The organism is Mycobacterium sp. NGS39 (assembly GCF_059812765.1).
Map to the genome: position 1 here is coordinate 56,745 of NZ_JCALDH010000008.1, position 57,671 is coordinate 114,415.

General features: G+C 66.4%; 52 protein-coding genes and 1 pseudogene (1 of these 53 only partly in view). 45 read left to right on the top strand and 8 right to left on the bottom strand.

The window, feature by feature from the left end; genetic code table 11:
• Window positions 1-227: 227 nt before the first annotated feature.
• The 3 genes from rpoB (at window position 228) to AC5Y39_RS12860 (ending at window position 8,528) form a co-directional block, all read left to right on the top strand.
• Window positions 228-3,719: a DNA-directed RNA polymerase subunit beta gene (gene rpoB / locus AC5Y39_RS12850; RefSeq protein WP_500048223.1), complete on the top strand. Its 3,492-nt coding sequence runs from the start codon at window positions 228-230 to the stop codon at window positions 3,717-3,719.
• 50 nt (window positions 3,720-3,769) lie between these two features.
• A complete protein-coding gene (locus tag AC5Y39_RS12855; RefSeq protein WP_500020273.1) occupies window positions 3,770-7,729 on the top strand; it encodes a DNA-directed RNA polymerase subunit beta' in 3,960 nt (1,319 codons plus the stop codon).
• A 163-nt stretch (window positions 7,730-7,892) separates the two neighbouring features.
• Complete coding sequence (locus AC5Y39_RS12860) at window positions 7,893-8,528, top strand: hypothetical protein (protein WP_500020271.1); 636 nt, start codon at window positions 7,893-7,895, stop codon at window positions 8,526-8,528.
• On the opposite strand, the gene AC5Y39_RS12865 is transcribed toward AC5Y39_RS12860, so the two are convergent.
• Both AC5Y39_RS12865 and AC5Y39_RS12870 read right to left on the bottom strand, forming a co-directional pair.
• Complete coding sequence (locus AC5Y39_RS12865; protein ID WP_500020269.1) at window positions 8,492-9,034, bottom strand: hypothetical protein; 543 nt, start codon at window positions 9,032-9,034, stop codon at window positions 8,492-8,494. The genes AC5Y39_RS12860 and AC5Y39_RS12865 overlap by 37 nt on opposite strands.
• Window positions 9,035-9,087: 53 nt before the next feature.
• Window positions 9,088-9,675, bottom strand: coding sequence for a hypothetical protein (locus AC5Y39_RS12870; protein ID WP_500020267.1), 588 nt, complete (start codon window positions 9,673-9,675; stop codon window positions 9,088-9,090).
• Window positions 9,676-10,011: 336 nt separating this feature from the next.
• On the opposite strand from AC5Y39_RS12870, the gene AC5Y39_RS12875 reads away from it, so the two are divergent.
• From AC5Y39_RS12875 to AC5Y39_RS12895, 5 genes are read left to right on the top strand one after another with little or no spacing between them, the layout of a single operon-like run.
• Entirely contained in the window at window positions 10,012-10,866 is an 855-nt protein-coding gene (locus AC5Y39_RS12875; protein ID WP_500020265.1) for a CE1 family esterase, read from the top strand.
• A gap of 57 nt (window positions 10,867-10,923) precedes the next feature.
• Window positions 10,924-12,552: an acyl-CoA dehydrogenase family protein gene (locus tag AC5Y39_RS12880; protein ID WP_500020263.1), complete on the top strand. Its 1,629-nt coding sequence runs from the start codon at window positions 10,924-10,926 to the stop codon at window positions 12,550-12,552.
• Window positions 12,549-13,487 carry a crotonase/enoyl-CoA hydratase family protein gene (locus tag AC5Y39_RS12885; RefSeq protein ID WP_500020261.1) on the top strand — a complete coding sequence of 313 codons (939 nt, stop codon included), beginning with the start codon at window positions 12,549-12,551 and terminating at the stop codon, window positions 13,485-13,487. The genes AC5Y39_RS12880 and AC5Y39_RS12885 overlap by 4 nt, the downstream gene beginning before the upstream one ends.
• Before the next feature lies 1 nt (window position 13,488).
• Window positions 13,489-14,229: a PaaX family transcriptional regulator C-terminal domain-containing protein gene (locus AC5Y39_RS12890; protein WP_500048224.1), complete on the top strand. Its 741-nt coding sequence runs from the start codon at window positions 13,489-13,491 to the stop codon at window positions 14,227-14,229.
• On the top strand, window positions 14,226-14,990 hold the full coding sequence (locus AC5Y39_RS12895) for a crotonase/enoyl-CoA hydratase family protein (protein WP_500020257.1): 765 nt from the start codon (window positions 14,226-14,228) through the stop codon (window positions 14,988-14,990). Before AC5Y39_RS12890 ends, AC5Y39_RS12895 begins: the two co-directional genes overlap by 4 nt.
• Before the next feature lie 82 nt (window positions 14,991-15,072).
• Here AC5Y39_RS12895 and AC5Y39_RS12900 read toward each other — a convergent pair whose 3' ends face one another.
• A complete protein-coding gene (locus AC5Y39_RS12900) occupies window positions 15,073-15,438 on the bottom strand; it encodes a DUF3060 domain-containing protein (protein ID WP_500020255.1) in 366 nt (121 codons plus the stop codon).
• Between the two features lie 209 nt (window positions 15,439-15,647).
• Between AC5Y39_RS12900 and AC5Y39_RS12905 the strand changes: the two genes are divergently transcribed.
• The 8 genes from AC5Y39_RS12905 to AC5Y39_RS12940 all read left to right on the top strand — a co-directional run bounded on the left by AC5Y39_RS12905 (window position 15,648) and on the right by AC5Y39_RS12940 (window position 24,312).
• Window positions 15,648-16,196, top strand: a complete 549-nt coding sequence (locus tag AC5Y39_RS12905; protein ID WP_499912349.1) for a TetR/AcrR family transcriptional regulator — start codon at window positions 15,648-15,650, stop codon at window positions 16,194-16,196.
• A gap of 263 nt (window positions 16,197-16,459) precedes the next feature.
• The gene (rpsL, locus tag AC5Y39_RS12910) at window positions 16,460-16,834 is read left to right on the top strand and encodes a 30S ribosomal protein S12 (protein ID WP_424745522.1); all 375 of its coding nucleotides are present in this window, start codon (window positions 16,460-16,462) and stop codon (window positions 16,832-16,834) included.
• Window positions 16,834-17,304 (top strand): 30S ribosomal protein S7, encoded by a 471-nt coding sequence (gene rpsG, locus AC5Y39_RS12915; protein WP_499912338.1) that lies wholly within the window; start codon window positions 16,834-16,836, stop codon window positions 17,302-17,304. Before rpsL ends, rpsG begins: the two co-directional genes overlap by 1 nt.
• 76 nt (window positions 17,305-17,380) lie before the next feature.
• Window positions 17,381-19,486: an elongation factor G gene (gene fusA / locus AC5Y39_RS12920; RefSeq protein ID WP_500020253.1), complete on the top strand. Its 2,106-nt coding sequence runs from the start codon at window positions 17,381-17,383 to the stop codon at window positions 19,484-19,486.
• Window positions 19,487-19,732: 246 nt separating this feature from the next.
• Window positions 19,733-20,923 carry an elongation factor Tu gene (tuf, locus tag AC5Y39_RS12925; RefSeq protein WP_499912332.1) on the top strand — a complete coding sequence of 397 codons (1,191 nt, stop codon included), beginning with the start codon at window positions 19,733-19,735 and terminating at the stop codon, window positions 20,921-20,923.
• 287 nt (window positions 20,924-21,210) lie between these two features.
• Window positions 21,211-22,068 carry an SHOCT domain-containing protein gene (locus AC5Y39_RS12930; protein WP_500020251.1) on the top strand — a complete coding sequence of 286 codons (858 nt, stop codon included), beginning with the start codon at window positions 21,211-21,213 and terminating at the stop codon, window positions 22,066-22,068.
• Window positions 22,069-22,216: 148 nt separating this feature from the next.
• Window positions 22,217-23,062 carry a mycofactocin-coupled SDR family oxidoreductase gene (locus tag AC5Y39_RS12935; protein WP_500020249.1) on the top strand — a complete coding sequence of 282 codons (846 nt, stop codon included), beginning with the start codon at window positions 22,217-22,219 and terminating at the stop codon, window positions 23,060-23,062.
• A 65-nt stretch (window positions 23,063-23,127) separates the two neighbouring features.
• Window positions 23,128-24,312, top strand: a complete 1,185-nt coding sequence (locus tag AC5Y39_RS12940) for an NAD(P)/FAD-dependent oxidoreductase (RefSeq protein WP_500020247.1) — start codon at window positions 23,128-23,130, stop codon at window positions 24,310-24,312.
• Between the two features lie 121 nt (window positions 24,313-24,433).
• On the opposite strand, the gene AC5Y39_RS12945 is transcribed toward AC5Y39_RS12940, so the two are convergent.
• The 3 genes and pseudogenes from AC5Y39_RS12945 to mftR form a co-directional block, all read right to left on the bottom strand.
• Window positions 24,434-25,708 carry a VOC family protein gene (locus AC5Y39_RS12945; RefSeq protein WP_500020245.1) on the bottom strand — a complete coding sequence of 425 codons (1,275 nt, stop codon included), beginning with the start codon at window positions 25,706-25,708 and terminating at the stop codon, window positions 24,434-24,436.
• Entirely contained in the window at window positions 25,705-26,223 is a 519-nt protein-coding gene (locus AC5Y39_RS12950) for an RNA polymerase sigma factor (RefSeq protein WP_500048225.1), read from the bottom strand. The genes AC5Y39_RS12945 and AC5Y39_RS12950 overlap by 4 nt, the downstream gene beginning before the upstream one ends.
• Window positions 26,224-26,362: 139 nt before the next feature.
• Window positions 26,363-26,935, bottom strand: a pseudogene (mftR, locus tag AC5Y39_RS12955) (mycofactocin system transcriptional regulator MftR); the annotation flags it as partial.
• An 87-nt stretch (window positions 26,936-27,022) separates the two neighbouring features.
• Here mftR and mftA point away from each other — a divergent pair.
• The 7 genes from mftA to mftG all read left to right on the top strand — a co-directional run bounded on the left by mftA (window position 27,023) and on the right by mftG (window position 33,458).
• On the top strand, window positions 27,023-27,118 hold the full coding sequence (mftA, locus tag AC5Y39_RS12960; protein ID WP_499912319.1) for a mycofactocin precursor MftA: 96 nt from the start codon (window positions 27,023-27,025) through the stop codon (window positions 27,116-27,118).
• A gap of 2 nt (window positions 27,119-27,120) precedes the next feature.
• Window positions 27,121-27,390, top strand: coding sequence for a mycofactocin biosynthesis chaperone MftB (gene mftB, locus AC5Y39_RS12965; RefSeq protein ID WP_500020241.1), 270 nt, complete (start codon window positions 27,121-27,123; stop codon window positions 27,388-27,390).
• Entirely contained in the window at window positions 27,387-28,550 is a 1,164-nt protein-coding gene (mftC, locus tag AC5Y39_RS12970; RefSeq protein ID WP_500020239.1) for a mycofactocin radical SAM maturase, read from the top strand. Before mftB ends, mftC begins: the two co-directional genes overlap by 4 nt.
• A 2-nt stretch (window positions 28,551-28,552) precedes the next feature.
• The gene (gene mftD / locus AC5Y39_RS12975; protein WP_500020237.1) at window positions 28,553-29,737 is read left to right on the top strand and encodes a pre-mycofactocin synthase MftD; all 1,185 of its coding nucleotides are present in this window, start codon (window positions 28,553-28,555) and stop codon (window positions 29,735-29,737) included.
• 127 nt (window positions 29,738-29,864) lie between these two features.
• Window positions 29,865-30,605, top strand: coding sequence for a mycofactocin biosynthesis peptidyl-dipeptidase MftE (gene mftE / locus AC5Y39_RS12980; protein ID WP_500020235.1), 741 nt, complete (start codon window positions 29,865-29,867; stop codon window positions 30,603-30,605).
• Window positions 30,602-32,014 (top strand): mycofactocin biosynthesis glycosyltransferase MftF, encoded by a 1,413-nt coding sequence (gene mftF, locus AC5Y39_RS12985; RefSeq protein WP_500020233.1) that lies wholly within the window; start codon window positions 30,602-30,604, stop codon window positions 32,012-32,014. Before mftE ends, mftF begins: the two co-directional genes overlap by 4 nt.
• 7 nt (window positions 32,015-32,021) lie before the next feature.
• Window positions 32,022-33,458: a mycofactocin dehydrogenase MftG gene (gene mftG, locus AC5Y39_RS12990; protein ID WP_500020231.1), complete on the top strand. Its 1,437-nt coding sequence runs from the start codon at window positions 32,022-32,024 to the stop codon at window positions 33,456-33,458.
• Here mftG and AC5Y39_RS12995 read toward each other — a convergent pair.
• Together AC5Y39_RS12995 and AC5Y39_RS13000 are read right to left on the bottom strand one after the other, a co-directional pair.
• Window positions 33,375-35,036 (bottom strand): MFS transporter, encoded by a 1,662-nt coding sequence (locus tag AC5Y39_RS12995; RefSeq protein WP_500048229.1) that lies wholly within the window; start codon window positions 35,034-35,036, stop codon window positions 33,375-33,377. The two genes, mftG and AC5Y39_RS12995, sit on opposite strands and share 84 nt — an antisense overlap.
• 119 nt (window positions 35,037-35,155) lie before the next feature.
• Window positions 35,156-36,406 carry a cytochrome P450 gene (locus tag AC5Y39_RS13000; RefSeq protein ID WP_500020229.1) on the bottom strand — a complete coding sequence of 417 codons (1,251 nt, stop codon included), beginning with the start codon at window positions 36,404-36,406 and terminating at the stop codon, window positions 35,156-35,158.
• A gap of 139 nt (window positions 36,407-36,545) precedes the next feature.
• Here AC5Y39_RS13000 and AC5Y39_RS13005 point away from each other — a divergent pair, with 139 nt between their 5' ends.
• The 22 genes from AC5Y39_RS13005 to rplN all read left to right on the top strand — a co-directional run.
• Window positions 36,546-38,060: a carboxylesterase/lipase family protein gene (locus tag AC5Y39_RS13005; protein ID WP_500020371.1), complete on the top strand. Its 1,515-nt coding sequence runs from the start codon at window positions 36,546-36,548 to the stop codon at window positions 38,058-38,060.
• Window positions 38,061-38,423: 363 nt separating this feature from the next.
• Window positions 38,424-38,729 (top strand): 30S ribosomal protein S10, encoded by a 306-nt coding sequence (gene rpsJ, locus AC5Y39_RS13010; protein ID WP_003883485.1) that lies wholly within the window; start codon window positions 38,424-38,426, stop codon window positions 38,727-38,729.
• 15 nt (window positions 38,730-38,744) lie between these two features.
• The gene (gene rplC / locus AC5Y39_RS13015) at window positions 38,745-39,398 is read left to right on the top strand and encodes a 50S ribosomal protein L3 (RefSeq protein ID WP_500020227.1); all 654 of its coding nucleotides are present in this window, start codon (window positions 38,745-38,747) and stop codon (window positions 39,396-39,398) included.
• The gene (gene rplD / locus AC5Y39_RS13020; protein WP_500020225.1) at window positions 39,398-40,060 is read left to right on the top strand and encodes a 50S ribosomal protein L4; all 663 of its coding nucleotides are present in this window, start codon (window positions 39,398-39,400) and stop codon (window positions 40,058-40,060) included. The genes rplC and rplD overlap by 1 nt, the downstream gene beginning before the upstream one ends.
• Window positions 40,060-40,362: a 50S ribosomal protein L23 gene (gene rplW / locus AC5Y39_RS13025; protein WP_499965025.1), complete on the top strand. Its 303-nt coding sequence runs from the start codon at window positions 40,060-40,062 to the stop codon at window positions 40,360-40,362. Before rplD ends, rplW begins: the two co-directional genes overlap by 1 nt.
• Before the next feature lie 18 nt (window positions 40,363-40,380).
• Window positions 40,381-41,223 (top strand): 50S ribosomal protein L2, encoded by an 843-nt coding sequence (gene rplB / locus AC5Y39_RS13030; RefSeq protein ID WP_499912287.1) that lies wholly within the window; start codon window positions 40,381-40,383, stop codon window positions 41,221-41,223.
• A 12-nt stretch (window positions 41,224-41,235) separates the two neighbouring features.
• Window positions 41,236-41,517, top strand: coding sequence for a 30S ribosomal protein S19 (gene rpsS, locus AC5Y39_RS13035; protein ID WP_003925848.1), 282 nt, complete (start codon window positions 41,236-41,238; stop codon window positions 41,515-41,517).
• 64 nt (window positions 41,518-41,581) lie between these two features.
• Complete coding sequence (gene rplV / locus AC5Y39_RS13040; protein ID WP_500020223.1) at window positions 41,582-42,115, top strand: 50S ribosomal protein L22; 534 nt, start codon at window positions 41,582-41,584, stop codon at window positions 42,113-42,115.
• On the top strand, window positions 42,115-42,975 hold the full coding sequence (gene rpsC / locus AC5Y39_RS13045) for a 30S ribosomal protein S3 (RefSeq protein ID WP_500020221.1): 861 nt from the start codon (window positions 42,115-42,117) through the stop codon (window positions 42,973-42,975). The genes rplV and rpsC overlap by 1 nt, the downstream gene beginning before the upstream one ends.
• A gap of 3 nt (window positions 42,976-42,978) precedes the next feature.
• Window positions 42,979-43,395 carry a 50S ribosomal protein L16 gene (gene rplP, locus AC5Y39_RS13050; RefSeq protein ID WP_500020219.1) on the top strand — a complete coding sequence of 139 codons (417 nt, stop codon included), beginning with the start codon at window positions 42,979-42,981 and terminating at the stop codon, window positions 43,393-43,395.
• Entirely contained in the window at window positions 43,395-43,628 is a 234-nt protein-coding gene (gene rpmC, locus AC5Y39_RS13055; protein ID WP_499912278.1) for a 50S ribosomal protein L29, read from the top strand. The genes rplP and rpmC overlap by 1 nt, the downstream gene beginning before the upstream one ends.
• On the top strand, window positions 43,628-43,960 hold the full coding sequence (rpsQ, locus tag AC5Y39_RS13060) for a 30S ribosomal protein S17 (RefSeq protein ID WP_499912276.1): 333 nt from the start codon (window positions 43,628-43,630) through the stop codon (window positions 43,958-43,960). Before rpmC ends, rpsQ begins: the two co-directional genes overlap by 1 nt.
• A gap of 100 nt (window positions 43,961-44,060) precedes the next feature.
• Window positions 44,061-45,269: a lipase family protein gene (locus AC5Y39_RS13065; RefSeq protein WP_500020217.1), complete on the top strand. Its 1,209-nt coding sequence runs from the start codon at window positions 44,061-44,063 to the stop codon at window positions 45,267-45,269.
• Window positions 45,270-45,324: 55 nt separating this feature from the next.
• Window positions 45,325-46,680 (top strand): alpha/beta hydrolase, encoded by a 1,356-nt coding sequence (locus AC5Y39_RS13070; protein ID WP_500020215.1) that lies wholly within the window; start codon window positions 45,325-45,327, stop codon window positions 46,678-46,680.
• A 124-nt stretch (window positions 46,681-46,804) separates the two neighbouring features.
• Window positions 46,805-48,748 (top strand): hypothetical protein, encoded by a 1,944-nt coding sequence (locus tag AC5Y39_RS13075; RefSeq protein ID WP_500020213.1) that lies wholly within the window; start codon window positions 46,805-46,807, stop codon window positions 48,746-48,748.
• A 1-nt stretch (window position 48,749) separates the two neighbouring features.
• Window positions 48,750-50,264: a hypothetical protein gene (locus tag AC5Y39_RS13080; protein WP_500020211.1), complete on the top strand. Its 1,515-nt coding sequence runs from the start codon at window positions 48,750-48,752 to the stop codon at window positions 50,262-50,264.
• On the top strand, window positions 50,261-51,733 hold the full coding sequence (locus AC5Y39_RS13085) for a glycosyltransferase (protein ID WP_500020209.1): 1,473 nt from the start codon (window positions 50,261-50,263) through the stop codon (window positions 51,731-51,733). Before AC5Y39_RS13080 ends, AC5Y39_RS13085 begins: the two co-directional genes overlap by 4 nt.
• Entirely contained in the window at window positions 51,730-53,415 is a 1,686-nt protein-coding gene (locus AC5Y39_RS13090; RefSeq protein ID WP_500020207.1) for a glycosyltransferase family protein, read from the top strand. Before AC5Y39_RS13085 ends, AC5Y39_RS13090 begins: the two co-directional genes overlap by 4 nt.
• A gap of 141 nt (window positions 53,416-53,556) precedes the next feature.
• Window positions 53,557-55,908, top strand: coding sequence for an arylsulfatase (locus tag AC5Y39_RS13095; RefSeq protein WP_500020205.1), 2,352 nt, complete (start codon window positions 53,557-53,559; stop codon window positions 55,906-55,908).
• Between the two features lie 71 nt (window positions 55,909-55,979).
• Complete coding sequence (locus AC5Y39_RS13100; RefSeq protein WP_500020203.1) at window positions 55,980-56,858, top strand: formylglycine-generating enzyme family protein; 879 nt, start codon at window positions 55,980-55,982, stop codon at window positions 56,856-56,858.
• A 38-nt stretch (window positions 56,859-56,896) separates the two neighbouring features.
• A complete protein-coding gene (locus tag AC5Y39_RS13105; protein ID WP_500020201.1) occupies window positions 56,897-57,322 on the top strand; it encodes a DUF7144 family membrane protein in 426 nt (141 codons plus the stop codon).
• A 242-nt stretch (window positions 57,323-57,564) separates the two neighbouring features.
• On the top strand, window positions 57,565-57,671 hold the start of the coding sequence (gene rplN / locus AC5Y39_RS13110) for a 50S ribosomal protein L14 (RefSeq protein ID WP_499912249.1). The gene runs 262 nt beyond the window's last position; only the first 107 of its 369 coding nucleotides appear in the window; its start codon is at window positions 57,565-57,567; its stop codon lies beyond the right edge, outside the window.

Consider the following 57,671-nt stretch of genomic DNA (forward strand, 5'->3'; position numbering starts at 1 on the left):
TGGTTGAGGAATGCCGCGTCCTGCGGTACTGTTGGACGTTGCGCTGGCTGCCTCCTGCCCACCTCACCTGAATTTGACACCGTGGTCCACGCTTGAGCCCCTTTAGGGGTTCATGTGCGTGCTCTGAGACCGGACAGGTTGTCGGCCGGCCGAACCGACGCAGAAGAGCGACGAAGCCGCCGGTAATCCGGTGACTGTGGTCGCATGAGGTGCTGGAAGGGTGCATCTTGGCAGTCTCTCGCCAGAGCAAATCAGCAGTAGCTACCGCTAATAGCTCCGTTCCCGGAGCCCCCAATCGAATTTCTTTCGCAAAGTTGCGTGAACCGCTCGAGGTTCCCGGTCTGCTCGAGGTGCAGACCGAGTCGTTCCAGTGGCTGATCGGATCCGACGAGTGGCGCGAGAAGGCCGTCGCCCGCGGTGACGTGGACCCTGTCGGCGATCTCGAAGAGGTGCTCTCCGAACTCTCCCCGATCGAGGACTTCTCGGGGCAGATGTCGCTCTCGTTCACCGATCCGCGCTTCGACGAGGTCAAGGCACCGGTCAACGAGTGCAAGGAGAAGGATCAGACCTACGCGGCCCCGCTGTTCGTGACGGCCGAATTCATCAACAACAACACCGGCGAGATCAAGAGCCAGACGGTGTTCATGGGTGACTTCCCGATGATGACGGAGAAGGGCACCTTCATCATCAACGGCACCGAGCGCGTCGTGGTGTCGCAGCTGGTGCGCTCGCCAGGTGTGTACTTCGACGAGACCATCGACAAGTCCACCGAGAAGACGCTGCACTCGGTCAAAGTGATCCCCGGCCGTGGCGCGTGGCTGGAGTTCGACGTCGACAAGCGCGACACCGTCGGCGTGCGCATCGATCGCAAGCGTCGTCAGCCCGTCACCGTGTTGCTGAAGGCGCTGGGCTGGACCGCCGAGGAAATCCGCGAGCGGTTCGGGTTCTCCGAGATCATGATGTCCACCCTGGAGAAGGACAACACCGCCAACCAGGACGAGGCGCTGCTGGACATTTATCGCAAGCTGCGTCCGGGCGAGCCGCCCACCAAGGAGTCCGCGCAGACCCTGCTGGAGAACCTGTTCTTCAAGGAGAAGCGCTACGACCTGGCCCGCGTGGGCCGCTACAAGGTCAACAAGAAGCTGGGCCTGAACACCGACAAGCCGGTCGCCTCGCAGACCACCACGCTGACTCCGGAAGACATCGCCGCCACCATCGAGTACCTGGTGCGATTGCACGAGGGCCAGCCGACGATGACGGCTCCGGGCGGCGTCGAGGTGCCGGTGGAAACCGACGACATCGACCACTTCGGCAACCGGCGCCTGCGCACGGTCGGCGAGCTGATCCAGAATCAGATCCGCGTCGGCCTGTCCCGCATGGAGCGCGTCGTGCGCGAGCGGATGACCACTCAGGACGTCGAGGCGATCACGCCGCAGACCCTGATCAACATCCGTCCCGTCGTGGCGGCCATCAAGGAGTTCTTCGGCACCAGCCAGCTGTCGCAGTTCATGGACCAGAACAACCCGCTGTCGGGCCTGACCCACAAGCGCCGCCTCTCGGCGCTGGGCCCGGGCGGTCTGTCCCGCGAACGCGCCGGCCTCGAGGTCCGCGACGTGCACTCGTCGCACTACGGCCGCATGTGCCCGATCGAGACCCCGGAAGGCCCGAACATCGGCCTGATCGGGTCGCTGTCGGTGTATGCGCGGGTGAACCCGTTCGGCTTCATCGAGACGCCGTATCGCAAGGTCGTCGACGGTGTGGTCACCGACGAGATCCACTACCTGACGGCCGACGAGGAGGACCGCCACGTGGTGGCGCAGGCCAACTCGCCGATCGACGACCAGGGCCGCTTCACCGAGCCGCGCGTCCTGGTACGCCGCAAGGGCGGCGAGGTGGAGTACGTCAGCTCCGACGAGGTCGACTACATGGACGTGTCGCCGCGCCAGATGGTGTCGGTGGCCACGGCCATGATTCCGTTCCTCGAGCACGACGACGCCAACCGCGCGCTGATGGGCGCGAACATGCAGCGCCAGGCCGTTCCGCTGGTGCGCAGCGAGGCGCCGCTGGTGGGCACCGGCATGGAGTTGCGGGCCGCGATCGACGCCGGCGATGTGGTCGTCGCGGAGAAGAGCGGCGTCGTCGAGGAGGTCTCGGCCGACTACATCACCGTGATGGCCGACGACGGCACCCGGCGCAGCTACCAGCTGCGCAAGTTCGCCCGGTCCAATCACGGCACCTGTGCCAACCAGCGCCCGATCGTCGACGCCGGCCAGCGGGTGGAGTCCGGCCAGGTGATCGCCGACGGGCCGTGCACCGACCAGGGCGAGATGGCGCTGGGCAAGAACCTGCTCGTCGCGATCATGCCGTGGGAAGGCCACAACTACGAGGACGCGATCATCCTGTCCAATCGTCTCGTCGAGGAGGACGTCCTCACCTCGATCCACATCGAGGAGCACGAGATCGACGCCCGTGACACCAAGCTGGGCGCCGAGGAGATCACCCGCGACATCCCGAACGTCTCCGACGAGGTGCTGGCCGACCTCGACGAGCGCGGCATCGTGCGCATCGGCGCAGAGGTCCGCGACGGCGACATCCTGGTCGGCAAGGTGACCCCGAAGGGCGAGACGGAGCTGACTCCGGAGGAGCGGCTGCTGCGTGCGATCTTCGGCGAGAAGGCCCGCGAAGTCCGCGACACCTCGCTGAAGGTGCCGCACGGCGAGTCCGGAAAGGTGATCGGCGTGCGCATGTTCTCCCGCGAGGAGGACGACGAGCTGCCCGCCGGCGTCAACGAGCTGGTCCGCGTGTACGTCGCACAGAAGCGCAAGATCTCCGACGGCGACAAACTGGCCGGCCGCCACGGCAACAAGGGCGTGATCGGCAAAATCCTGCCCGTCGAGGACATGCCGTTCCTGCCGGACGGCACGCCGGTGGACATCATCCTCAACACCCACGGTGTGCCGCGACGCATGAACATCGGGCAGATCCTGGAGACCCACCTGGGGTGGTGTGCGCACAGTGGCTGGAAAGTCGAGGGCTCACCCGAGTGGGCGAACAAGCTGCCCGAGGAGCTGCTGGAAGCCGACCCGGGCACGATCGTCGCCACGCCGGTGTTCGACGGTGCCCGCGAGGAGGAGTTGCAGGGCCTGCTGAGCTCGGTGCAGCCGAACCGCGACGGCGACGTGCTCGTCAACGCCGACGGCAAGGCGGTGCTCTACGACGGCCGCTCCGGCGAGCCGTTCCCGTATCCGGTGACGGTCGGCTTCATGTACATCATGAAGCTGCACCACCTGGTCGACGACAAGATCCACGCCCGGTCCACTGGCCCGTACTCGATGATCACCCAGCAGCCGCTGGGCGGTAAGGCGCAGTTCGGCGGTCAGCGGTTCGGCGAGATGGAATGCTGGGCGATGCAGGCCTATGGCGCGGCGTACACGCTGCAGGAGCTGTTGACCATCAAGTCCGACGACACCGTCGGCCGGGTCAAGGTGTACGAGGCGATCGTCAAGGGGGAGAACATCCCCGAGCCGGGCATTCCGGAGTCGTTCAAGGTGCTGCTCAAAGAGCTGCAGTCGCTGTGCCTGAACGTCGAGGTGCTGTCTTCCGACGGCGCGGCGATCGAGCTGCGCGAGGGCGAGGACGAGGACTTGGAGCGCGCTGCTGCCAACCTCGGAATCAACTTGTCGCGCAACGAATCTGCCTCCGTAGAAGATCTGGCATAGCGGATCTTTCCTTTACAAATTTCTAATCCCGAAAGGGGAAAGGGAGTTACGTGTTAGACGTCAACTTCTTCGATGAGCTCCGGATCGGCCTGGCCACCGCCGACGACATTCGTCAGTGGTCCTACGGCGAGGTCAAGAAGCCGGAGACCATCAACTACCGCACGCTCAAGCCGGAGAAGGACGGCCTGTTCTGCGAGAAGATCTTCGGGCCGACTCGCGACTGGGAGTGCTACTGCGGCAAGTACAAGCGCGTCCGGTTCAAGGGCATCATCTGTGAGCGCTGCGGCGTCGAGGTGACCCGCGCCAAGGTGCGCCGTGAGCGGATGGGCCACATCGAGTTGGCCGCGCCCGTCACGCACATCTGGTACTTCAAGGGCGTCCCGTCGCGTCTGGGCTACCTGCTCGATCTGGCGCCCAAGGACCTCGAGAAGATCATCTACTTCGCGGCGTACGTGATCACCGCCGTCGACGACGAGATGCGCCACAACGAGCTGTCCACGCTCGAAGCCGAGATGGAGCGCGAGAAGAAGACCATCGAGGATCAGCGCGACGCAGACCTGGAGGCCCGCGCCCAAAAGCTCGAGGCCGACCTCAAGGAGCTCGAGGAGGAGGGCGCCAAGTCCGACGTGCGGCGCAAGGTGCGCGACGGCGGCGAGCGGGAGATGCGGCAGATCCGTGACCGCGCGCAGCGTGAGCTGGCCCGGCTGGAAGAGATCTGGACGACGTTCACCAAGCTGGCCCCCAAGCAGCTGATCGTCGACGAGGTGCTCTACCGCGAGCTCGTCGACCGCTACGGCGAGTACTTCACCGGCTCGATGGGCGCGGAAGCCATTCAGAAGTTGATCGAGAACTTCGACATCGACGCCGAGGCGGATTCGCTGCGCGAGGTCATCCGAAGTGGCAAGGGGCAGAAGAAGCTTCGTGCGTTGAAGCGCCTCAAGGTGGTCGCCGCGTTCCAGCAGTCGGGCAACTCGCCGATGGGCATGGTGCTCGACGCGGTGCCGGTGATTCCGCCGGAACTGCGCCCGATGGTCCAGCTGGACGGCGGCCGGTTTGCGACCTCCGACCTGAACGACCTGTATCGGCGCGTGATCAACCGCAACAACCGGTTGAAGCGACTCATCGATCTGGGCGCGCCCGAGATCATCGTCAACAACGAGAAGCGCATGCTTCAGGAGTCGGTGGACGCGCTGTTCGACAACGGTCGCCGCGGCCGTCCGGTCACCGGGCCGGGCAACCGTCCGCTGAAGTCGCTGTCGGATCTGCTCAAGGGCAAGCAGGGCCGGTTCCGTCAGAACCTGCTCGGCAAGCGCGTCGACTACTCGGGCCGCTCGGTGATCGTCGTCGGCCCGCAGCTCAAGCTGCACCAGTGCGGCCTGCCCAAGCTGATGGCACTCGAGCTGTTCAAGCCGTTCGTCATGAAGCGGCTGGTCGACCTCAACCACGCGCAGAACATCAAGAGCGCCAAGCGGATGGTCGAGCGGCAGCGTCCGCAGGTGTGGGACGTGCTCGAAGAGGTCATCAGCGAGCACCCGGTGCTGCTGAACCGTGCCCCGACGCTGCACCGCCTCGGCATTCAGGCGTTCGAGCCGATGCTGGTGGAAGGCAAGGCAATTCAGCTGCACCCACTGGTGTGCGAGGCCTTCAACGCCGACTTCGACGGCGACCAGATGGCCGTGCACCTGCCGCTGTCGGCGGAGGCGCAGGCCGAGGCTCGCATCCTGATGCTGTCGTCGAACAACATCCTGTCGCCGGCCTCCGGCAAGCCGTTGGCCATGCCGCGACTGGACATGGTCACGGGGCTGTACTACCTGACCACCGAGGTTCCGGGCGACAAGGGCGAATATCAGCCTGCGACAAAGGATTCGCCGGAGCAGGGCGTGTTCAGCTCGCCGGCCGAGGCGATCATGGCGATGGACCGCGGCGCGCTGTCCGTGCGCGCACCCATCAAGGTTCGTCTGAGCCAACTGCGCCCGCCGGCGGAGCTGGAGGCCCAGCTGTTCGGTGACGAAGGCTGGAAGCCGGGTGATGCGTGGACCATCCAGACCACGCTGGGCCGGGTGATGTTCAACGAGCTACTGCCGCATGGGTATCCGTTCGTCAACGAGCAGATGCACAAGAAGGTGCAGGCTCGGATCATCAACGACCTGGCGGAGCGGTACCCGATGATCGTTGTCGCGCAGACCGTCGACAAGCTCAAGGACGCCGGCTTCTACTGGGCCACCCGCTCGGGTGTCACCGTGTCGATGGCCGACGTGCTGGTGCCGCCGGAGAAGCAGGAGATCCTGGAGCGCTACGAGAAGGAAGCCGACCGGATCGAAAAGCAGTACCAGCGTGGCGCTTTGAACAAAGACGAGCGTCACGATGCACTGGTCAAGATCTGGCAGGACGCCACCGAAGAGGTGGGTGAGGCGCTGCGGTCGCACTACCCCGAGGACAACCCGATCATCACGATCGTCGAGTCCGGTGCGACCGGTAACTTCACCCAGACGCGGACGCTGGCCGGCATGAAGGGTCTGGTGACCAACCCGAAGGGCGAATACATCCCGCGTCCGATCAAGTCCTCGTTCCGCGAGGGCCTGACGGTGCTGGAGTACTTCATCAACACCCACGGTGCCCGAAAGGGCTTGGCCGACACCGCTCTTCGTACCGCCGACTCGGGTTACCTGACCCGTCGTCTGGTGGATGTGTCGCAGGACGTGATCGTGCGCGAGCACGACTGCGGCACCGAGCGTGGCATCACAGTGCGGCTCGCCGAGGTGCAGCCCGACGGCTCGCTGGTCAAGGATCAGTACGTCGAGACGTCGGCGTACGCACGGACGTTGGCCGAAGACGCCGTCGACGCCAATGGCAACGTGCTCGTCGAGAAGGGCCACGACCTCGGTGACCCAGCGATCGATCTGCTTCTGGCACATGGCATTTCGTCGGTGCGAGTGCGCTCGGTGCTGACGTGTGGGTCTGCCAACGGCGTCTGTGCGATGTGCTATGGCCGTTCCATGGCCACCGGCAAGCTCGTCGACATCGGCGAGGCGGTGGGCATCGTGGCCGCGCAGTCGATCGGCGAGCCCGGCACACAGCTGACCATGCGGACGTTCCACCAGGGTGGCGTCACCGGTGGCCAAGACATCACCGGTGGTCTGCCGCGCGTGCAGGAGCTGTTCGAGGCCCGCGTGCCGCGGGACAAGGCTCCCATCGCCGAGGTGTCGGGCCGGGTCCGCGTCGAGCAGGACGAGAAGTTCTACAAGATCACGATCGTTCCTGACGACGGCAGCGAGGAAGTCGTCTACGACAAGATCCCGGTGCGTAACCGCCGGCTCAAGGCCGTCGTCCACGAGGACGGCACCGAGGGTCTGCTGCGCGACGGCGACCACGTCGAGGTGGGCGATCAGCTGATGGAAGGCTCGGCCGACCCGCACGAGGTGCTGCGTGTGCAGGGCCCGCGCGAGGTGCAGCTGCACCTGACCCACGAGGTTCAGGAGGTGTACCGGGCGCAGGGCGTGTCGATCCACGACAAGCACATCGAGGTGATCGTGCGGCAGATGCTGCGGCGCGTGACGATCATCGACTCGGGTTCGACGGAGTTCCTGCCGGGGTCGTTGACGGAGCGTTCGGAGTTCGAGGCCGAGAACCGTCGGGTGGTGGCCGAGGGCGGCGAGCCGGCGGCCGGCCGTCCGGTGCTGATGGGCATCACCAAGGCCTCATTGGCTACCGACTCGTGGCTGTCGGCAGCGTCGTTCCAGGAGACCACTCGGGTGCTCACCGATGCGGCGATCAACTGCCGCAGCGACAAGCTGAATGGTCTGAAGGAGAACGTGATCATCGGCAAGCTGATCCCGGCCGGTACGGGCATCAACCGGTACCGCAACATCCAGGTGCAGCCCACCGAAGAGGCGCGGGCCGCTGCGTACACGATCCCCAGCTACGAGGATCAGTACTACAGCCCGGACTTCGGCCAGAGCACCGGCGCCGCGGTGCCGCTGGACGACTACGGGTACAGCGACTACCGCTAGTCCGCCTGAGAAGGGCCCCCGGTATCCCCCGGGGGCTCTTCTTTGTCTTTGCGCCGAGCGTGAGCTGGCTGCGAGATTTCCAGCGAAATGTCGCAGTGCGCTCACGTTCGGCGAATGGCTGGGTCGGCTTGAGCGCAGACGAGCTGTGGTTAGTGTCGGTGCCATGGCCAGTGAGGATCAGAATGATGGCGAGTGGGCTCGGTTGATGGCGGCCTCCTCGCTGGTGCGTGCGCTTGAGTCCGACGAGGAGATCGTTGATCTGGTCGCACTGGATGCTGGCGCGGCGCCAGCGTGGGTGCGGCGGCTGCCGGTGCCGACGGACTGGCACCTGGCCCAAATCGGTGATCGCGGAAGGGCATTGGCTCGAATAGCAGTCAGTGGGCAGCGCGCCGACGGTGGCTGGGATGCGAGCGAAACGGTCAGCGTGTTCGCGTTCACCGGTTGGCCCGGTTTCGGGGACGTGATGATCAATGCCGCGGGCACGCTACGCGACCTGCACGCCGTGGACATCAGCACGCGAGTGTTGCCGGTGCCGCCGAGGAGATGGACGGCCGCTGTGCGTAGCGGCGGCACATTCCACCTAGGCGGACGGGCGGTGTGGATGCAACACAGCAACTATGTGGCGGGGTCGGATCGGCCGCACGCTGGTCTGCTGATCATCCACAACGTCTTCGTGGACGTCGATCAGCGGTACCGCTTCGCCGAGGACGTCGACGCACTATCTGATGCGGTTTATCACGGGTTTCTCGGCAGCCTGGGTGATCAGTCGTCGCTGGCGACCACCAACGCCACCGAGTGAGCGCCGCGGTCGATCAGCACGAACTCGTGGAATCCGGTCAAACCCACCACGCTTCCCCAGTCGTGCTCGGCGGTGTCGCGCAGGTCGGCCAGCTGATAGATCGTGGCAGACTGCAGGCGCGGATACAGTTCGGTTTCCATCTGCGCGCGAACCGAATCGGGCAGTGCTGCGCTGTATTCGGCCCAGGTGCGCAACAGTGCCTCGGCGTCGGCGGCGCTCACCTGGTTGAAGGATTCGGGTGTGATTGCCTGTAGCCAGTACGGGCCGTGAAGGATTTCCATATCCTTGTCGCCTGTGCCCGCGTAGCTGTCGCGGTAGCGCACATGGTGCGTCAGCAGCTCCAACAGGCGGCGGTCGTCGACGTCACCGGGCGGCAAGGCAAACAGTTTGATGTCCACCCACTGGTAGGTGTTGTTGAGGAAGTTGATGAACACCGCGCCCTGAAATGGGAGCTGCTCCTCTGCCGGCACTTCAGCCGACAGCTGATTGCACACACCGTCATCCATTGAAACGCACACTCCCACCGCCAATCTTGGTGAACGTTTCCAAACGGCTGCTATCAATCATCGCTGGCGACCACTAACGCCGCGGTGCGTGCATTGCGGTCGATTGACACGAATTCGTAGAACCCCGAAACTCCCACCACGTCGCCCCAGTCGTATTCCGCGGTGGCACGCAGGTCGGCCAGCTGATAGATGCTGGTGGCCGCGCGCATGCGCGGATACAGTCCGGTCTCCATCTGCCGGCGGGTAATTTCCGGCAGTGGTGCGTTGTACTCGGCCCACGTCCGCAGCAGCGCCTCAGCGTCTGCGGTATCGACTCGCATGAACGATTCGGGTGTAATGGCTCTCAGCCAGTAGGGGCCGTGGATGATTTCCATGTCCTTGTCGCCGGTGCCGGCGTAGCTGTCGCGGTAGCGCGCGTGCCGCGTCAGCAACTCGAGCACCCGCCTGTCATCGACATCACCGCTCGGCAACGCAAATACCTTGACGTTCACCCACTGGCGGGTGCTGTTGACGAAGTTGATGAACACCTTCTCCGTAAAGACCAGCTGCTCCTCCACCGGCACTTCACCGACAACTGACTGACCACCCTTTTCAGCGTCATGGCCTGAAATCGTGCTGCCTTCGCTTTCCATGCGCTCCATCCCCTCAAGCTAGTCGCTGGTTAGGGTGCAGTTAATGCGTTGCCGCCGGGTCGAGGGGATGAGCGAAGACCACCCACGGCGCCGAGGATGACAGCCCCGATGACCGCGCGGTAATGCACTCAGCACCAAATTGGTTGCGCTGACACTGTGGTTGACCCAGAGGTACTAGCGCCGTGGCAGCACGAGTGTGACCCATCCCGGGGCCTCTTTCCGTTCCACCGAGCGTGAGCTGGCTGCGAGATTTCCAGCGAAATGTCGCAGTGCGCTCACGCTCGGCGAATGGCTGGTCGGCCGCGCGTGGCAGTCTCGAGGATTTCTCCACGTACCGTGGTGAGCATGCTTGTGCGAGCGCTCAGCATCATGGCCGCGGTCGCTGTGGTCGCCGGATGCTCGGCCGCCCCGCACGGCTCAGCCGAACCGGCGACCAGCTTCCCGGACGGCACCAGCGTGCATACGGTCAACGTCGGCGGCCTGGAACGCTCGTACCGAGTGCACAGGCCGGCGGGGCTGCCCGGCTCAGCGCCGTTGGTGGTGATGCTTCACGGCGGATTCGGCAGCGCCGAGCAAGCCGAAAGAGCTTACGGCTGGGACGAATTGGCCGACAGCGCGAAATTCGTGGTGGCGTATCCAGACGGCATAGCGCGGGCATGGAACGTCCACGGGTGCTGCGGCAAACCCAGCCGCGACGGCATCGACGACGTCGCCTTCGTCACCGCGATGGTGCGCGAAGTGAGCAGGGACGTCGGCATCGACGGCAACCGCATCTACGCGACCGGCATCAGCAACGGCGGCATGATGAGCTACACGCTCGCCTGCAACACCGACGTCTTCGCCGCGATCGGCCCTGATTCCGCCACCCAGCTCGACCCCTGCGACGAGCCCCACCCCACATCGGTGATGCACATCCACGGCACCGCCGACCGGTTGATCCGCTTCGAGGGCGGCCCAGGTGAAGGGGTGGCCCGCGTCAACGGGCCCCCGGTGCCGGAGGTCAACGCCTTCTGGCGGCGCGTCGACGGGTGCGGCGAGCCCGTCGTCACCACTGACGGGGCGGTCACCACTTCAAGCGCGGCCTGCCCCGACAACCGCGCCGTCACGCTGATCACGGTCGATGGCGGGCGCCATGAGTGGCCGCCGTTTGCGACGCAGCGGCTGTGGGAGTTCTTCGCCGGGCATCCGCGCGCGGCGTGATCACCACACGACTGTTACGCATCTTGTGCGGCCGTCGGAAAAATGTAACATTGCGGCATGCCCGACACGCATATCGTCACCAACCAGGTACCGCCGCTGGAGGACTACAACCCCGCCACGTCGCCCGTCCTCGTCGAGGCGCTGATCCGCGAGGGCGGGCAGTGGGGTCTCGACGAAGTCGCCGAGCTCGGCGCGCTCGCCGGCTCCGCACAGGCGCAGCGCTGGGGCGAGCTGGCCGACCGCAACCGCCCGATCCTGCACACCCATGACAGGTACGGGCACCGCATCGACGAGGTCGAGTACGACCCGGCCTACCACGAGTTGATGCGGGTCGCCATTGGGCACGGCCTGCACGCCGCCCCGTGGGCCGACGACCGGCCGGGTGCGCACGTCGTGCGCGCGGCCAAGACCTCTGTGTGGACGCCCGAACCGGGGCACATCTGCCCGATCTCGATGACGTATGCCGTGGTGCCGGCGCTGCGCTGCAACCCGGAGCTGGCCGCCGTCTACGAGCCACTGCTGACCAGTCGCGAATACGATCCCGAGCTCAAGGTGCCCACCACCAAGGCCGGAATCACGGCAGGCATGTCGATGACCGAGAAGCAGGGCGGCTCCGACGTCCGCGCCGGCACCACCCAGGCCGCCCGCAACGCCGACGGCAGCTACACCCTCACCGGGCACAAATGGTTCACCTCCGCGCCGATGTGCGACATCTTCCTCGTGCTGGCCCAGGCTCCCGGGGGCCTGAGCTGTTTCTTCCTGCCAAGGATTCTTCCCGACGGCACCCGCAACCGAATGTTGTTGCAGCGCCTCAAGAACAAGCTCGGTAATCACGCGAACGCCTCCAGCGAGGTCGAATACGACGGCGCCACAGCATGGTTGGTTGGCGAGGAGGGGTGCGGTGTCCCGACGATCATCGAGATGGTCAACCTCACCCGGCTCGACTGCACACTGGGCAGCGCCACCAGCATGCGCAACGGACTGGCCCGCGCCATCCACCACGCACAGCATCGAAAAGCGTTCGGCGCCTATCTGATTGACCAGCCGCTGATGCGCAACGTGCTTGCCGATCTGGCGGTCGAGGCGGAGGCGGCGACGATGATCGCGATGCGGATGGCCGGTGCCACCGACAACGCGGTGCGCGGCGACGAACGCGAGAAGCTGTTGCGCCGCATCGGGTTGGCCGCTGCCAAGTACTGGGTGTGCAAGCGCGCCACCCCGCATGCCGCCGAGGCGATGGAATGCTTGGGCGGCAATGGCTACGTCGAGGATTTCGGCATGGCGCGGCTGTACCGCGAAGCTCCGCTGATGGGCATCTGGGAGGGCTCCGGCAACGTCAGCGCACTGGACACGTTGCGCGCCATGGCAACTCGCCCGGAGTGTGTCGACGTGCTGTTCGACGAGCTGGCGAACACAACCGGCCACGACCGGCGCCTGGACGAGCACGTCGAGCAGCTCAAGCCGCAATTACAAGACCTCGACACGATCCAGTACCGCGCCCGCAAGGTGGCCGAGGACATCTGCCTGGCGCTGCAAGGCTCGCTGCTGGTGCGGCACGGCCATCCCGCGGTGGCCGAGGCTTTCCTGGCGACGCGGCTGGGCGGGGCTTGGGGTGGTGCGTTCGGAACCATGCCGACCGGTCTGGACGTTGCGCCGATCATCGAACGCGCGCTGGTCAAGGGATGACTCACGCGATTCGCCCCGTCGACTTCGACAACCTGAAAACGATGACCTACGAGGTCACCGACCGGGTCGCCCGAATCACGTTCAACCGCCCCGAAAAAGGCAACGCGATCGTCGCCGACACGCCGTTGGAACTGTCGGCATTGGTCGAGCGTGCCGATCTCGATCCGAACGTGCACGTGATCCTGGTGTCCGGCCGAGGCGAAGGGTTTTGCGCCGGTTTCGATTTGAGCGCGTACGCGGAGGGGTACTCGTCGGCCGGAGGGGGAAGTGCGTACAAGGGCACGGTGCTCGACGGCAAGACCCAGGCGATCAACCATCTGCCGAATCAGCCGTGGGATCCGATGATCGACTACCAGATGATGAGCCGCTTCGTCCGCGGCTTCTCGAGTCTGATGCATGCCGACAAGCCGACGGTCGTGAAGATCCACGGCTATTGCGTGGCCGGCGGCACCGACATCGCGCTGCATGCCGACCAGGTGATCGCCGCGGCCGACGCCAAGATCGGCTACCCGCCCACCCGCGTGTGGGGCGTGCCGGCGGCCGGCATGTGGGCGCACCGGCTCGGCGATCAACGCGCGAAACGCCTTCTGCTGACCGGTGATTGCATCACCGGCGCCCAAGCTGCCGAGTGGGGCCTGGCGGTCGAAGCTCCTGATCCGAAGGATCTCGACGAGCGCACCGAACGGCTGGTTCAGCGCATCGCCGCCGTCCCCGTCAACCAGCTGATCATGGTGAAGCTGGCGATGAACAGCGCGCTGTACAACCAGGGCGTGGCCAACAGCGCGATGATCTCCACCGTGTTCGACGGCATCGCACGCCACACCCCTCAGGGTCACGCGTTCGTCGCCGACGCACGAGAGCACGGGTTCCGCGAGGCGGTGCGCCACCGCGACGAGCCGTTCGGCGACTACGGCCGGAGGGCATCGCAAGTCTGATATGGCAGAGACGCTCAACCGGATGACCGCACGCTCGGTGGTACTGAGCGTACTGCTGGGAGCGCATCCGGCGTGGGCTACCGCTGCCGAATTGCTCACGCTGACATCAGATTTCGGGTTGAAGGAATCGACGGTGCGGGTCGCGCTGACCAGGCTGGTCGCGACGGGCGATTTGGTCCGCTCCGCCGACGGCTATCGCTTGTCGGACCGATTGCTTGCCCGCCAGCGGCGGCAGGACGAGGCGATGCGGCCCCATGTCAAACCCTGGGACGGTACCTGGACCACGCTGGTGATCACGAGCATCGGCACCGATCCCCGGACCCGCGCATCGCTGCGAACATCGTTGCAGCAGAACCGGTTTGGCGAGCTTCGCGAAGGGGTGTGGCTGCGGCCCGACAACCTCGACATCACGCTTCCCAGTGACATCACCAGCAGAGTGCGGGTGCTGCATTCGCGCGACGACGACCCGGTCGACCTGGCACGCCAGCTGTGGGACCTGCCGCGGTGGGCGCAGACCGCGACCCAGCTGCTCGACGACATGGCCGCGGCGACGGACACACCCGGCCGGTTCGTCGCCGCCGCCGGCATGGTGCGCCACCTGCTCACCGACCCGGTCCTACCGGAGCAACTGCTGCCGCTGGACTGGCCCGCGAACTCGTTGCGGGACAGCTACTTCCGCTTTGCCGACGAGCTGGCGGCCCGTCGTCACCGGACCCAACACTTTATGGAGGCATCGTCATGACCGACGAAGTTCACGTGGAACGACAGGGGCCGGTGACGACGGTGATCATCAACCGGCCCGCTGCGCGCAACGCCGTCAACGGCCCGACGGCCGCGCAGCTGGTGGCCGCGTTCGAAGAGTTCGATGCCGACGACGGCGCATCGGTGGCTGTGCTGTGGGGCGACAACGGAACATTCTGTGCGGGTGCCGATCTCAAGGCGTTCGGCACACCGGAGGCCAACGCCACCCACCGCACGGGGCCGGGACCGATGGGCCCCACGCGAATGGTCTTGTCCAAGCCGGTGATTGCGGCCGTCAGCGGGTACGCGGTCGCAGGTGGGCTGGAGCTGGCGCTGTGGTGTGACCTGCGGGTCGCGGAGGAGGACGCCGTGTTCGGGGTCTTCTGCCGCCGCTGGGGCGTGCCGTTGATCGACGGCGGCACGATTCGGCTGCCGCGGCTGATCGGCCATAGCCGGGCCATGGACATGATCCTCACCGGCCGGCCGGTGGACGCCGCGGAGGCCTATCAGATTGGGCTGGCCAATCGCGTGGTGCCGAGAGGGCAAGCACGCCAAGCCGCCGAGCAGTTGGCTGCTGAGCTCGCCACGTTGCCGCAGCAGTGCATGCGCTCGGACCGGCTGTCGCTGCTCAACCAGTGGGGCCTGTCGGAGAAGGAGGCGCTGGACTTCGAGTTCGGCAGCTTGTCGCGAGTGGCGGCCGAAGCGCTCGAAGGCGCGGGGCGGTTCGCCGCCGGTGCGGGCCGCCACGGCGCACCGGCGTAGCGCTCAGCCGGCGCGACCGTGCGCTGAATGCCACCCGACGCGGCGTGTCACTGGCGCGACACGCACGCTCGGCGCAAGGGGATCAGGGGACCTTGTCGATCCGGTTGGTCATCCCGAGTTCGCGGCCGCGGTCGAGGATGTAGGGGTCGCCGTTGTGGAACATCACGGTCTGATCGGAGCCGTAGACGGTGATGTCGTCGGTAATGGTGTCGGCGATCACGACATTGCCGGAGCCTTGCATGGTGACCGCGTAGCAGACGCCCGACGCGGTGATCGTGTTCCACGATCCGTTGACGAACAGCGTGCCGTTGTTGCAGTCGATGGTCGTCTGGATGCTGACGCCGGTGATGTGCGTGTCGCCTTCGCCGCGAGCATGTGCCGTTGGCATTGCGGCCACCGAGAACGTCAAGCACACCGCGGCGGTGCAACATGCAACGGTTCGCGTCATCGTCGCCCCCTTTGCGCACGTCCCGACCGGCAAAGCGTACCCACGTAGCCGCCCGCTGCGATAGAAGTTGGCGCGGCGTCGCCTGGCTGGTCCAGTCGCGTGAACGACTAGAGTTTCCTGCCGTGGCAGCTGAACCGGAGGCGCGGCCGGCGGGCCGGGCCCGAGGGGCGGGCCGGACGCCGCAGAAATCCGGGGGCCGGTCGACCAAGCTGAGCCGCGACGTGATCGTCAACGCCGCACTGACCTTCCTCGACCGTGAAGGCTGGGATGCGCTGACCATCAATGCACTGGCCGCCCAGCTGGGCACCAAGGGTCCGTCGTTATACAACCACGTCGCCAGCCTCGACGACCTGCGCCGATCGGTGCGCAAGCGCGTCGTCGGCGACATCATTGAGATGCTCGGGACGGTCGGGCAGGGTAGAACCCGCGACGACGCCGTGCTCGTGATGGCCGGCGCCTACCGCAGCTACGCGCACCATCACCCGGGCCGGTACTCGGCGTTCACGCGGATGCCGCTGGACGGCGGCGACGACCCGGAGTTCACCGCAGTGGCACGCGCCGCGGCCGAACCCGTCATCGCAGTGCTGGCGTCCTACGGGCTCGACGGCGACGAGGCGTTCCATGCGGCACTCGAGTTCTGGGCGGCGCTGCACGGATTCGTGCTGCTGGAGATGACCGGCGTGATGGCCGACGTCGACGTCGACGCGGTGTTCTCCGACATGGTGTTGCGGCTCGCGACTGGGATGGAGAAGCGGTAGGCGACGCACGCAGACGCCCGGTGACCTGCGCTTAGGGGCGGCCGACGAGTTTGTTTCGACTGTGCCGGCCCTGGTATCGTAGTCGTCCGTGCCTGGCAGATAAGGCGCCTGCGGTATCGCATGCCCGCACGCCGGGCCAATTCGCATGTCCCCGATGACAGGTCGAGACCGCGGCGGACGCATGCGACACGCCCGGCCTCGGGGTGACCGAGCCAGGCGAAACCGCAGTACAGACGTAAAGACGCAACAGAGAAAGCCGGTAGATGCCAACCATCCAGCAGCTGGTCCGCAAAGGGCGCCAGGACAAGATCGCCAAGGTGAAGACCGCGGCGCTCAAGGGCAGCCCGCAGCGCCGCGGCGTGTGCACCCGCGTGTACACCACCACGCCGAAGAAGCCGAACTCGGCACTTCGCAAGGTCGCGCGCGTGAAGCTGACCAGCCAGGTCGAGGTCACCGCCTACATCCCCGGCGAGGGCCACAACTTGCAGGAGCACTCGATGGTGCTGGTGCGTGGCGGTCGTGTGAAGGACCTCCCTGGCGTGCGCTACAAGATCATCCGCGGCTCGCTGGACACCCAGGGTGTGAAGAACCGCAAGCAAGCGCGCAGCCGTTACGGGGCCAAGAAGGAGAAGAGCTGATGCCGCGCAAGGGGCCCGCGCCCAAGCGTCCGCTGGTCAACGATCCGGTCTACGGGTCGCAGCTGGTCACCCAACTGGTGAACAAAGTCTTGATGCGCGGGAAGAAATCGCTGGCCGAACGCATTGTTTATGGTGCGCTCGAGCAGGCTCGCGAAAAGACCGGTACCGATCCGGTGGTCACGCTCAAGCGCGCTCTCGACAACGTCAAGCCCGCGCTGGAGGTCCGCAGCCGCCGCGTCGGTGGTGCGACCTACCAGGTTCCCGTCGAGGTGCGTCCCGACCGCTCCACCACGCTCGCTCTGCGCTGGCTGGTGGGGTACTCGCGGCAGCGTCGGGAGAAGACGATGGTCGAACGGCTGGCCAACGAGATTCTCGACGCCAGCAACGGGCTGGGTGCCTCTGTGAAGAGGCGCGAAGACACCCACAAGATGGCTGAAGCGAACCGGGCCTTCGCGCACTACCGCTGGTGATGTTCGCCAGGCCCTCGGCCCGTAGCGAGCGCACCGCCAACCAAGCCAACAACGCAACCGAAAGAGTGAGACTTCTGTGGCACAGAAAGATGTGCTGACCGACCTGAGCAAGGTACGCAACTTCGGCATCATGGCGCACATCGATGCCGGTAAGACCACGACGACCGAGCGCATCCTCTACTACACCGGCATCAACTACAAGATCGGTGAGGTGCACGACGGCGCCGCCACCATGGACTGGATGGAGCAGGAGCAGGAGCGAGGGATCACGATCACCTCGGCTGCCACCACCACATTCTGGAAAGAAAACCAGCTCAACATCATCGACACCCCCGGGCACGTCGACTTCACCGTCGAGGTGGAGCGCAACCTGCGCGTGCTCGACGGCGCCGTCGCGGTGTTCGACGGCAAGGAAGGCGTGGAGCCGCAGTCCGAGCAGGTGTGGCGCCAGGCCGACAAGTACGACGTGCCCCGGATCTGCTTCGTCAACAAGATGGACAAGATCGGCGCCGATTTCTACTTCTCCGTGCGCACCATGGAGGAGCGCCTCGGCGCCAATGCGGTGCCGATCCAGTTGCCGATCGGCTCGGAAAGCGAGTTCGAGGGCGTCGTCGACCTGGTCGAGATGAACGCCAAGGTGTGGAGCGCCGAGACCAAGCTCGGCGAGAAGTACGACGTCGTCGACATCCCGGCCGGCCTCGCGGAAAAGGCTGAGGAGTACCGCACCAAGCTGCTGGAGATCGTTGCAGAGTCCGATGAAGAGCTGCTGGAGAAGTACCTCGGCGGCGAGGAATTGACCGTCGCCGAGATCAAGGGTGCGATCCGCAAGCTGACCATCAACTCGGAGATCTATCCGGTGTTGTGTGGCAGCGCGTTCAAGAACAAGGGCGTGCAGCCGATGCTCGACGCGGTCGTCGACTACTTGCCGTCGCCGCTGGACGTGCCGCCGGCGATCGGGCACCGCCCCGGCAAGGAAGACGAAGAGGTCGTCCGCACCGCGAGCGTCGACGAGCCGTTCGCCGCGCTGGCATTCAAGATCGCCACGCATCCGTTCTTCGGCAAGCTGACCTACATCCGCGTGTACTCGGGCACGGTCGACTCGGGTTCGCAGGTGATCAATGCGACCAAGGGCAAGAAAGAGCGGCTGGGCAAGCTGTTTCAGATGCACTCCAACAAGGAGAACCCGGTCGAAAGGGCAAGCGCCGGCCACATTTACGCGGTGATCGGGCTGAAGGACACCACCACCGGTGACACGCTTTCTGACCCGAATGACCAGGTGGTGCTCGAGTCGATGACGTTCCCCGATCCGGTGATCGAGGTGGCCATCGAACCCAAGACCAAGAGCGACCAGGAGAAGCTGTCGGCCTCGATCCAGAAGCTGGCCGAGGAGGATCCGACCTTCAAGGTGCACCTGGATCAGGAGACCGGTCAGACCGTGATCGGCGGCATGGGCGAGTTGCACCTCGACATCCTGGTGGACCGTATGCGCCGCGAGTTCAAGGTCGAGGCCAACGTCGGCAAGCCCCAGGTGGCGTACAAGGAGACCATCCGCCGCAAGGTGGAGAACGTCGAGTACACGCACAAGAAGCAGACGGGTGGCTCCGGCCAGTTCGCGAAGGTGATCATCAGCGTCGAGCCGTTCGTCGGCGAGGACGGTGCCACCTACGAGTTCGAGAACAAGGTCACCGGTGGCCGGATCCCGCGGGAGTACATCCCGTCGGTGGACGCCGGCGCGCAGGACGCGATGCAGTACGGCGTGCTGGCCGGCTATCCGCTGGTGAATCTGAAGGTCACGTTGCTCGACGGTGCCTTCCACGAGGTCGACTCGTCGGAAATGGCGTTCAAGATCGCCGGGTCGCAGGCGCTGAAGAAAGCTGCGCAACAAGCGAATCCGGTGATCCTCGAGCCGATCATGGCCGTCGAGGTCACCACGCCCGAGGACTACATGGGCGACGTGATCGGCGACCTGAACTCCCGCCGTGGTCAGATCCAGGCCATGGAGGAGCGCGGCGGCGCTCGCGTCGTCAAGGCACATGTGCCGCTGTCGGAGATGTTCGGCTACGTCGGCGACCTTCGGTCGAAGACCCAGGGCCGGGCGAACTACTCCATGGTGTTCGACAGCTACGCCGAAGTGCCGGCGCAGGTGTCGAAGGAAATCATCGCGAAGGCGACGGGCCAGTGAGCATCGAGGCCGCTTGCGGCCGAGGAGCGGAGCTGGCCCGGAGTCGAGGAAAAAATAGCGCGAAGGCGACGGGTCAGTGAGCATCGAGGCCGCTTGCGGCCGAGGAGCGGAGCTGGCCCGGAGTCGAGCAATAGATATCGCGAAGGCGACGGGTCAGTAACCCGGTCGTCGGGCGCCGAACAACAACTGCAAAGATCAACCCTGCTTCATTAGCAAGCACCAACAGAAGTCCAGGAGGACAACACAGTGGCGAAGGCGAAGTTCGAGCGGACGAAGCCGCACGTCAACATCGGGACCATTGGTCACGTTGACCACGGCAAGACCACGCTGACCGCAGCAATCACCAAGGTTCTGCACGACAAGTATCCCGATTTGAACGAGTCGCGCGCATTCGACCAGATCGACAATGCGCCTGAGGAGCGTCAGCGCGGCATCACGATCAACATCTCCCACGTGGAGTACCAGACCGAAAAGCGTCACTATGCGCACGTCGACGCTCCGGGCCACGCCGACTACATCAAGAACATGATCACCGGCGCCGCCCAGATGGACGGCGCGATCCTGGTGGTCGCCGCCACCGACGGCCCGATGCCGCAGACCCGCGAGCATGTGCTGCTCGCCCGCCAGGTGGGTGTCCCTTACATCCTCGTGGCGCTGAACAAGGCCGACGCGGTCGACGACGAGGAGCTGCTGGAGCTCGTCGAGATGGAGGTCCGCGAGCTGCTGGCCGCCCAAGAGTTCGACGAGGAGGCTCCGGTCGTGCGCGTCTCGGCGCTCAAGGCGCTCGAGGGCGACGAGAAGTGGGTGAAGAGCGTCGAGGAGCTCATGGAGGCCGTCGACGAGTCGATCCCGGACCCGGTCCGCGAGACCGACAAGCCGTTCCTGATGCCCGTCGAGGACGTCTTCACGATCACCGGCCGCGGCACCGTGGTCACCGGTCGTGTGGAGCGCGGCGTGATCAACGTGAACGAGGAAGTCGAGATCGTCGGCATCCGTCCGAACACCACCAAGACCACGGTCACCGGTGTGGAGATGTTCCGCAAGCTGCTCGACCAGGGCCAGGCCGGCGACAACGTCGGTCTGCTGCTGCGTGGCGTGAAGCGTGAGGACGTCGAGCGCGGCCAGGTTGTCGTGAAGCCCGGCACCACCACCCCGCACACCGAGTTCGAGGGCCAGGTGTACATCTTGTCCAAGGACGAGGGTGGCCGGCACACGCCGTTCTTCAACAACTACCGCCCGCAGTTCTACTTCCGCACCACCGACGTGACCGGTGTGGTGACGCTGCCCGAGGGCACCGAGATGGTGATGCCGGGCGACAACACCAACATTCACGTCAAGCTGATCCAGCCCGTCGCGATGGACGAGGGCCTGCGCTTCGCGATCCGCGAGGGCGGCCGCACCGTCGGCGCCGGCCGGGTCACTAAGATCATCAAGTAGTACAAGCATCACGCCAAACGGCGCTCATCCGAACGGGTGGGCGCCGTTTGGCTTTGCTCACGTCACCGATACCCCACGCGGCCTCCACCGTGAATTCCATTGGCGGGCAGGCTAATTCGCACCGAACGCCAGCCACCGACCGGTGGCGCCGTCTAATGACTCCCACGGTTGGCAGACACTCGGGTCGTCCATGCGCCAGCTTTCGGGCTGACCCGTCAACAATCACCGCGAAATGTCCGTCCTACAGCTAATCTGACACGCAAGGGGGGCGGTGAGGAGCACGCCCGATGTTTGCGCGGTACCTGAAGTCCCAAGTAATCGTCCTGCTGTGCGGCGGCCTGGTCGGGCCGATCTTCCTGGCGGTGTACTTCGCCACCGGCCAATCAAGCCTTCTCCGGTGGATGTTCTTCGTGGGTCTATTGATCACGGCCGCGGACGTGTTGATCGCATTGGCAATGGCCAACTTCAGCGCGAAATCCGCTGCCAAGACAGCAGCTTTGGAACAGACCGGTGTGCTCGCGTTGGCTCACATCACCGGTATCGGCGAAACCGGTACCCGCATCAACGATCAACCGCTGGTGAAGCTCGACCTGCACATCGAAGGGCCTGGCATCGCTGCGTTCGACGCGCACGATCGCGTCATCGCGTCCGTGACACGGTTGGGCAACTTCAATGCCCGCAAACTCGTCGTACTCGTCGACCCCGCCACCAATGAATTCCAAATCGATTGGGAGCGAAGCGCTTTGGTCAATGGTCTAGTGCCGGCTCAGTTCACCGTCGCCGAAGACAACAAGACGTACGATCTGTCCGGGCAAGCCGGTCCGCTGATAGAGATTCTGCGATTGCTCAAGACCAATGGCATACCGTTGAACCGCATGGTCGACATCCGGTCGAACCCTGTTCTGCGGCAGCAAATTCAGGCGATCGTGCGGCGCGCGGTAGCCCAGCAGGCACCACCCGCGCCCGCCGCCTCCACCGTCGCAACGCCTTCGGTCGCACCGCCGCCGGTGGCGTCGCCGAGTTTCGCGCCGCCGCAGGCGTCGATCTCGCAGCGGCTACAGGAACTCGAGACGCTGCGTGCCACCGGTGCAGTGACAGAAGAAGAGTACAAATCCAAGCGGTCTCAGATCATCTCCGAGATCTGACAGTTCGCCGAGCGATGCAGCCGGGACTCGCAATTGGCAGCAACTTAGGCGTACCTTCCGGACACACCGTGGAAAACTCGCCGCGATCGCGGTGATCGCCGTCAAACCCCGCTAGAACACGTTCCAGTTTCGCTGCTAGCCTGACCGAATGGCTGGATCACTCGAGGGACGGGTCGCGTTCGTCACCGGTGCCGCGCGGGGTCAGGGTCGCGCGCACGCGATACGGCTGGCTCACGAGGGCGCGGACATCATCGCCATCGACATCTGCGGGCCGGTGTCACCGTCGATCACCTATCCGCTCGCGACCCCCGAAGACCTCGACGAGACGGTACAGGGCGTCGAGGCGGCGGGCCGCAAAATCCTCGCTCGGCATGTCGACATCCGCGACGCCGCCGCCCTGCGGCAGGTGGTCGCCGACGGCGTCGAGCAGTTCGCCCGGCTCGACATCCTCGTCGCCAACGCGGGCGTGCTCAGTTGGGGCCGGTTGTGGGAGCTGACCGAAGAGCAGTGGGACACAGTCATCGACGTGAACCTGTCGGGCACCTGGCGCACTCTGCGCGCCGCGGTTCCGGCCATGATCGAGGCCGGCAACGGCGGCTCGATCATCATCGTCAGCTCGTCGGCGGGGCTGAAGGCCACGCCGGGCAATGGTCATTATGCGGCGTCCAAGCATGGTCTGGTGGCGCTGACGAACTCGCTGGCGCTGGAAGTCGGTGAGTTCGGCATCCGGGTGAACTCCATTCACCCGTATTCGATCGACACCCCGATGATCGAGCGCGAGGCGATGATGGAGCTCTTCAAAAATCACCCGAGCTTCCTGCACAGCTTCGCACCGATGCCGCTGAACCCCAAAGATGTTGGCGGCAAGCGGCATCGCAATGAATTCATGACGCCAGAAGAGGTTTCCGACGTCGTCGCGTGGCTGGCCGGCGACGGCTCAGCGACGCTATCGGGTGTCCAGATTCCCGTCGACCGCGGCGTGCTGAAGTACTGACCCGTCGGCGTCGGCTACCGGCGAGTAGGGCAGGGGAGAGCTACTCCCGCGCCGGGTGATCGTGTATGAACCGTTACGTGAGCAAACGGATAGTCATCGTCGGTGGTGGATTGGCGGCCGCGCGTACCGCCGAACAGCTGCGGCGGTGTGACTTCGACGGGCCCATCACGATCGTCAGCGACGAGGTCCACCTGCCCTATGACCGTCCGCCGCTGTCCAAGCAGGTGCTGCGCAGCGAGATGGACGACACGGCCCTCAAGCCGCGAGAGTTCTACGACGAGAACGACATCACGCTGCTGCTCGGATCGGCGGCGCGCAGGTTGGACACGGCAAATCAGACGGTGACGCTGGAGGACGGGTCGCAGCTGGAGTACGACGAAGCGGTGATCGCGACTGGCCTTGTGCCGCGGCGGATTCCGTCTTTTCCGGACTTGGCGGGCATCCATGTCCTGCGGTCGTTCGACGAAAGCATGGCGCTGCGGGCAGAGGCCGCGGCAGCCAAGCGCGCGGTGGTAGTGGGTGCCGGGTTCATCGGCTGTGAGGTGGCGGCGAGCCTGCGTGGACTCGGCATCGACGTCGTGATGGTGGAACCGCAACCTGAGCCGCTGGCGTCGGTGCTGGGCGAGCAGATCGGGGCGCTGGTGTCGCGGCTGCACCGTGCCGAGGGTGTCGACGTGCGCACGGGTCTGGGCGTCGAGTCCGTCTCCGGGGGCGACCGGGTCGACAAGGTCGTGCTGACCGACGGGTCCGAGCTGCAGACCGACCTCGTCGTCGTCGGAATCGGCTCGCGGCCGGCCACCGACTGGCTCGAAGGCAGCGGCGTGAAGGTGGACAACGGGGTGGTGTGTGACCACGTCGGTCGCACCAGCGCACCGCATGTGTGGGCGCTCGGCGACGTCGCCTCCTGGCAGGATGCCACCCGACACCAAGCGCGCGTGGAGCACTGGAGCAACGTCACCGAGCAGGCCCGGGTGCTGGTGCCCTCACTGCTCGGCCAGGAGGTTCCGTCGAATATCGTTGTGGTGCCGTACTTTTGGAGCGACCAGTATGACGTCAAGATCCAGTGCCTCGGCGAGCCGGAGGCCGACGACGTCGTGCATCTGGTCCGCGACGACGGCCGCAAGTTCCTGGCGTACTACGAGCGCGACGGCGTGGTGGCCGGCGTGGTCGGCGGCGGTATGCCGGGCGCGGTGATGAAGACGCGGGCCAAGATCGCCGCCGGCGCGCCGATCTCCGAAGTGCTGGACTGAGCGCGCGCCTCTTGCCCCTTTGCCGCGAGTGTGCGTGTCTGCGCACCGACACGCCGGCACGAGCGTACGCCGGCGCACGCTCGCGCCCGTGCCGGCCCGTGCCAGCGCCCGCTAGTGACTCCTAAAACTGCCCGAGGTAGAACCGGCCGCCCTGGTCGTCGCGGCATTCGGCCATGAGGCCATAGGGCTGCCTCGTCGGCTCCTGAAGCACGGTCCCGCCGGCTTCGCGCACCCGCACCACCGCCTCGGCGATGTCGGCCACCGTCCACATCGGCACGGTGGTGGCTGCGGCGCTGCCTCCCGCGACGCCGGCCATCGGGTGCGTGCCGGTGATCTGCCAGCCGTCGTCGATGCGGCCCGGCTCGAAGCTCCATCCCAGCACCCGCCCGTAGAACTCGCGGAACGCCGCTGAGTCCTCGACTTCGTAAGTGACATAAGACAATTCGCCAGGCCCGGCACCGTTGAGCTGTGGCCGAGGAGGCTGGCCGACGGGTTGATAGACCGCGAACCTGGTGCCGCTGGGATCGGTGGCGTCGAGCACGGTGCCGAAGTCGAACGTCTGCTGTTCGCCGAGCTGACCGCCCGCATCGCGGATCGCCTGCGCGGCGGCCTGCAGGTCGTCGACCGCGTAGCAGCAGAACAACGTCGGTGCGGAGTCGACCGGAAAAATCCCGACCGGCTGCTCGGTGCTGGTCACCATGTGCCTGGCGGCGTCGTAGGTCCACCCCAGCACGTGGCCGTAGAACGCCGCGGCCCGGTCGGCGTCCGGTGTCCACACCGAGACGTAGCCGAGGTCGCCGTGCCGAATCGTCTCGACAGGTGCGGCCAACGGGCTGGTGAGCATCCAGCGATGCCCGAATGGATCGATGATGGTGGCGTTGCGGCCACCATGGCCCTCGTAGATATCGCGCTGCACCTGCGCTCCGTGCGCGCGGGCCCGGGCCAACGCGGCATCGATGTCTGCGACGTGCAGCATCAGGCTCACCGAAACAGCTTGCGGCGCAGGTGCTTTGAGGCCAAGCTCGGGATATTCGTCGGCGAGGTAGAGCACGCCGCCGCCCAAGGCCAGCTCGGCGTGACCGATGCGCCCGTCCTCCATCACGATCGGCTCGCCGACCACGACGGCGCCCAGCGCGTCGGTGTACCAAGCGATGGCAGCGCGCGCGTCGGCCACAGCGAGATACGGCAGGGCGGCCGGACGCGGCGGCGGCGCATACGTGTCAGCGGGTTCGGTCAGTTCGGCGATGGCCTGTGCAGTGCCGCTCATCTCAACTCCTTCTGTGCCGGCGGGTAGGGACAGTGCGGATTCGAGCCGGGCCCGCAGCCGGGCAGCGAACTCGGGATCGGGGTGCACCGGAAGGTCGTTGGCGCGCAGCACGTAAAGCGGATCCGTCATCGCGCACCTCCTTCCTCGTAGTGATTGCGAAAAGCCCGGCGTGCCCGCACGAGCAACGCCTCGGTGGCATGCACGCTGCGGCCGATCAGTTGCGCGCACTCGGGCACCGAGCAGTCGTCCATGTAGCGCAGTACCAGCACCGTGCGCTGCGGCTCGGGCAATCGTCGCAGCGTGGCCTCGGCGACCAAGCGGTCCAGCTGCGCGTCCCACGTGTCGGTAGGGTCCGTGGCCTCCGGAACATCGGCGACAGAGATGGCATGACGGTCGGGCCCACGCCGAAAATGGTCTGCCAGTTTGTGTCTCGCGACGCCGATCAGCCACCGCACGCTGATGTCGGGCGGTTCGGCCTTGCGTGCGCTGTCCATCGCCGCGAGGAAGGTCTCCGACGTGAGATCCTCCGCGGTGCGCCGATCGCCGCAGCGGCGCACGAAGTAGCCGTAGACCGCGGGCAGCGCCTGGTCGTAGAGCGCGAGCAGCGCACGCGGAGCGTCGGGCGGGCGGGGTTCGGCGCTCACATCCTTATCGTCGCCGCCGGCCGCCGAACTCCGACGCCTCATGGCCGACTTTTTCTGCGTGAGCGTGCGTTGTTGTACGGCTTGTCGCGGCGTGTCGCCGTACAGACACGCCCGCTCGCGAGGGGAGGGGGAGCTCGCCGCCCGGGCGGATCACGTCGAACGCGTCGCCCAGGGCGTCGGTCAGCGAGACCGATTCGTCGGCAAGCCAATGCTCGTAGGCCGCAAGCGACACCGCCAGCAACGCCCACGCGACGGTCTGCGGTGCGAGGTCGTCGGGCTTGGTGCCGGCCCGCGCGGCGACGAACTCCGCGATGACTTCCCGCCAGCCCGCGTACATGGTCATCGAGTACGCCTGTAGCTCCGTGGTTCGCAGGATCACCTGCATGCGCAATCGGTGCCGCGCGGTCTCGGATTCGTCAAAGGTGTTGAACGCCAACAGTGCATCGCGCAGCGCTTGCTCGACGGGCACACCGGGATCGACGGCAGCCAGCAGTTCGCGCAAGTGCTGCAGATGTGCGTCGAAGTCGCCCCACGGAATCGCGTTCTTCGACGGGTAGTACCGAAACAGTGTCCGGCGGGCGATCCCGGCCGCCTCGGCGACGTCGTCGACGCTGACTTCGGCAAACCCGCGGCGGGCGAACAGGTCGATGGCCACATCGGTGATGTGGTGGCGTGTGGTCGACCTGCGCCGGCCCACTCTGGATTGCACCAGACCTGCCCTTCCATTACGGCACTCGATGCCATATTCTGTCGACTCAACCGCAGTCTGTCGATACCCCAGCAGCAGGAAGGCAGCCCGATGGAACCCAACGCTCAGGTGCACACCGAAGAGGACTTGGTCACCGAGACGCTCGTCGAAGAGGTCTCCATCGACGGCATGTGCGGCGTCTACTAGGCATGTTCGACCCCGCCCGACGCTGGCGGCTGCACCCTCAGGTCGCGGTGCGGCCCGAGCCGTTCGGTGCGCTGCTCTATCACTTCGGCACACGCAAGCTGTCGTTTCTCAAGGACCGGACGATCCTGACGATCGTGCAGTCGCTCGGCGATCACCCGGATGCTCGCTCCGCGTGCCGCGCGGCCGGAGTCCAGGACGGCGCCGAGCGGCCATACCTTCGCGCGTTGGAAACCCTGGCGGCCTCCGACATGCTGATCGGCCAGGAGGCGTGATGACGGCCGTGCCTCGTCTGGTCGAGCAGTTCGAACGCGGCCTCGACGCACCGATTTGCCTGACGTGGGAGTTGACCTACGCGTGCAACCTCGCCTGCGTGCACTGCTTGTCGTCGTCGGGCCGGCGCGATCCCCGCGAGCTGACCACGCGCCAATGCATGGACGTGATCGACGAGCTCGAGCGCATGCAGGTCTTCTACGTCAACATCGGCGGTGGCGAACCGACTGTGCGCCAAGACTTTTGGGAGCTCGTCGACTATGCCACCGCGCATCACGTCGGTGTGAAGTTCTCCACCAACGGCGTGCGGATCACCCGGGCGCGAGCCGAGCAACTCGCCGCCAGCGATTACGTCGACGTCCAGATTTCGCTCGACGGCGCCACCGCTGAGGTCAACGACGCGGTGCGCGGCCCCGGCTCGTATGACATGGCACTGCGGGCGCTCGATCATCTGCAGGCGGCGGGGTTCGAAGACGCCAAGATCTCGGTGGTGGTCACCCGCCACAACATCGGCCAGCTCGACGAATTCGCTGCGCTGGCAAGCCGTTACGGCGCGACGCTGCGCATCACCAGACTTCGTCCCTCCGGGCGCGGCGCCGACGTGTGGGATGAGCTGCATCCGACCGCAGAGCAGCAGGTGCAGCTCTACCACTGGCTGGTGGACCACGGTGAGCGTGTGCTCACCGGCGACTCGTTCTTCCACCTGTCGCCGCTGGGTGCGCCCGGAGCGCTGGCCGGCCTGAACCTGTGCGGCGCCGGTCGGGTGGTGTGCCTGATCGACCCCGTCGGCGACGTGTACGCCTGCCCGTTCGCTATCCACGACCGCTTCCTGGCCGGAAACGTCTTGCGCGACGGCGGATTCGACCATGTGTGGAAGAACGCGCCGCTGTTCCGGGAGCTGCGTGAGCCGCAATCAGCCGGAGCGTGCAACAGCTGCGGGCACTACGACAGCTGCCGCGGCGGTTGCATGGCCGCGAAGTTCTTCACCGGCCTGCCGATGGACGGCCCGGACCCCGAATGTGTTCAAGGCTATGGAGCGCCCGCGCTGGCACAGCCTCGACATGTGCCCCGGCCCAGCGGCGACCATTCGCGGCGTGGCCCTGTCCCGCTGACCCTGGTGCCCCGCCCGCCGGCGCGCCTGTGCAACGAAAGCCCGGTGTAGCGATGGCTCAGTGGTTCGAAACGGTGGCGTTCGCGCAGCAGAAGGCCAAGAAGCGGCTGCCCAAGCCGGTGTACTCGGCATTGCTGGCCGCCAGCGAAAAGGGCGTGACCGCCTCCGACAACGTCGAGGCGTTCAGCGAACTGGGCTTCGCGCCCCACGTCATCGGCGCCACCGAAAAACGTGACATGGCGACAACCGTTCTGGGACAAGATATTTCGCTTCCGGTGGTCATCTCGCCGACCGGGGTGCAGGCGGTCCACCCCGACGGCGAAGTGGCCGTCGCGCGGGCAGCTGCCGCTCGTGGCACCGCGATGGGGTTGTCGTCGTTCGCGAGCAAGCCCATCGAAGAGGTGATCGCCGCCAACCCCAAGCTGTTCTTCCAGATCTACTGGCTCGGCGATCGCGACGCGATCGCGCAGCGGGTCCAGCGTGCCCGCGACGCCGGGGCCGCGGGGCTCATTCTCACCACGGACTGGAGCTTCTCGCACGGTCGCGACTGGGGCAGCCCGAAGATCCCTGAGGCGATGAACCTGCGCACCACCGTGCGGATGCTGCCGACTGGCCTCACCAAGCCCGCCTGGCTGTGGGAGTGGGCGAAGACCATGCGACCGCCCGACCTGCGCGTGCCCAACCAGGCGCGCCGCGGCGAACAAGGCCCACCGTTCTTCGCCGCGTACGGGGAATGGATGAACACCCCACCGCCCACCTGGGACGACGTCGCCTGGCTGCGGGAACTGTGGGGCGGGCCCTTCATGCTCAAGGGCGTGATGCGGGTCGACGACGCGAAACGCGCGGTGGATGCGGGTGTTTCGGCGATTTCGGTGTCCAACCACGGCGGAAACAACCTCGACTCCACCCCCGCCCCGATCCGGGCCCTGCCCGCGATCGTCGACGCGGTGGGCGGCGACGTCGAGGTGCTGCTGGACGGCGGCATCCGCCGGGGTAGCGACGTGGTCAAGGCGGTGGCCTTGGGCGCCCGCGCCGTGATGATCGGTCGTGCCTACCTTTGGGGTCTCGCCGCCGCCGGGCAGGCCGGCGTCGAGAACGTGCTCGACATCCTTCGCGGCGGCATCGACTCGGCGCTGCGCGGGCTCGGCCGGTCGTCGATCCACGACCTGCGCCCCGACGACATCGTCGTGCCGCCGGGCTTCACCCGGGCATTGGGAGAGCCGCCCGACCGGAGTTGACGACGGTCCGGCGAGCACGCAATGGTGCCGACGGGACTGACGGTGCTGCCGTGAACGATGAGGGTCAGACGGCCCCGGCATTTGCCGCAGCAAGATTTCTCATCCCCCAACATGTGATGTATCCCAGATGAATTCGGCCTACGATCGCCACGTGACCTTCCCGACGGAGTTGGGGAAGTCGACGTCGAAGCAGGTCGAAGGTGCGTCGCCAATCGTGGTGGTGCCGGTGGGCTCCACCGAGCAGCATGGACCCCACCTGCCGCTGGACACCGACACCCGCATCGCTGCCGCAGTCACGCACGCCATTGTCGCGGCCCTCGCGGGTGGTGGTCAGCCGGCCGTCGCCGCTCCCGCGGTCGCCTACGGGTCCAGTGGAGAGCATCAGGGTTTCGCCGGGACGATTTCGATCGGAACTGCGGTGCTCGAGCAACTGCTGGTCGAGTTCGGACGCTCGGCGTGCGAGTGGGCGCCGCGGATCGTGTTCGTCAACGGTCACGGCGGAAACCTCGACGCGCTGGTCGCGGCGGTACGCCTGCTGAGGAGCGAAGACCGTGACGTCGCGTGGTGCCCGTGTGCGGTGCCGCGCGGCGACGCGCACGCCGGGCATACAGAAACGTCGATATTGCTGCACCTTTCACCCTCAACTGTGCGACTCGACGAGCGCCGTGCAGGTAACGTGTCTCCGCTAGCGGACTTGATGTCAAGGATGCGCCGCGGCGGAGTAGCCGCAGTGAGCGAGGTAGGAGTGCTGGGGGACCCCACCACCGCGACGGCCGAGGCTGGCGCGCGTCTCTTCCGGGAGATGACGGATGTCTGCGCCGCCCGAGTCCGACGCTGGGCCCCCGGCGGCAACGGAATGCTGACATGACCCAGCCGCGGCTGCCGGACGGATTCGCCGTCCAGGTCGACCGGCGGGTGCGTGTTCTCGGCGCAAACGCCGCCCTTCTCGGTGGGTCGCCCACCCGCCTGCTGCGGCTGGCGCCGTCGGCCCGCAGCCTGCTGGACAACGGTCGGCTGGAGGTGCACGACGCTGTCACCGCGCAGCTGGCGCGGGCGCTGCTGGACGCCACGGTGGCCCACCCCCGGCCGTCCGGTGGCCCGTCCCACCGCGACGTGACCGTCGTTATTCCGGTGCGGGACAACATGTTTGGTCTTCGGCGCCTGTTGTCGACGCTGCGCGGGTTGCGGGTGGTAGTGGTCGACGACGGCTCCGCGATACCGGTGAGGGAGTCCGACTTCGAGCGCTTCAGCTGCCAGGTTCAGGTGATCAGGCACTCCCGGAGCAAGGGGCCCGCAGCCGCCCGCAACACCGGGCTGGCGGCGTGCACCACCGACTTCGTCGCATTCCTGGACTCCGACGTCGTGCCTCGCCGCGGCTGGCTGGAGGCGCTGCTAGGGCACTTCGTGGACCCAGCCGTGGCGCTGGTGGCGCCCCGGATCATCGGGCTCACCCAGAGCGACAACATGATCGCCCGCTACGAGGCGGTGCGCTCGTCGCTGGATCTGGGGCGGCGTGAGGCGCCGGTCGTCCCGTACGGCACCGTGTCCTATGTGCCGAGCGCGGCCGTCATCTGCCGACGCTCAGCGCTGCTGGCCGCCGGCGGTTTCGACGAGACGTTGCGCTGTGGCGAGGACGTCGACCTGTGCTGGCGGCTGGTGGAGTCCGGCGCCCGGCTGCGCTACGAGCCGATCGCGCTGGTGGCCCACGACCATCGGGTCGGTGTTCGGGAATGGTTGTCCCGCAAGGCATTCTACGGTAGTTCTGCGGCGCCGCTGTCGGTCCGCCATCCCGACAAGACCGCTCCGCTGGTCATCTCCGGCTGGAGCCTGGTGTTGTGGCTGCTGCTGGCCATGGGCTCGTGCATGAGCTATCTGGTCTCGATGGTCATCGCCGTGCTGATGGCGCGCAGGATCGCCAACACGCTCGACGGGGTCGACTCCAAGCCGCGCGATGTCGCCGTGCTCGCCGCGCGCGGCCTCGGAGGCGCAGCCCTGCAACTGGCCTCGGCGATCTGCCGCCACTACTGGCCGATCGCGCTTTTGGCCGCGATACTTTTCCGCCGCTGCCGGCACATTGTGCTGATGGCTGCAGTGGTCGACGGGGTGGCGGACTGGCTGAGCCGGCACAACAACGTCGACCGGCAGACAAAGCAGCTCGGCGTTCTGACCTACCTGGCGCTCAAGCGTCTCGACGATATCGCCTACGGCACCGGGATGTGGATGGGAATGGTCCAGGAGCGTCATCCCGGACCGTTGAAGCCGCAGATTCGGACATAGCCAGCCGTTGCACAGCGACGTCTTGGTCATCGGCGCCGGTAGCGCAGGATGTGTTGTCGCCGAGCGGCTCTCCGCCGACGAACGGTGCCGGGTCACCGTGGTGGAGGCCGGACCGGCGGCGACCGATCCGGGTGTCGCGGCGGTGGTGGCGGACGGATCGGTGCTGCCGGTGGGCGCCGGGAGCCGTCTGGTGCACCGGTTCGAGACGGTGCTGACGCAGCATCCGCGCCGCCCGACGCTGGTCGTCCGGGGTGCGGTGGTCGGCGGCTCCGGTGCGGTCAACGGTGGCTATTTCTGCCGCGGTCTGCCGGGCGACTTCGACGCGTGGGGACTTCCCGGCTGGAGCTGGTCAGATGTGCTGCGGCACTTCCGCGACACCGAAACCGATCTGGACTTCGACGGCCCGGCGCATGGCAGCTCGGGGCCGATCACCGTGCGGCGCGTCAACGAAATGTCTGATAGCACAGCCGAATTCGTAGGAAAGGCGCGTGATGCCGGCTTCGACTGGATACCGGACCTCAACGGCGCCGTGTATCCGGCGGACGCGGCAACCGGGGTGGGTGCGGTACCACTCAATGTCGACAACGGCACCCGTGTCCAGCCGGGTTCGGCCATCCTGTCACCTGCTCTGGACCGGCCCAACCTGACGCTGCTGACCCGCACGTCAGTGCGCCGACTCAGCATCTCGGCCGGCCAGGTGACGGGCGCTGAGGCCACCACGGCTGACGGTTCCGTGTCGTTGACGGCGGATCGCATCGTGCTGTGCGCGGGAGCGATCGCCACGGCGCACTTGCTGATGCTCTCGGGCATCGGCGACGAGAAAGGTCTGCGCGCCCACGGAATAGAGGTGGTCCAACCCGCACCGGTCGGCATGCACTGTGTCGACCATCCGGAGTGGGTGATGCCTACCAGCTGGCGTAGCAGCCCCGGCCGTCCCGTGCTGGAGGCTGTCCTGCACACCGACTCAGGGCTCGAAATCCGGCCTTACACAGGCGGTTTCATCGCGATGGTCGGCGACGGCACGGGTGGGCGGCCGGACTGGCCGCACGTCGGAGTGGCGCTGATGCAGCCGCGGTCGCGAGGGACGGTCAGCGTGCGGTCGGCCCATCCGGATGTGGCGCCGCGCATCGAGCACCGCTACGACAGCGAGCCGGCCGACGTCGCGGCCCTGCGCGACGGTGCACAGCTCGCGAGTTACCTGTGCCCGCTCAGCCACCCGGACGCCGAACCGCTGTGGTCGACGTCGCAGCATCTGTGCGCGACGGCGCCGATGGGCACCGACCACGACGAGCGCGCTGTGCTCGACCCGAAGTGCCGGGTGCGCGGGGTCGAGGGACTGTGGGTGATCGACGGCGCTGCGCTACCCGCGATACCCAGCCGGGGCCCGCACGCCACGATCGTGATGCTGGCCCACCGCGCCGCCGAGTTCGTCGCCGCGGGATGACTGTCGCCACCGCGCCGACAAGTGGCGCACCAGCCGCAGCTGTTCGCCGTCGCGTCCCGGTGCCCACAGGCCGACCAGGCAGGCGCCGATCGCGATGCTGACCGCCAGGGCCAGCGACGACGAGTGCATGGCCTCGACAAACGATGCCTTTGCCACGTCTGCCAGCTGACTGCCTTGCGGGCCAAGATGTTCTGAAACCTTCATGGCCTCAGCGAGGGAGTGCGACGCCGGGCCGCGCAGGGGTTCGGGAAATGCCGAGAGCTTGGGGCGCAACACGTTTGCGTAGTTCGCGGCGAGAATGGAACCGGCGACCGCAATGCCCAGCGCCGCACCGATTTCGCGGGTCGCGTCGTTGATCGCCGATGCCACGCCTTGTTTTTCGTCGGGAGCGGCGTTCATGATCGCCGACGTCGCCGACGCGGTGCACAGTCCGATGCCGATCGACATCACCGTGATCGGCCATGCCATCTCCAGGTAGGTAGCCCCGAGCTCCATGGTGCGCATGAAGAATATCCCCACCGCCACGAGAAGAAGGCCGGTGAACAGCACGAGCCGCAGGCCGAGTTTCGGCAGATACCAGAAGGACAGCAGGCACAGGATGAAGATCGGCACGAACAGCGGGGTCAGCGCGAGCGCCGTATGGAGCGCCGAATAGCCAAGCACCTCTTGGCAATACTGCATGATCAGGTAGAAGAACCCGAAGTTGGCGAAGAAGAAGATCGTGACCGCCAAAGCGCCAGTGGCGAATTCGGGCCGCTTGAACAGCCGCACGTCCAGCAGTGGACGGCGACGGCGCAACTCCACGAAGCCGAACACCGCGGCGAGAACTAACCCCGCCACCAGAGACGCGGTCACCACCGGATCGGTCCACCCGCGCGTCGGCGCTTCGATGACGCCGAACACAAACACCGCGACCGACATCGCGATCAGTGCCGCGCCCAGCCAGTCGACCGGCGGCGCGTCGGCTTCTCGGGATTCCGCCACAGTCAATGTGAGCGCGAACAGCAGCGCCGCCGCGGCGGCCAGCGCCCAGAAGATCGCCTTCCACTCCCAGAAGTTCAGCAAAAAGCCCGGCACCAGCAGACCCACCACGGCGGCCATGCCCGCGACGCCGGCCCAGATGCCGACGGCCTTGGTGCGCTGGTCTTTCGGGTAGACGACGGTGAGCAGCGACAGCGTGGCCGGCATGATGAACGCCGCGCCTGCGCCGGCGACGGCCCGCGAGACGATGATCTGCACCGGACTGTCGAACAACAGCGGCGCCAGCGACGCGAAAAAGAAGATGGCCAGTCCCACCAGCAAGGCTTTCCGGCGTCCGTAGCGATCGCCGATCGCACCGGCGGGCAGCAGCAGACAGGCGAGGACCAGCGTGTAACCGTCGACCACCCAGGTCAGCTGGGTTTGGGTGGCCGTGGTGGCGACGGCGATGTCGCCCAAAGCGGTGTTCAACGCGATCATCGAGGCGATCACCAACGCCACCCCGCTGCACGCCACCACCAGCGTCCATGTCCGTCGGCGCCGGGAAACGTCGGTCACATCGGGCGTGCTGGCATCGGGCCGCATAAGGGTGTCGACCATGGTCGTCAGACCGGCCACGGTGTTCCTTCCGGTGGAGGGCGGTAGATTTTTCGAGACTAATCGTCTAGTTCATAGACCGAAAGTCTTGCGCTCAAACATCCGCCGCCCCGGCCCGGCGGTTACCGCAGCGAATAGCGAATTGGCAGGTGTTTGAGGCCGCCGACGAACACGGTGGCGGACAGCTCCGGACGGCCTGCCAGCTCCACCGCGTCCAGGCGCGGGATGAGCTCGGTGAACAGGCTTCTCATCTCCATCCGGGCCAGCGCTGCACCGAGGCAGAAATGCACGCCGTAACCGAATGCGAGGTGCTTGTTCGGATCGCGGCTCACGTCGAAGCGGAACGGTTCGTCGAAGACATCCTCGTCGCGGTTGGCCGAGGTGTATGCCAGGTACACCGACTCGCCTTTGGCGATCGGCACGCCGCGCACCTCGGTGTCTTGCGTTGCGGTGCGCATGAATTCCTTGACGGGTGTGGTCCAGCGGATCATTTCCTCGACCGCCGTGGGCATCAGCTCGGGGTGCTCGCGCAGCCGCGCCAGCTGGTCGGAGTTCTCGATCAGCGCGCGCATGCCGCCGGAGATCGCGTCCTTGGTGGTGTCATGGCCGGCGGTCGCAACGATGACGTAGTACGACGCCGTGTCGAGGTCCGACAGCGGCTCACCATTGATCTTGGCGTTGGCGATTGCCGACGCCAGGTCCTCGGTCGGATGCGCGCGCCGCGACGCCGTCAGCGCGTTGAAATAGGCGAAGAAGTCGAGCAGTACCTGCAGCTGCTCCTCCGGTGTGGTTCCGCGCTTGTATTCCTCGTCGTCGCCGCCGAACAGTTCCTGGGTGAGCGTCAGCATGCGGGGGAAGTCTTCTTCGGGGATGCCCAGCAGCGACATGATCACCTGAAGCGGGTAGTTCATCGCGATGTCGGTGACGAAGTCGCATTCCGGCCCGATGTCGCGCATCTTGTCGACGGTTTGGCGGGCCAGTTCGTCGACACGAACCTTCAAGTCCCGCATGGCTTTCGGACGAAACCAGTCGGCGCCGATCGCCCGTACGTCCCGGTGGTAGGGGTCGTCCATGTGAATCAGCGTGCGCAGTCCCATGCCGGCCTCCAGTTGAGCGCGCGCCAAGTCGTCGGCCTCCGCTGTCTGCAGCAGCGGTCGCGGCTCGTTGATCCACAGGTTGTTGTCGCGCTCGATCGCCATGATGTCGGCATGCTTGGTGATCGCCCAGAACGGCCGGTACGGCGGCACGTCGACGTACGCGACGGGCGCGTGAGCGCGAAGGTGTGCCATGGCGGCGTGCAGGCGCTCCTCGTCCGCGTAAGAGGTGGGGTCCGCGAACACCCTCGCGGCGTCGTCGACAATTGGCGCGCCCATGGTCTGCTCCTCGTTGAGTCGGTGGTCACGAGTCTCGACCATGGCGGGCGGCCAGGGGAAGAGCCGGTCTGTAGGCTTCGGCGACGTGCGGTCTGGACGCCGACGCGGCTGGGCGTCGGCCCTACTTGTCGCGGCTCTCATGGTGGCGGCGTGCGGACACGACGCGACGACCACCGCCGATTCCACGCTGGTGCACACCCGCTCCGGCGCTCTGCGGGGCGCGTTCAGCGACGACCACGTGCTGTTCGCCGGCATCCCGTACGCGGCGCCGCCGGTTAAAGCACTGCGCTGGAAACCGCCGCAGCCGGCGCCGTCGTGGCCGGGAGTGCGTGATGCGTCGAAGTACGGCGCGCGCTGCGTTCAGGACCAGGCGAGCGACCGCGACTTCGGCCGGGCCGTCAGCGAGGACTGCCTGACGCTCAACGTGTGGGTACCGAAACCTCGTGCCGCGCAAGGTCTTCCGGTGATGGTATGGATTCACGGCGGCGGGTTCGTCAACGGCAGTGGCGACATCTACGACGCGCGCCGGTTGGCGGCACGCGGCGACATGATCGTCGTCACGTTGAACTACCGCCTCGGCGCGCTCGGCTTTCTCGCCCATCCGGCACTGGCCGACGCCGGCGACGTCGGCAACTACGGGCTGGCCGACCAGCAAGCGGCGCTGCGCTGGGTGCGCGACAACATCGCCGCGTTCGGGGGCGATCCGGACAAGGTGGCCGTCGCCGGTGAATCGGCGGGTGCGATGTCGGTGTGCGACCACCTCGTCGCACCTGATTCCGCCGGCCTGTTTCGGGCTGCGATCATCCAAAGCGGCCCGTGCCAGGCGCAAACCGACCGGGCCACCGCCGAACGCATCAGCCTCGATTATGCCGCGGCGGCGGGGTGTCGCGACCCGGTGCCGGCCGCGTCCTGCCTGCGGGCGCTGCCGGCGGAAAAGTTGATCGGGCCGCCGGTGTACTACCGCCTGGCCGGCGACGGCATCACCGGCCCCGTCACCGGGACGTCGGTGCTCCCGCGCGATCCGATGGCTGCGATCGCCCGGGGAGAGGCGGCGCGTGTTCCGGTGCTGGTCGGCACCAACCGCGACGAGTTCACGCTGTTCGCCGCGACGCAGTATCTGAAGCAGGGCCGGATGCCGGACTATCCGGGTGTGCTGGCCGATGCTTTCGGCGCTGACGCCAGCCGGATCCTGCAACAGTATCCGCTGAGCCGCTTCCCGGACGCGGCGCAGGCATACTCGACGGTCGCCACTGACGCTGTATTCGCCTGTCCGGCAACCCAATTAGCCGTCGGATTGCAGCGCGGTGCGAAGGTGTACGGCTACGAGTTCAACGACCGTGACGCACCCGCGCCGGATCTACTGCGGACGCTGCCGTTCCCGGTCGGTGCCAGCCACTCACTGGAGTTGCGCTACCTGTTCGACGTCGGGGGAGCGCCGCCGTTGACGTCGGCCCAACAGCGGCTGTCAGACCGAATGATCCGTTACTGGAGCAGCTTCGTGGCCACGGGCACACCGCGGGTGGCCGGCGCGCCGGAATGGCCGGCTCTTCAGGGCGAGCAGGGCCCGTGGATGTCGCTGCAGACGCCGGAGGTGCGCACGTTCATCTCGTTCAATCAGGAACACCAGTGCGGGTTCTGGGCGACGGTGCGCTGACCGCTTGGCTCGGGCCTCGCGAACGTGATCTCAGTGCGGGAGCAGGCGGCGTGTCGCCGCAGCTGGTTCACGTTCGCGGGGCTCGTCGTCAGGTCCCGGGGGAATTTGGCGGCGCACCCGATGTAGGGCATACTGTTCAGGTTGCCTTGCGCAGGGGCGGTGCCTTCGCGGACTGCCCGGCCAGGGCATACGACCGGCGCCCACACGGGCGCGTCCGGTCCCACCCTCGATCGCGACCGATTTTCCGGCCGCGTCTGAGGCTGCGTGCGGGCGACACACCCGACCGCGGGGGCCGGTGCACCAGGACAGGTGAACAGTGGCGGCACCGCGATAGTGGCGGCGCGACAGGAGTGAGGAAGAAGCGTGGCGGGACAGAAGATCCGCATCAGGCTCAAGGCCTACGACCACGAGGCGATCGACGCCTCGGCGCGCAAGATCGTCGAGACGGTCACCCGCACGGGCGCCAGCGTGGTCGGCCCGGTGCCGCTGCCTACCGAGAAGAACGTCTATTGCGTCATCCGCTCTCCGCACAAGTACAAGGACAGCCGGGAGCATTTCGAGATGCGCACCCACAAGCGGCTCATCGACATCCTCGACCCCACGCCGAAAACGGTCGACGCGCTGATGCGCATCGACCTGCCGGCCAGCGTCGACGTGAACATTCAGTAGGAGCTGGCAGACACCATGGCTAGGAAGGGCATTCTGGGCACCAAGCTGGGCATGACGCAGGTGTTCGACGAGAACAACCGCGTGGTGCCGGTGACGGTTGTCAAGGCGGGACCCAACGTCGTGACGCGGATCCGCACGCCGGAACGCGACGGCTACAGCGCTGTGCAGCTTGCCTATGGCGAGATCAGCCCGCGCAAGGTGAACAAGCCGCTGGGCGGGCAGTACGCCGCCGCCGGTGTGAACCCGCGCCGGCATCTGGCCGAGCTGCGGCTCGACGATCCGGCGGCTGTCGCGGAGTACGAAGTCGGCCAGGAACTGACCGCCGACATCTTCACCGACGGCAGCTACGTCGACGTGACCGGCACCTCCAAGGGCAAGGGCACCGCGGGCACCATGAAGCGCCACGGCTTCCGCGGCCAGGGCGCCAGCCACGGCGCGCAGGCCGTGCACCGGCGGCCGGGCTCGATCGGCGGCTGTGCCACTCCGGCTCGCGTGTTCAAGGGCACGCGGATGGCCGGCCGGATGGGCAACGAGCGCGTGACCACCCAGAACCTGTTGGTGCACAAGGTCGATGCCGAAAACGGCGTGCTGTTGATCAAGGGCGCGATACCCGGCCGTCGCGGAGGGCTGGTCATGGTGCGCAGCGCCGTCAAACGAGGTGAGAAGTAATGGCTGACACCCTCAAGATCGACGTCCGCAGCCCGGGCGGCAAGACCGACGGCACCGTCGAACTGCCCGCCGAGCTGTTCGACGCCCCGGCCAACATCGCGCTGATGCACCAGGTGGTGACGGCCCAGCGGGCGGCGGCCCGCCAGGGCACGCACTCCACCAAGACCCGCGGCGAGGTCAGCGGCGGCGGCCGCAAGCCGTACCGCCAGAAGGGCACCGGCCGTGCCCGCCAGGGTTCGACGCGTGCGCCGCAGTTCACCGGCGGTGGCACCGTGCACGGTCCGAAGCCGCGGGACTACAGCCAGCGCACACCGAAGAAGATGATCGCCGCGGCGCTGCGTGGCGCATTGTCGGACCGGGCCCGCAACGGGCGGATCCACGCGGTGACCGAGATCGTCTCGGGGCAGACCCCGTCGACCAAGAGCGCCAAGTCGTTCCTCGCCGAGCTCACCGACCGCAAGCGCGTACTCGTGGTCATCGGCCGTACCGACGAGACGGGGGCCAGAAGCGTTCGCAATCTGCCTGGCGTGCATGTGCTTTCGCCGGATCAGCTGAACACGTACGACGTGCTGCTGTCCGACGACGTGGTGTTCTCGGTGGAGGCGCTCAACGCATTCATCGCCGCGAACACCAAGGTCGAGACGAAGGAGGTGTCGGCCTGATGGCGACCGTGACCGACCCCCGCGACATCATCTTGTCCCCGGTGATCTCGGAGAAGTCCTACGGGCTGATCGAGGACAACGTGTACACGTTCATCGTGCACCCGGACTCCAACAAGACGCAGATCAAGATCGCGATCGAGAAGATCTTCAACGTCAAGGTGGCGTCGGTGAACACCGCCAACCGGCCGGGCAAGCGCAAGCGCACCCGTACCGGATTCGGCAAGCGCAAGGACACCAAGCGCGCGATCGTGACCCTGGCCCCCGGCAGCAAGCCGATCGACCTGTTCGGCGCGCCCGCGTAAGGGAAAGAGTTAGCAGAGATGGCAATTCGCAAGTACAAGCCCACGACGCCTGGCCGTCGCGGTGCCAGCGTCTCGGATTTCGCTGAGATCACTCGCTCCACGCCGGAGAAGTCGCTGGTGCGTCCGCTGCACGGGCATGGCGGGCGAAACTCACACGGGCGCATCACCACCCGGCACAAGGGCGGCGGCCACAAGCGCGCGTATCGCGTCATCGACTTCCGTCGCAACGACAAGGACGGCGTGAACGCGAAGGTCGCCCACATCGAATACGACCCGAACCGCACCGCCCGCATTGCGTTGCTGCACTACTTGGACGGCGAGAAGCGCTACATCATCGCGCCGCAGGGTCTTTCGCAGGGCGACGTGGTGGAGTCCGGCCCGAACGCGGACATCAAGCCCGGCAACAACCTGCCGCTGCGCAACATCCCGGCCGGCACCCTGATCCACGCGGTGGAGCTGCGTCCCGGCGGCGGTGCGAAGCTGGCCCGCTCGGCCGGGTCGAGCATCCAGCTGCTCGGTAAGGAAGGCAGCTACGCGTCGCTGCGCATGCCGTCGGGCGAGATCCGGCGCGTCGACGTGCGGTGCCGCGCCACGGTCGGCGAGGTGGGCAACGCCGAGCAGGCCAACATCAACTGGGGCAAGGCCGGCCGCATGCGCTGGAAAGGCAAGCGCCCCACGGTCCGTGGTGTCGTGATGAACCCGGTGGACCACCCGCACGGCGGCGGCGAGGGCAAGACGTCCGGCGGCCGCCACCCGGTCAGCCCGTGGGGCAAGCCCGAGGGCCGCACCCGCAAACCGAACAAGGCGAGCAACAAGCTCATCGTCCGACGCCGGCGCACCGGCAAGAAGCATCACCGGTAGGAGCGATAGGTAATGCCACGCAGCCTCAAGAAGGGCCCGTTCGTCGACGACCATCTGCTCAAGAAGGTCGACGCACAGAACGAGAAGAACACGAAGCAGGTCATCAAGACCTGGTCGCGCCGGTCCACGATCATCCCGGACTTCATCGGGCACACGTTTGCGGTGCACGACGGCCGCAAGCACGTGCCGGTGTTCGTCACCGAGGCGATGGTGGGGCACAAGCTCGGTGAGTTTGCGCCGACCCGGACGTTCAAGGGCCACATCAAGGACGACCGGAAGAGCAAGCGGCGATGAGCATGGCTTGCGCAGCGATGAGCCTCTTGGGCGAAGAGCCGCGAACCGAGAGCAAAGGGCAGCGATGACTTCTGTTGAGACGTACCCGAGCGCCACAGCCAAGGCGCGCTTCGTGCGTGTCTCGGCTACCAAGGCCCGCCGGGTCATCGACCTGGTGCGCGGCAAGCCGGTCGCCGAGGCACTGGACATCCTGCGCTGGGCACCGCAGCAGGCCAGCGGCCCGGTGGCCAAGGTGATCGCCAGCGCGGCGGCCAACGCGCAGAACAACAACGGGCTTGACCCGTCGACTCTCGTCGTCGCCACGCTGACCGCCGACGAGGGCCCGACCGCCAAGCGCATCCGCCCGCGCGCTCAGGGTCGTGCGTTCCGGATCCGCAGGCGCACAAGCCATATCACCGCGGTGGTGGAGAGCCGTCCGCGCCGCGACGAGCGGTCGGGGCGGTCGACGCGCGCGAAGCGGGCCGAGGCCAGCAAGGCAGCCGCGAAGAAGGCGGAGCCCGCGAAGAAGGCGGAGCCCGCGAAGAAGGCGGCGCCCGCGAAGAAGGCGGCGGCGAAGGCGCAAGAGGCTTCACAGGAAGCGAAGGGAGGCTCGCAGTAGTGGGCCAGAAGATCAACCCGCACGGCTTCCGGCTCGGTATCACCACCGACTGGAAGTCCCGCTGGTATGCCGACAAGCAGTACGCCGACTACATCAAAGAGGATGTGGCGATCCGGCGGCTGCTGGCCACCGGTCTGGAGCGCGCCGGCATCGCCGACGTGGAGATCGAGCGCACCCGTGACCGCGTCCGCGTCGACATCCACACCGCACGCCCCGGCATCGTGATCGGCCGGCGTGGCACCGAGGCGGACCGTATCCGCGCAGACCTGGAAAAGCTCACCGGCAAGCAGGTGCAGCTGAACATCCTCGAGGTGAAAAACCCTGAGTCGCAAGCACAGTTGGTCGCACAGGGCGTCGCCGAGCAGCTGTCCAACCGCGTGGCGTTCCGCCGCGCGATGCGTAAGGCGATCCAGTCGGCGATGCGTCAGCCCAACGTCAAGGGCATCCGGGTGCAGTGCTCAGGACGGCTCGGCGGCGCAGAGATGAGCCGCTCGGAGTTCTACCGCGAGGGCCGCGTTCCGCTGCACACGCTGCGTGCCGACATCGACTACGGCCTGTACGAGGCGAAGACGACGTTCGGCCGGATCGGCGTGAAGGTGTGGATCTACAAGGGCGACATCGTCGGCGGCAAGCGGGAGCTGACCGCCGCGGCACCGGCGGCGGATCGACCGCGCCGGGAGCGTCCGTCGGGCACCCGGCCGCGCCGCAGCGGCGCGTCGGGCACCACCGCGACCGGCACCGACGTGAGCCGGGCCGCTGCGGAGGAGGGCTCGCCCGCGCAGGAGGCTGCGGCGGCAGTCGAAACCGGTTCCGCGCCCGACGTTCAGACGAGTGGCACCTCGAATGAGTCAGGGAGCTGAGCCATGTTGATTCCCCGTAAGGTCAAGCACCGCAAGCAACATCACCCGCGTCAGCGCGGCATTGCCAGCGGCGGCACCACGGTCAGCTTCGGCGACTACGGCATCCAGGCCTTGGAACACGCGTACATCACCAACCGGCAGATCGAGTCGGCGCGTATCGCGATCAACCGGCACATCAAGCGTGGCGGCAAGGTGTGGATCAACATCTTCCCGGACCGCCCGCTGACCAAGAAGCCCGCCGAAACCCGCATGGGTTCGGGTAAGGGCTCGCCGGAATGGTGGGTCGCCAACGTCAAGCCCGGCCGCATCCTGTTCGAGCTGAGCTACCCGAATGAGGAGACCGCCCGGGCCGCGCTGACCCGGGCTATCCACAAGTTGCCGATCAAGGCACGCATCGTGACCCGAGAGGAGCAGTTCTGATGGCAGTGGGAACCTCCGCTGGCGAACTGCGCGAGCTCACCGACGAGGAGTTGGTCGAGCGGTTGCGGGAGTCGAAGGAAGAGCTGTTCAACCTTCGCTTCCAGTCGGCCACCGGCCAGCTGTCCAACAACCGTCGGTTGCGCACCGTGCGCCGCGAAATCGCACGCGTGTACACGATATTGCGTGAACGTGAGTTGGGGCTGGCCTCCGGCCCCGGCAGTGAGGAATCGTAATGGCAGAACAGGCTTCCGCCACGGGCGGCACTGGGACCGCAAAGCCGAAGGGCCCCAAGTACACTCCGCGCAAGGAGAAGCCGCGCGGTCGTCGTAAGACCGCGATCGGTTATGTGGTGTCGGACAAGATGCAAAAGACCATTGTCGTCGAGCTCGAGGACCGGGTGAAGCACCCGCTGTACGGCAAGATCATCCGGACCACCAAGAAGGTCAAGGCGCACGACGAGAACGGCGACGCCGGCATCGGTGACCGCGTTTCGCTGATGGAAACTCGGCCGCTGTCCGCGACCAAGCGCTGGCGGCTCGTCGAGGTGTTGGAGCGCGCCAAGTAGCCTCACCCGCGGCGCGCCGATGACGCCCTGCGCGCGGTTCTCGTTTGTATGATCGGGGCCGCCGCTTCGACGTAGCGGATGACGCAAGCCGGGTAGGTTCATGGTCCGAACTTTCGCAGTGGTGGCGGCCGTCGTCGTCGCCCTGACCGGCTGCAGCGGACCCCGCTCGGATCCGTCGCCAACCACGCGCCCACAGGCGAAGGTCGATCAACCCGGCGGCGTGGTCGCGGACAGCCCGCTGACGAATCTCGACTCGGCTCTGCGTGGCGCGGCGGCCTCGGCACGCGTGGTCACCTACACGTCACGGTCGGGCGTCAACGACTCCACTACTCACGTCAGCGCATCGATCTTCGTGCCCAAAGGCGACCCACCGCCAGGCGGGTTCCCGATCGTCGCGCTGGGTCACGCCACCGCCGGCACCAAGCCCGAGTGCGCGCCGTCGCTGTCCGCCGATCTGCACGGTTCGGCCGCAGTCGTGCAGGCGTTGTTGGGTATGAGGTACGTCGTCACCGTCTCCGACTACCAAGGACTCGGCAAGGCCGCGGTCGACGAGCACGCGTACCACCCGTACCTGGATTCCACAACGGCCGGCTACAACCTGATCGACGCGGTCCGGGCCGCGCGCAACGTGGTCGCGCACACCTCGGCGTCGTGGGCGGCGGTGGGCATGGACGAAGGCGGGCAGGCGGCATGGGCCGCCAACGAGCTGGCCGAGAATTACGGGTACGGCCTGAAACTCGTTGGCACAGCTAGTGTTTCGCCGATCGCCGATGTGATGGGACTCGTCGACGCCGCCCAGGCGGGGCAGCTCACCGATCCGCAGAAGCTGACACTGATCCGCTACCTCGCCGCGCTGAAAGAGGAGTTCCCCTACGACGTCAAGCTCGACAGTTACCGACGGGGTCTGGCCGTGCAGCTGTGGGACGACGCGCTCGGCTGCACCGGCCCGGCATCGGGCCGGCCGCCGAAACTGGCGCAGGTGGGCCCCGAGGATCTGCGGCCCGACGACACGGCGGCCGCCGAGACTCTGCGCGGCTACCTCCAGAAGACCAATCTTCCCCAGGGGCCGGCCCAGGCACCGATGCTGGTGGTGTACAGCGACCAGGATCCTTTGACGCCGGCAAGCTCGACGATGCGTGCACTGCAGGGGGCGTGCGCGATGGGCGACGTGATAACCATTCGGCGCGGCGGCGAAGATGCGGGGACTGGCGACGCACTGGCATGGATCGACGACCGCTTCCGCGGCCGGCCGGCGCCGGACGACTGTCAGTCGGTCATGCGACCCACACCGAGCCCCGGAAACCCATGACCAGCTCTGTGGCGACGCGAAACATGCAGCCATCCTTGATGATTCATGAGCGACGATGGCACTGACCACCGGCTGGCTGCCCATCGCGATCCAGGTTGTGACCGTCACCGTGCTGGCGGTCGCGGCCGGCTGGCGGTATTCGCGCCGCAAGGCAGTGCACTTGCTGGCCGCTGTCATGGTCGGGGTCGCGGTGGCGGCGGTTGTCCAACTGTTCGTCAGATACCAGGGCTGGGCCGGGAAGCTTCCGTCGTGGGCGACCGCGTTCTGGGTGGCCGCGGTGGGTTTCGCCGTCACAGTTCTGGTGCTGGGTTGGCGCGGCGCCGGCTGGCAGCGGCGGGTGGCCGCGGTGGCGGCGGTTCCGCTGTGTGTGGTCTGCGCGGCGTCCGCGCTCAACACCGCCACCGGTTACTTGCCGACGGTCGAATCCCTGTGGCAACGCGTGAGCGGAAGCCACCCGGCCGACTGGATCGACCAGGCCGCTCTGGCCGCGATGGTGCGCATCGGAGCCAAACCCGCGGCGGGGGCCTTCGTATGGGTCGAGATCCCTTCGGACAGTTCAGGCTTCCGTCACCGCACCGAGCTCGTGTACCTGCCCGCGGCATGGTTCAGATCCGATCCTCCGCCGCGGTTACCGGCCGTCATGATGGTCGGCGCGGAGTTCAGCCACGCGTCGGACTGGCCGCAATCGGCAGGCGCGGCGGACATTCTGCCGAAGTTCGCCGCACAGCATGGCGGTTATGCCCCTGTCGTCGTGTTTCCGGACTCGACCGGCACGTTCGACAACGACACCGAGTGTGTGAACGGCCCTCGCGGTAACGCGGCAGATCATCTCACCAAAGACGTTGTCCCGTTCATGGTGTCGCGGTTCGGCGTGAGCGCCGACCCGTCGAACTGGGGCCTGGTCGGCTGGTCGTCAGGCGGTACGTGCGCGTTGATGACCGCAGTGATGCATCCCGAGTTGTTCAGCGCGTTCGTCGACCTCGATGGTCAACTGGGTCCCAACGCCGGCACACAGCGGCAGACGATCGCCCGGCTGTTCGGGGGTGACAGCGACGCGTGGGCTGCCTTCGACCCGAAGACCGTGATCGAAAGACGCGGCTCGTACGCCAACATGTCGGCATGGCTTGGCGTGTCCGGCCAGATGCCGACCGTGTACCGGCCGGCGGGGAGCGGACCTGCGCCTGCGGAGGCGACGGCGGGCTGGGACCCGTACTCGGAACGCCACGCCGACAACGCGAACAAAATGTGCGCGTTGCTCAGTGCGCATGGAGTCGAATGCGCGGCCGTCGGCTACCCGGGCGGGCACGATTTCCCATCCGCCGGTGCCGGATTCGCCGCGTCGCTGCCGTGGCTGGCGGGCAAGCTCGGCACCCCGAACGTGCCCAGGATCGGTTTGCCGGGCGCCGGCTGACGCTCTGTCCGGCATCAGGCCGCGGTAGGACTGAACAGACTGATGGCAATCAGTAACGCCGCCGTTGATAACTTTTGCGCTGATCGGCACTGGCGAAGCATTCGGCTGGTTACCATCAGCGCTAATGAAATCAGCTAAGAGGTGGTTGCTGGGTGCCGCATGGTTGATGACGCTTGGGTTGGCCACCGGCTGGCCGCCGATGATCGCGTCCGCTGACGACGGGCTTCCCGCTGATTCCCCGACTCTCGCGTACCGGACGCTGGGGCTGGACCCGAGCTTGTCGTTCTACGGAACGCAGGGCACCCAGAACCTGACCGTTCCGGTTCCGCGGGGGTTGGTGCCCGCGTCGGTGAACGCGACAGTCGAGCTGCCGCCGAACCTGCGCACCGGCACGATCACGGTGTCGCAGGACGACCGCACGATCTCGCGGGTCGACGTGCCCAACACCGACCGGGCGCCGATTGTGATTCCGCTCGCCGGCGCGGAGATCGTCGACAACGCGGTCACCGTGGTCCTGCGCAGCACGCTGTTTCCCGTCGAAGGGTTCTGCCTCTACGACCCGACGATTCCGCTGCGGCTCGTCGACCTGTCGTTGACCTACGCCGGAGTGGAAGCCGCCCCGGCGGCCGTGGCCGACTTCTTGCCGCCGGTGCTGCAGAAGCTCACGATCTTCTTACCGGCCAAGCCCACCCGAGCCGAGTCCGATGCCGCGGTGCGCTTGACCGCTGCCACCGTGGCCCACTACGGCAAGCAGCCCACCGATGTCAGTGTGTTGCCGTTACCGGCGGACGCCCCGAGGCCGCCAGCACCGTCGCAGCCGCTGGAGCGCCAAGTGGTGATCAAGGAGGGCCCGGCCAGTGGGCTGACCCTGCAGGGCGGCACCGGCGTGCCGTCGTTGTTGATCTCGGGCCCGGCCAACGAGCTGACCAACCAGACCAGGCTGCTGTCCCGAGACATCTCCCGGTTGGCGCTGTCGTCGAAAGCCGTTGTGGGACCGCTGCGTTCGAGCCCGCAGCTGCCGCCCGACTCGGTGACGATCCGGGATCTGGGCCAACCCGGCGTCAACAGCACGGCACTGGCGCCGCAAGTCTCCATTGCGCTCGACCAGACCCGGCTCGGCCGTTCGGTGCGCAATGTCCGTGTGCACCTTCAGGGTTCGTACACTCCGTTGCCGTCGAGCGTGGCCGGCAGCATCGTCGTGGCGATCGGTGGGCAGACAATCGAGCGGTGGCCCGCCGACGCCGAGGGGGTAATCGACCGCTGGGTGAACATCCCCGACAACCTTCTGCTGCGCTACACGAATCTGGGGGTGGCGGTCGACATCGCCGGAAATACCGGCCGCTGCGGTGAGTTCCAGCCGATCACGCTGACCATCGACGGCGCGACGACGGTGACCACTCAGGCCGCGGTGCCGCCGGCTCCGCGCGGCTTCCAGTCACTGCCGCAGGCACTGCTGCCGCGGGTGGAAGTCGGCATCGGCGACGACGCGTTCGCCGACACGGTGCGTGCGGCGCAGATCATCGAAGGGCTGCAACGGCTGAGCTCGCTGCCGATGGACACGCACGTGACGTCGCTGTCCGAAGCGCGCAACTCCGCTCTGCCGGCGGTGCTGGTGGCCGCCAACGGTTGGGACGACGAACACCTCAAGCTGCCCGTCAGCGTGGGCAAAGGCAACGAGATCGGCGTGGCCGGATTGGACGGGACAGGCGGCGCCACGACCCTCACGCTCGATCCGTCTTTGCGATTCGCTTCGTTGCAGACGGTATACGACGGCAACCGCCCTCTGATCGTCGCGACCTCGACTGCTGCTCCCGCGCAAGTCGATACGTTGCTCGGCTGGCTGGATGCCGACGTGCGCCGGTGGGAGCGGCTGTCCGGCGAAGCGGTTCTGCAGCCGGAAGGGCGCGATCCGGTCCAAGTGCCGCCGGCGCCGGCCGCCGCCCGGGCGTCGTCGGGAGACGACGGCGGAGCCTGGGCTTGGTGGGCGGCCGGCCTTGCGGTTGCGGCGGGTGCAGTCGGCGCAGGCTGGGCCGTCCTGCGAAAGAGGCGTCGAGAACCGGGCGGCTGACGTGACGACGACGCTGCAGCCGAGTCCGGCGGATACCGCATCCAACCGCACACCGTGGATGCATCTGTTGCATCCGGCGTTCCGGATTGCGTTGCGGTGGCTCTACATCGGTGCGGTGACGGTCATCGCGTTCCACAGGTCGCTGGCGAACGTCGTCGAGGTCACGTTCGACGGCGGCATGGGCGGCTACGTATGGACAGTGCCGCTCGCGGCAATCCTCGCCGCCGTCAGCGTCGCACGGCGCGAACGCACCGAGCTGCCGATCCATGACCGTCAAACCGACATCATCGTCGGGACAATGGGTTTGGTGCTCGCCATGATGATCCAGGGCGTGCTGCTGGCGCGTTATGCGCTTTATTTCCACCTGCTGCGGCTCGACCTGGTGGCGCTCTGGCTGTTCTTGGTGAGTTCGGCGGTGGTGCTGTTCGGCCTTCGTCCGGTGACGCGGTTCGTGTGGGTATGGCTGCTGCTGCTGATGATCTTCCCGCTGCCCTACTACCTGACTGTCATCGTCCTGGGCGGCTCTCATGTCGCCGGCGGAGCCGCGACGCTGATCATCGCCGCGTTCGCCACCGCGATCGGCGTCGGCCGCACCGTTCGGCGAGCGGTGATCGGCTCGACCCTCGCATGGGGTGTCGGCTTCGCGGTGCTCATCGTCATGGCGGTGTTCTACCCCGATGCGCCATTGCTTGCCTACCAACTGATTCCGGTGGTGACAGCGATTTCGCTCGTCGGCGTGGTGTTGTTCTTGCATCGCCGGCGCGGCAAAGAGAAGCGCTTCTTGGAGCGCAAGATCGAACCCTTGGCGGCGGGTCAGGTGTGGGTCGGCCTGCCGGTGCTGTTCGCGGTGGCGCTGGCGGTGTCCACCATGAAGTTGCCGACGTCACCGGCGCCGCCGACCACCGAGATCAGCTCGATGACGTTCGCCAACGCTCCGCTCGTGCCCACCGGATGGAAGCTCACCGAGCAGGAGCACTTCACCTGGATTCGGCGGCTGTACGGCAAGTCGGCGAACGTCACCCGGCAGTGGATGCAGGCGACGTCGGGAAATCCGAAGTGGGACAAGTTCGGACGACCCCGGACGGTCGTCGTGGACAGCGTCGTGACCAGGCGCCCGATGTCGTTCGAGGTGTACCCCACCACCTTGCTCTACGACCTCACCGACACCCGGCTCAGTCCGCCGCGCACCGTGGATCTCGGTTACGGCGTCACCGGTCAGCTGGTCTCGGTCGTCGACGACAAACTTCTGGTGAGCTGGAACTCGTTGTCGTGGACGTGGCGTAATCCCCGTGAAGCGCAGCGCATCGTCGTGCTGTCGGTGGACAACCACGAGCCCGACGCGCCGTTTCCCACTCCCACCGGCGGAACCGTCTCGACGTTGAACTCGATGTTCACGATTCTGTTCCGCGGCAACTCGGCGGTCAGTGACCGCAACCCCGTGTTCAAGGACGCTGACATGCTGACCGCGTTCGGTCGGGCGCTGGTGAAAGACAAGCTGCGAGCCCAAACGTTATGACCATCGAATCCCATAGCCATTACGACACCTTCTCCAGTGCCGAGCGGGAACACGCGCTGCACCGGGCGATCAACGGGCTGCGCGAAGACGACCCGATTCATTCGGCCGCCGAAGCGGTTTCAGGGTGGCAGCGGCCGGCCCTCGTCATCCTTCTGGTGACCGTCATCGGTTTCGTCGTCTGGAAACCGATGCAAACCGCGGTCGCGGTGGTGGGACTGTGCACGTTGGCCTATGTGTGCACGATGGTCGACCGGGTCGCGATTTTCCGGCGCGGCTTGGCGTCGCGGCCCATCGTAGTGACCGACGAAGAGGCGCGGGCCATCCCGGACGCGGACCTGCCGCCCTACACGATCCTGGTGCCGGCCTACAACGAGCCCGAAGTGGTGGGCAATCTGATCGGAGCGATAGGGGCGCTGGAGTACCCGCGCGAGAAGCTGCAAGTGCTGCTGTTGCTGGAAGCCGACGACCACGTCACGATCGCGGCGGCAAAGAGTTGCGGTGAATCCCAGGCGATCACGATCATCCTGGTGCCGCCCGCCGAACCGCGTACCAAGCCGAAGGCGTGCAACTACGGGCTGCACTTCGCCACAGGTGAGATCGTCACGATCTACGACGCCGAGGACCATCCCGAGCCGCTGCAGTTGCGGCGGGTGGTGGCCGCCTACAACGCCTTACCGGACAATGTCGCGTGTGTGCAGGCGAAGCTGGCTTATCACAACGGCCACCAGAATCTGCTGACCGGCTGGTTCACCGCCGAATACGGGCTGTGGTTCGGCTACTTGCTGCCGGGCCTCATGCGAACGAATTCGCCTATCCCGCTGGGCGGTACGTCCAACCACATCCTGGCGCCGGTGCTCGACAAGATCGGTGCATGGGACCCGTTCAACGTCACCGAAGACGCGGACTTGGGGCTGCGCATCGCAGCCTCTGGCTACCAGACGGCCGTCGTCGACTCGGTCACCCTCGAAGAGGCCAACAGCGACCCCATCAATTGGGTGAGGCAGCGATCCCGTTGGTACAAAGGCTATTTGCAGACCTGGCTGGTGCACATGCGCCAGCCCAGGGAGTTGCTGCGGACCATCGGCTGGCGCAGTTTCATCCGGTTCAATCTCGTGGTCGGTGGCACCCCCATTGTCGCGGTGCTCAACCTCGCCTTCTGGTTGATCACGGTGTTGTGGTTCTTGGGCCAGCCCGCAGCCGTCGGCGCCGTCTTTCCCGCATACATCTACTTCCCTGCGTTGTGTGCGTTGGTGCTGGGCAACGCAGCCACGCTGTACATGAATTTCATCGCGCTGCGCGAAGACGATCGCTCTGACCTGATCGTGCCCGCGCTGACGGTCCCGTTGTTCTGGTTGATGATGAGCGTCGCCGCCGCCAAGGGCCTGTACCAGTTGATCCGCAATCCCTCCTACTGGGAGAAGACTTTTCACGGACTCGACCGCCGCGACGACGAGGAACCGCAACCGTGAGAATCGGCTGGCTTACCGGCCGCCGGCTCAAGATCGTCGTCTTCACCGCCGCTTTCGTGGCTTATCTGGCGGTGGGCTACTGGCTGCAGGTGTGTCACGGATTCATCCTCGGCGACGCGCTGTCGCGGGTCTCGGCGGCGCAGAGCGTGCTCTTCAGCCGTGAACCGCACTTGGCGGCGATCGGCTTCATCTTCACGCCGCTGACTGCGATGGTGCAGCTGCCCGCAATCTTGCTCAGCCCGTTGTGGCCCGCGATGACCGAACGGGCCTTCTCAGGGACGATCATGTCGTCGATCTTCATGGCGGGTGCGGTGATTCAGATCTTGTCGATCGGGCTGGACCGCGGACTACCGCGACGGTACTCGCTGGCCATCGCTGCGCTGTTTGCGCTCAACCCGATGATCGTCTTCTACGGATCCAACGGCATGAGCGAAGCCCCGTTCCTTTTCTTCCTGGTATGGGCGGTGCGCCGGTTGATCCTGTGGATGACCGACGACGACGTGCATCACCTCGTTGCCGCCGGCGGTGTCGCGATGGGACTGGCTTACCTCACCCGCTACGACGCGGTCGCATGCATCGCTGCGACAGGTCTGCTGGTGGGTGTCACCACATATCTGCGTGCGCGCCCTGCGCCCCGACTGCGCCGTGCGTTGCTGGACGTGATTCTGGTCAGCGGACCCGGCTTCGCCGCATTCGTCGGGTGGGCGGTGACCAGCTGGCTGATCACCGGCCAGGCGTTCGCCCAATTCAGTTCGCAATACGGCAATTCCGCGATTCTGCAGCAGTCGGGTGGTGCGACGGATGATGTGACCGGGGGACTGCGGTTCGCGCTTGTCTGTACCGCGCTGCTGGCGCCGACCCTGGTGCCGATCGCGGTCTGGGCCGGCGTCGCGCGATGGCGGTGGCGCAACTGGCCGGTGTTGCTGGTGCCGCTGGTGATGTACGGTGCGGCGCTGAGCTTTCAGGCGCTGAGCTACGCGACCGGTTCCACGTTCGGATTCCTGCGGTTCTACATCGTGGCGGTGCCGTTCGCGGCCACGCTGGCACTGCTGGCGGCACCCGAAGGTGTGCTGATGCCCGCGAAGCGGCGCGGGCGGTATGCACCGGCCCAGCCGCCGCCCGTGCCGATCACCCGGCGGTTGCGGTGGGCGTCAGCCGGCGTGGTGGCGGCCTTCGCCGTCGGCATCCCGGTGACCGCGTGGGGGATGAGCCAACCGAAATACGCGCCGCAGGAATACGCACTGGGTGCCGTGCTGTCTCCACAACCGGACAGCGTGACGGCCCGCAAAGCCATCGAGCATCGCATTGCCGCGTCGTTTTCTACCGAGCGCCAGATCGCGGAGTACCTCGACCGGCTGAACCTGCCGGACAGCTCGATCCTCACCGACACCGTCTACGGGTTCGCGATCGTCGCCGCATCGCAGCGGCCCAAGACCTTCGTCGTGCCGTCCGATCCTGACTTCGTCGCGCTGCTCAACGATCCGGTCGGCGGCAATGTCCAGTACATGCTGGCCGTTCCGCCGACCGGCCGCGGCGCCTCGGACGCGTTGAACCTGCGTTACCCGACGCTGTACGACACCGGCGCCGACGTCGCCACGCTGGAACTGGAGGTCCCCAACAACGGTGACAGCCAGCCGACCTGGCGGCTCTACCGGGTGAACAAGCCCGTGCCGGCGAGTTGACGCTCACCGCAGTCTGTTTCGGGTGGTCCGCACCGCCGATGCCGTCGGTGGGCGGCTCGTCGATTTCTCAACTGACATCTACGTTGCCGGTGTAGTGTCCGGGCCACGTCGGGATCAGAAACAGCAGGACGGAGCCGGACGATGGCGGCTGAGTTTGCGGGCAAGATCGAGCTGGATATTCGAGATTCCGAGCCGGACTGGGGGCCGTACGCGGCGCCGACCGCCCCTGCGGGGGCACCCAACATTCTCTACATCGTCTGGGACGACAACGGCATCGCCACGTGGGACTGTTTCGGCGGACTCGTCGAAATGCCGACCATGAGCCGTATCGCGGCACAGGGCGTGCGGCTTTCGCAGTTTCACACCACGGCACTGTGTTCGCCGACGCGGGCGTCACTGTTGACCGGGCGCAACGCGACCACCGTCGGCATGGCAACTATCGAGGAGTTCACCGACGGCTTCCCGAACAGCAACGGACGCATTCCGTTCGACACCGCACTGATCTCTGAGGTGCTCGCCGAGCGCGGCTGGAACACCTACTGTGTGGGCAAGTGGCACCTGACCCCGCTCGAGGAATCGAATCTGGCCGCCACCAAACGTCATTGGCCGCTGTCGCGTGGCTTCGAGCGGTTCTACGGCTTCATGGGCGGCGAAACCGACCAGTGGTATCCCGACCTGGTCTACGACAACCATCCCGTCGCCCCGCCGGCCACTCCCGAAGAGGGCTACCACCTGTCGAAAGACCTGGCCGACAAGACAATTGAGTTTATCCGCGACGCGAAGACGATCGCTGTGGACAAGCCATGGTTCTCCTACGTCTGCCCGGGCGCGGGTCATGCGCCGCATCACGTGTTCAAGGAATGGGCCGACAAGTACGCCGGCACGTTCGATATGGGGTATGAGCGTTATCGCGACATCGTCCTGGAAAACCAGAAAAGGCTGGGCATCGTCCCGCCCGACACCGAGCTGTCGCCGCTCAACCCGTACTCAGATGTCAAGGGCCCCAACGGGGAAGCCTGGCCGCTGCAGGACACCGTGCGGCCCTGGGATAGCCTGGCCGACGAAGAAAAGAAGCTGTTCTGCCGGATGGCTGAGGTATTCGCCGGTTTCCTGTCCTACACCGACGCCCAGCTCGGCCGCATCCTCGATTACCTCGAAGAGTCCGGCCAGCTCGACAACACGATTATCGTGGTGATCTCCGACAACGGCGCCAGCGGCGAGGGCGGCCCGAACGGTTCAGTGAACGAGGTGAAGTTCTTCAACGGATACATCGACACCGTCGAGGAAAGCCTGCGGTTCTACGACAACCTCGGCGGGCCGGACACCTACAACCACTATCCGATCGGGTGGGCGATGGCGTTCAACACGCCGTACAAGCTGTTCAAGCGTTACGCGTCCCACGAGGGCGGCATCGCCGACACCGCAATCATCAGCTGGCCCAACGGAATTCGGGCGCGTGGCGAGGTGCGGGACAACTACGTCAACGTCTGTGACATCACACCTACGGTGTACGACCTGCTCGGCGTCACACCGCCGGACACCGTCAGAGGCATTGCACAGAAGCCACTCGACGGCATCAGCTTCAAAGCGGCACTGGACGATCCGTCTGCAAACACCGGCAAGGACACGCAGTTCTACACGATGCTGGGCACCCGCGGCATCTGGCATCGCGGCTGGTTCGCCAACACCGTGCACGCTGCCACGCCGTCGGGCTGGTCGCACTTCGAGCGGGACCGCTGGGAGCTGTTTCACATCGACGTCGACCGCAGCCAGTGCCACGACCTGTCGTCGCGGGAGCCGGAGAAGCTCGAGGAGATGAAACAGCTCTGGTTCGCCGAAGCGGCCAAGTACAACGGACTGCCGTTGGCCGACTTGAACCTTCTGGAAACCATGACCCGGTGGCGGCCGTATCTCGCCGGCGACAGCAAGAGCTTCACGTACTACCCCAACACCGCCGAAGTGGGAATCGGTGCGGCCGTGGAGATTCGGGGGCAGTCGTTCTCCGTGCTGGCCGAAGTGTCCGTCGACACCACCGGCGCCGAAGGTGTGCTGTTCAAGCAGGGCGGTGCGCACGGCGGGCACGTGCTGTTCGTCCAGGACGGCCGGTTGCACTACGTCTACAACTTCATGGGCGACGAAGAACAGAAGGTCTCGGCACCGGACGCGGTGCCGCTGGGCAGGCACGTCTTCGGTGTCCGCTATGGCCGCGTGGGCACCGTCGAGGGCAGTCACACACCTGTCGGAGAAGTCACGCTCTACGTCGACGAGCAGCCGGTGGCGGCCCGGTCGGAAGTCAAGGCCCACCCCGGCACCTTCGGCCTGGCGGGAGCGAGCCTGTCGGTCGGGCGCAACAGCGGGTCGGCGGTGTCGGCTGCCTACAAGGCGCCGTATGCGTTCACCGGCGGAACTATCGACCAGGTGGTCGTCGACATCTCCGGGCAGCCCTACCAGGATCTGGAGAAGGAGTTGGCGCTGGCGTTCGCGAAGGACTAGAACGACATGCACCGTTCACGATGGCGTGAGCGGCGGAGGTCGGCAGCGGATGCACGCCTTACTCTGGGCACATGCTGACCGAGCTGGTCGAATTGCCCGGCGGGTCGTTCCGGATGGGGTCGACGAGCTTCTACCCCGAAGAGGCGCCCGTCCACACCGCCACTGTCGCCGGGTTCGCGATCGAGCGGCATCCGGTGACGAATCAGCAGTTCGCCGAATTCGTCTCCGCCACAGGGTATTTGACGGTCGCCGAGCAGCCGCTTGATCCTGCGCTGTATCCGGGGGCAGCGGTGGCGGATCTGGTGCCCGGCGCAATGGTGTTCAAGCCCAGCGCCGGCCCCGTCGATCTGCGCGACTGGCGGCAGTGGTGGGACTGGGCGCCCGGGGCGAGCTGGCGCCACCCGTCCGGGCCCGACAGCGACGTCGCCGACAAGCCCGACCACCCCGTCGTACAGATCGCCTACCCGGACGCGTGGGCGTACGCGCAGTGGGCGGGCCGGCGACTGCCCACCGAGGCGGAGTGGGAGTACGCAGCCCGGGCCGGCTCGACGTCGGTGTATCCCTGGGGTGACGAGCCATGCCCCGGCGGCCGGCTGATGGCCAACACGTGGCAGGGCCGCTTCCCCTACCTCAACGACGGCGCCGACGGCTGGGTGGGCACGTCACCGGTCGGCGCGTTTCCGCCCAACGGCTTCGGGCTCGTCGACATGATCGGCAATGTCTGGGAGTGGACCACCACCGAATACTCGTCGCACCACCGGGTCAGCGGTGCGTGCTGTGCACCGTCGAACACCATCCCGTCGGCGGATCCGAGCGTCAACCAGACGCTGAAGGGCGGCTCGCATCTGTGCGCACCCGAGTACTGCCACCGGTACCGCCCCGCCGCCCGCTCTCCGCAGTCCCGCGACACCGCCACCACGCACATCGGGTTTCGGTGCGTCGCAGGCTGACCGTTTAGCCGATTCCTCCAACGGGCAAAGAAGTGCACATGACGCACAGCAACCCCACAGAGAACCACCCTGTCCGCAACGTCGTCGCAGCCGGAACGTCGATCGCCGCCGGTGCATTGCTCTTGGTCACCGGACTGCTGACCTTCTTCCAGGGCGTCTCGGCGGTGGTCAACGACGAGTTGCTGGTGGTCACCGCCGACTACGTGTACAAGTTCAACACCACGGTCTGGGGCTGGATCCACATCGTGCTCGGCATCGTGCTGGCTGCGATAGCCATCGGCCTCATCACCGGCCGGGACTGGGCGCGCGTCGGGGCCATCGTGATCGCGTCGGTGTCGATCGTGGTGATGTTTTTGTGGCTGCCCTACTACCCGGTGTGGTCGCTGGTGGTGATCGCACTGGACGTGATCGTGATCTGGGCTGTCGCGACGTGGGACAGGGGCGCGGGCAGCACCCTCAGATGAGCGCGAGCGTGCGCCGTCGTCCGGGTGGCGGCGGCGCGTCGCTGTGCAAACACGCCCGCTCGCGGGGTGAGGCGGGCAATTTGGCTGCTCGCGGGTCGTCCCCTAGAATCTAGGGGTTGCCTTGGGCAGACCTCGGCTGGCCGCGTTCGCGCTGGTTGGCCCCGCGTGCCCTTCGGTGACGCCAAGACCGCGCACGTTCGGGCTTTCCCTCGGCGTGCACATACCACTGTCGAGGAGATCTTGTGATCCAGCAGGAATCGCGGCTCAAGGTCGCCGACAACACGGGCGCCAAGGAGATCTTGTGCATCCGGGTGCTCGGCGGCTCGTCGCGACGCTACGCCGGCATCGG

Bases quoted from the DNA above. Each gene is read 5' to 3' on its own strand.
- AC5Y39_RS12880 (WP_500020263.1), top strand. From the start codon at position 10,924: ATGCCCGACACGCATATCGTCACCAACCAGGTACCGCCGCTGGAGGAC.
- AC5Y39_RS12935 (WP_500020249.1), top strand. From the start codon at position 22,217: ATGGCTGGATCACTCGAGGGACGGGTCGCGTTCGTCACCGGTGCCGCG.
- rpsQ (WP_499912276.1), top strand. From the start codon at position 43,628: ATGGCAGAACAGGCTTCCGCCACGGGCGGCACTGGGACCGCAAAGCCG.
- mftB (WP_500020241.1), top strand. From the start codon at position 27,121: ATGTTCGACCCCGCCCGACGCTGGCGGCTGCACCCTCAGGTCGCGGTG.
- AC5Y39_RS13075 (WP_500020213.1), top strand. From the start codon at position 46,805: ATGAAATCAGCTAAGAGGTGGTTGCTGGGTGCCGCATGGTTGATGACG.
- rplB (WP_499912287.1), top strand. From the start codon at position 40,381: ATGGCAATTCGCAAGTACAAGCCCACGACGCCTGGCCGTCGCGGTGCC.
- rplD (WP_500020225.1), top strand. From the start codon at position 39,398: ATGGCTGACACCCTCAAGATCGACGTCCGCAGCCCGGGCGGCAAGACC.
- rpsL (WP_424745522.1), top strand. From the start codon at position 16,460: ATGCCAACCATCCAGCAGCTGGTCCGCAAAGGGCGCCAGGACAAGATC.
- AC5Y39_RS13065 (WP_500020217.1), top strand. From the start codon at position 44,061: ATGGTCCGAACTTTCGCAGTGGTGGCGGCCGTCGTCGTCGCCCTGACC.
- mftD (WP_500020237.1), top strand. From the start codon at position 28,553: ATGGCTCAGTGGTTCGAAACGGTGGCGTTCGCGCAGCAGAAGGCCAAG.
- AC5Y39_RS12995 (WP_500048229.1), bottom strand. From the start codon at position 35,036: ATGGTCGACACCCTTATGCGGCCCGATGCCAGCACGCCCGATGTGACC.
- rplP (WP_500020219.1), top strand. From the start codon at position 42,979: ATGTTGATTCCCCGTAAGGTCAAGCACCGCAAGCAACATCACCCGCGT.
- AC5Y39_RS12900 (WP_500020255.1), bottom strand. From the start codon at position 15,438: ATGACGCGAACCGTTGCATGTTGCACCGCCGCGGTGTGCTTGACGTTC.
- AC5Y39_RS12890 (WP_500048224.1), top strand. From the start codon at position 13,489: ATGGCAGAGACGCTCAACCGGATGACCGCACGCTCGGTGGTACTGAGC.
- AC5Y39_RS12940 (WP_500020247.1), top strand. From the start codon at position 23,128: ATGAACCGTTACGTGAGCAAACGGATAGTCATCGTCGGTGGTGGATTG.
- AC5Y39_RS12930 (WP_500020251.1), top strand. From the start codon at position 21,211: ATGTTTGCGCGGTACCTGAAGTCCCAAGTAATCGTCCTGCTGTGCGGC.
- rplV (WP_500020223.1), top strand. From the start codon at position 41,582: ATGACTTCTGTTGAGACGTACCCGAGCGCCACAGCCAAGGCGCGCTTC.
- rplW (WP_499965025.1), top strand. From the start codon at position 40,060: ATGGCGACCGTGACCGACCCCCGCGACATCATCTTGTCCCCGGTGATC.
- AC5Y39_RS12860 (WP_500020271.1), top strand. From the start codon at position 7,893: ATGGCCAGTGAGGATCAGAATGATGGCGAGTGGGCTCGGTTGATGGCG.
- AC5Y39_RS13085 (WP_500020209.1), top strand. From the start codon at position 50,261: ATGACCATCGAATCCCATAGCCATTACGACACCTTCTCCAGTGCCGAG.
- AC5Y39_RS12870 (WP_500020267.1), bottom strand. From the start codon at position 9,675: ATGGAGCGCATGGAAAGCGAAGGCAGCACGATTTCAGGCCATGACGCT.
- AC5Y39_RS12875 (WP_500020265.1), top strand. From the start codon at position 10,012: ATGCTTGTGCGAGCGCTCAGCATCATGGCCGCGGTCGCTGTGGTCGCC.
- mftF (WP_500020233.1), top strand. From the start codon at position 30,602: ATGACCCAGCCGCGGCTGCCGGACGGATTCGCCGTCCAGGTCGACCGG.
- AC5Y39_RS12865 (WP_500020269.1), bottom strand. From the start codon at position 9,034: ATGGATGACGGTGTGTGCAATCAGCTGTCGGCTGAAGTGCCGGCAGAG.
- AC5Y39_RS12885 (WP_500020261.1), top strand. From the start codon at position 12,549: ATGACTCACGCGATTCGCCCCGTCGACTTCGACAACCTGAAAACGATG.
- AC5Y39_RS13005 (WP_500020371.1), top strand. From the start codon at position 36,546: ATGGTGGCGGCGTGCGGACACGACGCGACGACCACCGCCGATTCCACG.
- AC5Y39_RS13000 (WP_500020229.1), bottom strand. From the start codon at position 36,406: ATGGGCGCGCCAATTGTCGACGACGCCGCGAGGGTGTTCGCGGACCCC.
- AC5Y39_RS13100 (WP_500020203.1), top strand. From the start codon at position 55,980: ATGCTGACCGAGCTGGTCGAATTGCCCGGCGGGTCGTTCCGGATGGGG.
- rpsS (WP_003925848.1), top strand. From the start codon at position 41,236: ATGCCACGCAGCCTCAAGAAGGGCCCGTTCGTCGACGACCATCTGCTC.
- AC5Y39_RS13105 (WP_500020201.1), top strand. From the start codon at position 56,897: ATGACGCACAGCAACCCCACAGAGAACCACCCTGTCCGCAACGTCGTC.
- rpsG (WP_499912338.1), top strand. From the start codon at position 16,834: ATGCCGCGCAAGGGGCCCGCGCCCAAGCGTCCGCTGGTCAACGATCCG.
- mftA (WP_499912319.1), top strand. From the start codon at position 27,023: ATGGAACCCAACGCTCAGGTGCACACCGAAGAGGACTTGGTCACCGAG.
- mftE (WP_500020235.1), top strand. From the start codon at position 29,865: ATGAATTCGGCCTACGATCGCCACGTGACCTTCCCGACGGAGTTGGGG.
- rpmC (WP_499912278.1), top strand. From the start codon at position 43,395: ATGGCAGTGGGAACCTCCGCTGGCGAACTGCGCGAGCTCACCGACGAG.
- AC5Y39_RS12895 (WP_500020257.1), top strand. From the start codon at position 14,226: ATGACCGACGAAGTTCACGTGGAACGACAGGGGCCGGTGACGACGGTG.
- AC5Y39_RS13070 (WP_500020215.1), top strand. From the start codon at position 45,325: ATGGCACTGACCACCGGCTGGCTGCCCATCGCGATCCAGGTTGTGACC.
- AC5Y39_RS12945 (WP_500020245.1), bottom strand. From the start codon at position 25,708: ATGACGGATCCGCTTTACGTGCTGCGCGCCAACGACCTTCCGGTGCAC.
- AC5Y39_RS13095 (WP_500020205.1), top strand. From the start codon at position 53,557: ATGGCGGCTGAGTTTGCGGGCAAGATCGAGCTGGATATTCGAGATTCC.
- rplC (WP_500020227.1), top strand. From the start codon at position 38,745: ATGGCTAGGAAGGGCATTCTGGGCACCAAGCTGGGCATGACGCAGGTG.